The organism is Mesorhizobium sp. P170090 (assembly GCF_057786115.1).
This window is the reverse complement of record NZ_JBYNWH010000001.1, coordinates 7,501-63,396: the sequence shown is the minus strand read 5'-3', so window position 1 is coordinate 63,396 and position 55,896 is coordinate 7,501. Positions and strand designations below refer to the sequence as shown.

Here is a 55,896-nt window from a genome sequence, read left to right as displayed (position 1 = left end):
GACGAGATCATCGCCCGGGCCGATGCTGCCTGCTATGCGGCCAAGGCCGCCGGCCGCGGCTGTGTTTCCGTGGCGCCTGACGATACCGGATCAAGCGGCCAAGCAGAGCCGCCGCTTGCAGCGGCGTCCCGAGGGCGGAACTAAGTTACCGTTTTTGTGGGTTAGCGCGTCGGAACCGGATGCTCGCCGCGATAATCGTAGAAGCCGCGCCCGGTCTTGCGGCCGAGCCAGCCGGCCTCGACATATTTCACCAGCAGCGGGCAGGGGCGATATTTCGAATCCGACAGGCCGTCATGCAGCACCTGCATGATCGACAGGCAGGTGTCGAGGCCGATGAAATCGGCGAGCTGCAGCGGTCCCATCGGATGGTTGGCGCCGAGCCGCATGGCGGTGTCGATGGCATCGACCGAGCCGACCCCCTCATAGAGCGTGTAGATCGCCTCGTTGATCATCGGCAACAGAATGCGGTTGACGATGAAGGCCGGAAAATCTTCAGAGACGGTGATCGTCTTGTCGAGCTGTTTCACATAGGCCTTGGCCGCCTCGAAGGTCTGATCCTCGGTAGCGATGCCGCGCACCAGTTCGACCAGCTTCATCAGCGGCACGGGGTTCATGAAATGTATGCCGATGAAACGCTCAGGACGGTCGGTCTGCGCGGCAAGCCGGGTGATCGAAATCGACGAGGTGTTGGTCGCCAGAATGGCTTCCGGGTTGAGCTGGGGACAGAGCTGCGCGTAAATCTTGCGCTTGACCGTCTCGTCCTCGGTCGCCGCCTCGATAACCAGATCGGCACCGGCGAGATCAGCCATGGTGGGGGCTGCGGAAATGCGCGCCATCGCTTCGTTACGCAGCTTTTCCTCAAGCTTGCCGGAGCCGACCTGGCGGGCCATGTTGCCGCTGACCGTGGCAATGCCCTTCTCGATACGGTCGGGCGAGACGTCGTAGATCAGCACCTTGAAACCCGAAAGTGCTGATACATGCGCGATGCCGCCGCCCATCTGGCCGGCGCCGATGATGCCGATCGTCTCGATCTTGGCCATTTGCAGCGATCCCGTCGAAAAGGCCTTTGCGGCCTGCTTTTTGTGCAGTGCAAACTAAAAGGGTGGGGCAGCTTCGTCTACCCCACCCTTTCACAATTTAATACGCTTTGGCAGAAAGCGTCAAAGCGCCTTTTGCAGTTCCGGCAGGATGACGAACAGGTCGCCGACCAGGCCATAATCGGCAACCTGGAAGATCGGCGCCTCTTCGTCCTTGTTGATGGCGACGATGACCTTCGAATCCTTCATGCCGGCAAGGTGCTGGATGGCGCCGGAAATGCCGACGGCAATATAGAGGTCAGGCGCCACGACCTTGCCGGTCTGGCCGACCTGCCAGTCATTCGGGGCGTAGCCGGCGTCGACGGCAGCGCGCGAGGCGCCGACGGCTGCACCGAGCTTGTCGGCGACCGGCAGGATGACTTCCTGGAACTTTTCCGAGGAACCGAGCGCGCGGCCGCCCGAAATGATGATCTTGGCCGAGGTCAGCTCCGGACGGTCGGTTTCCGAGAGTTTGTTCTCGACGAAAGTGGAGAGGCCGGGATTGGCCGCGGCCTTGACCGTCTCGACAGCTGCCGAGCCGCCCTCCGGGGCAGCCTGGAAGGAGGCGGTGCGCACAGTGATGACCTTCTTGGCGTCGCTCGACTGCACCATCTGGATGGCGTTGCCGGCATAGATCGGCCGTTTGAACGTGTCTGGTGAAACCACTTCGATGATCTCGGAGACTTGCGCGACATCGAGCAGGGCCGCCACGCGCGGCGCGACATTCTTGCCCGACGAGGTCGCCGGCGCGATTATGGTGTCGTAGGCGCCGGCCAGCGAGACAACGAGTGCGGCGAGCGGTTCGGCGAGGCGCTCGGCCAGTTCGTCGGCCTCGGCCAGCAGCACCTTGCTCACGCCCTCGAGCTTGGCAGCGGCGTCGGCCGCGCCCTTGGCGCCTTTGCCGGCGACCAGCACATGCACGTCCGAACCGATCTGCAGCGCCGCCGAGAGCGCCTTCGCGGTCTGGTCGGAAAGGCTGGCGTTGTCGTGTTCTGCGATGAGGAGAATGGTCATTTTATCTGTTCCTTCCAGTCTCAGAGCACGCCGGCTTCGTTCTTGAGCTTGTCGACCAGTTCGGCGACACTGTTGACCTTCACGCCTGCCTTGCGGCCGCTGGGCTCCTCGGTCTTGAGCACCTTCAGGCGCGGCCTGACGTCGGCGCCGTAATCGGCCGGGCTCTTTTCGTCGAGCGGCTTCTTCTTGGCCTTCATGATGTTGGGCAGCGAGGCATAGCGCGGCTGGTTGAGGCGAAGATCGGCGGTGATGATCGCCGGCATCTTCAGTTCCACCGTCTGCAGGCCGCCGTCGACTTCGCGCGTCACCTTGGCCTTGTCGCCGTCGAGCACGACCTTGGAGGCGAAAGTGCCCTGTGCCCAGCCGAGCAGGGCGGCCAGCATCTGGCCGGTCTGGTTCGAGTCATCATCGATCGCCTGCTTGCCGAGGATCACGAGACCGGGCTGTTCGGCGTCAACGACGCCCTTCAGCACCTTGGCGACGCCGAGCGGCTCGGTCTGCTCGTCGGTCTTGACCAGGATGGCGCGGTCGGCGCCCATGGCGAGCGCGGTGCGGAGCGTTTCCTGCGCCTGCTGCGGGCCGACCGAAACGACGATGATCTCTTCGGCCTTGCCGGCTTCCTTCAGCCGGAGCGCCTCTTCCACCGCGATCTCGTCGAACGGGTTCATCGCCATCTTGACGTTGGCGAGTTCCACCGCCGAACCATCGGCCTTGACGCGAACCTTGACGTTCGCATCCACAACCCGCTTCACGGGCACAAGGATCTTCATTGTCTGTCACCTCTCCTGAGATATCCGGGCGCGCTATAGCAGCGTGCGCCTCCGCAGAGTTGTCGAAAGCCGACATTCCTGACTGAATTCCGGCCAAACGGAATCCTGGCCGGACGAATTCTGGTCTTCTGCCGCCTAGCGGTGGCGCTCTCCGTAGTTGTGGCGACGCAACACGTCAATATGCCACGGCAGCGGCCAAACCACCCAAATCGGTTCACTTGTGACCGGAAGCGCCACCCCGGCCCCAACGCGTCTCAGGTTGCACGGGAGCGGGACCGGCTGGCGCCGGCCCAGTAGAAGCGGCTGGCTGATCGGCGGGTTCCGGCTCGCCGTCGTCACCGGCGAGCAGCGGCACGCCGCGGCTGCGCATGATGAGCACCAGCACGCCACCGGCAATGATGCCGCCAATATGGCAGGCCCAGGATATCTGGTTTTCGCCGCCGGCGGCAAACATCACCACCTGGAAGCCGATCCACAGGATCAGCGGGATGAAGGCCGGGATACGCAGCGGAATGCGGGCAAAGACCAGCACCCACACTTTCACCCGGGGGTAGAGGACCAGATAGGCGGCGACGACGCCGGCAATGGCGCCGGAGGCGCCGATCAGCGGCACCTCCGAACTCCAGGCGACGAGCCCTTGGAAGAAGGCGCCGGCGATGGCGCAAAGCAGGTAGAAGATAAGGTAGCGGATGTGGCCGAGTGCGTCCTCGACATTATCGCCGAACACCCACAGGAACAGCATGTTGCCGCCGAGATGAAAGATATCGGCATGCAGGAAGGCATAGGTGAGGTAACTCAGGCTCTCCGGAATGACGACGAATTGGGGCGAGAGTTCTGCCGTGTCGTGGACAACCGAAGGGATGAAGCCGAGGCCGAGCACGGCGGCGTTGTTGAAATTTTCGCCGCCGATCGTGGTGATGAGAAAGACCAACACGTTGGCCGCGATCAGGCCGATCGTCACATATTGCAGCCGGATGTGGCGCAACCTGTTGGAGTCGTAAAGCGGGATGAACATGCCCCAAGCCCTTTCCCGCCTTCGAAAATTCAGCGGTTCTTGCCGGGCACCCATAACACGTCGGCATTTCCGTTGTCATTGACCGCACGAGCGGCGACGAACAGAAAGTCCGAGACGCGGTTTATGTATTTCAGCCCCTCGCGATTGACATGTTCGGCCGGGTCCTGCGCCAGTGCCACCATGATCCGCTCGGCCCGTCGCGCCACGGTGCGGGCAAGATGAAGTGCTGCCGCCGCCGGCGTGCCGCCATTGAGCACGAAGGATTTGAGCGGCTGCAGATCCTTGTTGAGAAGGTCGATATCCTTTTCGACGCGCTCGGTCTGCGAGGCGATGATGCGCAGCGGCTCGTAGCCGAGCGGCTTGCCGTCGTCGGGCACGGCGAGATCGGCGCCGAGGTCGAACAAATCGTTCTGGATGCGGGACAGCATGGCGTCGATGGCGGGATAACTTGCCGCTGTGTGCAGGCGGGCGATGCCGATGCAGGCATTGGCTTCATCGACGGTGCCGTAGGCATCGACGCGCAGGTCGGATTTCAGCCTGCGTTCACCGGTGCCGAGGCCAGTGGTGCCGTCATCGCCGGTGCGGGTGTAGATCTTGTTGAGCTTGACCACGTCGCCTCCCGAACGGCCGTCACTTGCGGGTGAAATACACCACCAGCAGGATTAGTGCCAACGCCAGCGCCTGCAGCAGCACGCGTGCCTGCATCAGCTTGTTCGAGCTCACACCGGAGCCGCCGCGCATCATGTTGATGAGGCCGCGGACAAGCACGATCACCACGGCGACCATGACGAGGACGAGGAGGACTTTGATGACGGTTGCCATGATCTGTTCCCAGTTCTGTTGCGATCAGGCGCGTCCGGCCAGAACGCGGTAGAGCATCGATGCCGGCAGGATGCGCTTGAGCATCACGCCAATCCTGGCCGGCACTGTTACCACATAGTGCGGGCGCGGGCGCCGCGACAGAAGTGCATGGCGCAAGGCCGCATAGACCACCTCCGGCCCCTTTTTCAGCCGTGATGAGCTGCCGCCGGCCCGAAGCCGCGCCAGCTGCGCGGCATAGGCGACGTGGTGGACGGAATTCTCGTGGTCGATGTTTTTCAGGAACCAGAACAGCCCGTTGCTGGCGATTTTCGAGGTCACCGGCCCCGGTTCGATCAGCGAGACATGGATGCCGCTGCCCCTGAGTTCCTGCTGCATGCACAGCATCAGGCCTTCGAGCGCGTGCTTGGAGGCTGAGTAGGCGCCGCGAAAAGGCACCGGCGCTAGCCCAAGGATCGAGGAACAATGAACGAGGCGGCCATGTCCCTGGCGACGCATTACCGGTACGATGCGTCGGGTGAGGTCGTGCCAGCCGAAGAAATTGGCCTCGAACTGCTCGCGCAATGCCGCAACCGGCAGGTCTTCCACGGCGCCGGGCTGTGCATGGGCGCCGTTGTTGAACAGGGCGTCGAGGCGTCCGCCTGTCCGCTCCAGCACCGATGCCGCAAGTGCTGCGATGGAATCCGGCTCACGGTAGTCGAGATAAAAGGCCTCGATGCCGTCGGCTTCAAGTGCGGCTATGTCATCCGGCTTGCGCGCCGTTGCAAACACGCGCCAGCCATCCGCCTTCAGCGCACGGGCGCAGTGGGCGCCTATCCCGGACGAGGCGCCGGTGACGATGATGGTGCGCAACTCTTTGGCAGGCGGCATCGTGGTTTGAGCAAGGGTTGCCATTTGCCACAATCCCTTCCCATATTCGCGGCGTCGAGACAATCGAAGGGAACGCGGCTCTTGATGCGGAATATCGTCGTGCTGCGCCGCGTGCTCTATGACGCGCTTGGCCATTTCAACACCGATGACGGCTGGGCCATGGCCAGCCATCTGGCGATCACTTCGCTCATGGCGCTGTTCCCGTTCCTGATCTTCGCCACCACGCTGGCGAGCTTCCTCGGTGCGCAGGCGTTCGCCGATACTGCCGTGCACCTGGTCTTCGACACCTGGCCCGAACAGATCGCCAAGCCTATCGCGCGCGAGGTGCTCAACGTGCTGACCGTGCGGCGCACCGATCTTTTGACCTACGGCGTGCTTCTGGCGGCCTATTTCGCCTCCAACGGCATCGAGGCGCTGCGCACCTCGCTCAACCGCGCCTACCGCGTCGCCGAAACGCGCGGCATCATCTACCGCCGGGTGCAGAGCATTTTCTTCGTGCTGATCGCGACGGCCGGTTTCCTGGCGATCAGCGTGCTCCTGGTCTTTGCGCCTTTGCTGGCGCGGCTGGCGGAAGCTCATTTCGAGTGGATCAAACCCTATACGGGCACGATCACGCTGTGGCGCTACGTCATCGCCTCAACCGTCATCATTGGTGGCTTGTTTGCCGTCCACTACTGGCTGCCGGCGGGCAAGCGCCGCTTTGTCTCGCTGGTGCCTGGCATCATCTTCACTCTGGCTGCGTGGCTTGTCGGCTCGACGATGTTCGCGACCTACCTCGACCATTTCTCGTCCTATGTGACGACCTATGCCGGCCTCGCCTCGATCATGATCGCCGTGGTTTTCCTCTATATGCTGTCGGCGATCTTCATCCTCGGCGGCGAACTCAATGCGGCGATCAGCCGCTTTCTCGAAGCGCGCGCACGGGTCGGCAGCTAGGTTTTGGCTGGCCGAGCCGTGGCCAGCCCGACGCCGAGCGTCGCGATTGCCATGCCGACGATCTGCACGAGGCTGAGCTGTTCGCCGAACAGCGCCCAGGCGATGACAGCGGTGACGGCCGGCACCAGGTAGAACAGCGACGCGACCTTCGACATCTCGCCGTCGCGGATCATCACCATCAGCAGGAAGATGGCGCCGATCGACAGCACCAGGACCAGCCAGGCCATGGCGAAGATCAGTTCGCCGTTGATGATCACCGTGTGGGTCTCCAGTGCCAGCGAAGCCAGGATCATCAGCGAGCCGCCGCCGATATATTGCCACATCGTCGCCGCCACCAGGTCGCCACCCGAGGCATAGCGCTTCTGCCAGATGGTCCCGGCGCTCATGCCCAGCACCGAGACCAGCGACGCCGTCAGGGTTTCGGGCGTAACGCCGCCGCCGAGAGCGCCGAGCTTCGGCCACAGCACGATGATCACTCCCACAAGGCCGACGGCAAGGCCGGCCCAGTGGCGCGGCAGGATGTCCTCGCCGAGGAACCGGCCGGCAAGCACGGCGGTGATCAGCGGTTGCAGGCCGACGATCAGCGCCGAAAGCCCGGCGGGCATGCCCCTGTGGATCGCCCAGAACACGGCGCCGAGATAGATGCCATGCATGAGGATGCCGGCGACCGTGGCGTGAAGCGCTTCTGCCCTTGTGGCTCGCTTCGAGCCAAGCACGAGCATCAGCCCGGCAAGCAGCAAGGCGGCGATGACAAAGCGGGCCGCCAGAAAGGTGAAGGGCTCCGCCCAGGGCATGGCGTAGCGCGCGCCGATGAAACCTGTCGCCCACAGGACGACAAACGAGGCGGGGATGAACCGCTTGAGACTGTGCATTTTCGGGGAAGCCGTTTCCGGTGGAGAGGTCCGATTCGGTGAAGAGACAAATACGGCAATTGCTCTAATGCGGTTCAATCCGGCAAGCAAAGCGAAACAATTGGTACATAAGCTCATCCTGATGTAGGAGGTGGCCGAATTCAAAGGGCGGCGTCAGGGCAATCGACTTCTGTCGATGGATCCGGCGACATGGCGTTTTGGCTTCGACAGGGAGCGCGCATGCTGTTGCATCTCGACACAAGCTGGCTTTTGATGACGGTGGCCAGTGTGGCCGTGTTCGGCTTCTTCTTCGGTTCAGCGCTCGACGCCATCATGCAGGAGGACGGTTTTGGGTCGACCGGCAACACATTGCTGTTCACGCTCGGCTTTTTCGCCGCGGTCATGGCCGCGAACGAACATGGCATCGTCCTGAGAGATCTGAAGCTCGCGGTTGCCTGGGGACTGGGCGGCGCCTTCGCGTTTATAGGCGCGTTGGCGCTGCTCAAGGCGGGGCTGGCCCGGCTTTAGTCAGAGCCCGACCAGCCGCCTGACATCGTCCGGCAACATGCCTGCCCGCCTCAGCGCGGCAAGGCCGGTATCAGCAAAACTCTTCGACAGTTTGCGCCCATCCGGTCCGAGTATGAGACGGTGGTGGAAATACTGCGGCTGGCCGAGGCCGAGCAGTTCCTGCAGCAGGCGCTGGATGCCGGTCGCGGAATAAAGGTCGCGGCCACGCACGACATGGCTGACGCCTTGCAGAGCGTCGTCAACGACCACGGCCAGGTGATAGCTGGTCGGGATGTCGCGGCGCGCCAGAATGACGTCGCCCCAGTCCTGCGGACGCGCCTCGACTCGCTGCGTCGCCGAAAGCGTCTCGTTGGTGAATTCGCGCCAGGACAAATCCGTGCCGACGCGCGCCAGCGCTGCATCAATGTCGAGGCGCCAGGCGAAGGGCGCATTTTCGGCGATGCGGCGGTTGCGTTCGCTGACCGGCAGCGCCTTGTCGGCGGCGGGATAAAGCGGCACGCCGTCCGGGTCGCGCGGCCAGCCGCGGCCGCGCTTTTCGCTGTCGGCGATGAAGGCCCTGATCTCGCCACGGCTCATAAAGGCAGGGTAGACGAGTTCTTCGCGGACCAGCCCGTCGAGCACGGCCTGATAGTCGGAGAAATGCTCGGCCTGGCGCCGCACCGGCTGTTCCCATTCGAGACCTAACCATTCGAGGTCGCGAAAGATGCCGGCCTCGAATTCAGGCGTGCAGCGGATCGTGTCGATGTCCTCGATGCGCAGCAGCAGGCGGCCGCCGGCCGCACGCGCCAGTTGCTGGTTGAGCAGTGCCGAATAGGCATGGCCGAGATGCAGTTCGCCATTCGGGCTCGGCGCGAAGCGGAATGTCAGGAGCGTCATCTCACAAGCGGCAATCGGGTTGTGCAGCGGTTTTGCCAATTGCTACCGTGAGGTCGGTTCAGGAACAAGAAAACATGCAACGCATCGCGACACTGGACGATATTGCGCGCGGGCTGGATGCGCTTTGCGCAATCGATCCGCGCCTGGAAAAGGTGCGCGGCATGGCCGGCGAGGTGCCGCTGCGGCTGTCGGAGCCCGGCTTTCGAAGCCTGGCCTCCATTATCGTTTCGCAACAAGTATCCCGTGCGAGCGCCGATGCCATTTTCGGCCGGCTGGTGAAACTGGTCGATCCGCTAACGCCGCAGGCGATCCTTGCCGCCGGCGAGGACATGTTTCGTGAGGCTGGGCTGTCGCGGCCGAAGCAGCGCGGTCTGATCGCGGTTGCGCAGGCCGTGGTTGAGGGGCTCGACCTGCATCACCTCTGTTCGCTCGACGCCGAAGAGGCGATCGCGGCTATGATCGCGGTGCCGGGCATCGGCCCGTGGACGGCGGAAGTCTATCTCCTGTTTGCCGCCGGCCACCCCGATATTTTCCCCGCGCGCGACGTCGCGCTGCAGAGCGCGGTTGGCCACGCGCTCGGCATAGAGCCGCGTCCGCCGGAGAAAACGCTGATCGCCCTGGCCGAATCATGGAGCCCGTGGCGAGGCGTCGCATCGCGGCTTTTCTGGTCCTATTATCGCGAAACCAGGGGCCGGGACGCAGCACCTCCGGCCTGAAACCGTAAAAAAGCATGAAAATCCTGCATTTTTGCCGCTTTTGGCTGATGACAATCCGCTTCACATCCCTGTCATGTCGGGCTTACAGTATCCGCGCCGATCGGTTCTAGAACGAGGAGGTCAACAAGGTGACGGTTGCCGTATCTCCGGATGGGCTTCCTGCGCTGGTGCTGAATGCGGATTACCGTCCGCTCAGCTATTACCCCTTGTCGCTCTGGTCCTGGCAGGACGCCATCAAGGCGGTGTTCCTCGACCGGGTCAACATCGTCGCCGAATACGAGCATGCGGTGTCTTCGCCGACCTTTTCGATGAAGCTGCCCAGCGTCGTCAGCCTGAAGGCCTATGTGAAGCCGTCGAGGCACCCGGCATTCACCCGCTTCAACGTGTTCCTGCGCGACCGCTTCCAGTGCCAGTATTGCGGCACGCCCGAGGATCTGACCTTCGACCACGTCATCCCGCGCCATCGCGGCGGGGCCACGACGTGGGAGAATGTCGTGGCCGCCTGTTCACCCTGCAATCTGAGGAAGGGCGGCATGATGCCGGCGCACGCCAAGATGTGGCCGCTGCAGAAGCCATACCAGCCGACCGTGCACGACCTGCACAACAATGGCCGGCTGTTCCCGCCCAACCATCTGCATGAAAGCTGGATGGATTATCTCTACTGGGATGTGGAGTTGGAGCCGTAGGGATTGGCGCGATCGGCCTTGCCAGGGCAATCGCCGATGTCAGGTGCTGCCCCTCATCCGGCTGCCGCCACCTTCTCCCCCTATAGTGACGGGGAAAAGGGAATTGGCTGCAACCTCGGCGCTCGTTCTGCAACGTTGAAAATTGGCGAAAGCATGGATGAAAGTGTCTTTCTCCCAGTCGCTATACGGGGAGAAATGCCCGGCAGGGCAATGAGGGGCGGCGCAACCGTTCAAGCCCAGCCGCAGAATGGGCGGTGCGAGTTCTGTTTCTCGCGTCGCTAGATCAGTCGCGCGCCAGCGCGCCGCGGAAGGCGACGGCGGCGAGGATGAAGCTGGCTATGGCGTTCCAGCCGGCCAGCGACAGGCCGAGGATACGAAGGGCTGCCTTGTCGCAGGATGGCGGCACGAATTTGTCGAGCGCGTCGAGCACGCCCTTGCCGCCGGTGTCGACCGGGCCGGCGCCGGCCGTGCAATCGGCCGGGCCCTGCCACCAGGCCCATTCGACGCCCGAATGATAGACGCCGAGATAGAGCCCGTAGAGCATCAGCAGGCCGCCGACGGCAAGCAGGCCGCGCGTCAGCCATGCGGGTGCGCTGAACATCGAGGCGATCGCCGCCAGCAGCATCAGCGGGGCGCCGATATAATAGGGCGTGCGCTGCTCCAGGCACAGATGGCAGGGGATGTAGCCGCCTATGTGCTGGAAGGCGAGCGCGGAGCCGACCGTGGCGGCCATGGCGACGGCGAGAAACAAAGCGGTGCGCGTCCGCTGGCGTCCGGTATCGGCTGTCATCGTGGCTGTCATGTTTCGTCCGTTGAATTCGCCGTCCGCCGGCATAGTCCTGACCCACCGCCCGCCTTGGGCGGTCAGAAGGCGTATTTGACGACGATATAGAGCAAAATCAGGGCGGCGGCGCCGGCGCCGACGATCAATCCCAAACGCTTCTCGATGAATTCCTTGATCTCTTCGCCATAGCGGCGCAGCAGCCAGGCAAGAAGCAGGAAACGAGCGCCACGCGCCAGGATGGCGGAGACGATGAAGACGAAAAGATTGACGTGGAGGGCGCCTGCCAGAATGGTGACCACCTTGATCGGCGGCAGGTGGGCGGCACCCGATGTGACGAGCAGCACCAGCATCAGCCCGGTGCCGGCCGACTGCCACCTCTCGAACGCGTCAAGGCCGCCAAAGTGCTCCAGCATCGGCCGTGCTATCGTGTCGTAGGCATAGTAACCGATCAGCCAGCCGGCAATGCCGCCCAGCACCGACGCGACAGTGGCGGTCAGCGCGTAGCGATAGGCGCGTTCGGGCCGCGCCAAAGCCATGGGCAGGTACAAGACGTCGGCAGGTATGAAAAACACCGAGCTTTCGACGAAAGCGATGAAGGCCAGCCACCATTCGGCGGATTTGCGGGCCGCCAGCGACAAGGTCCAGTCGTAAAGTCCGCGAAGCATCGGCTCTCCTGGATGCAGGTTGCCACACGCAACGCGCTTTGATGCGCGTCTGTCTAGAAAGATTTTCCGCGCCGCACAATGGCAGGAGCGTCACGAAACAGAAAGGCGGGCTTTTGCCGCAAGCAGGGCACGGCGGCGCATTTGGCCAGTTGACGAACAGGCCTCCAACCGTATAGTCCGCGCCCATCCAGGCCTTTGGGCCTGAGCCCCTATGGCGGAATTGGTAGACGCGCTCGACTCAAAATCGAGTTCCGCAAGGAGTGCTGGTTCGATTCCGGCTAGGGGCACCATTTTTGATCTCACGCCAGTTCGCTTCGCTCATGGGCTCCGATGGGGCGGCCTGACCGGCCGACGGGCGGTCGCCCTTGCGAACCCTCCGGGTTCGAACAGTGCCTCGAACACAGAGCCAACCGCGGCTGCTGAGGATGACAGCGATAGCGCCAATCAGCGGCGGCCGGTAGCCCCGCTCTACGTGCTCTCAGGCCGCCGCACGGTGTTCTTCACGGGCAGCTTCCCACACTTCGCGGGCCGCGTCGGCGTTCATGACCGCGATCCCCAATCCCACCGCCAAATCGGGCCACGCGGAATGCCAGAGCAAGGCCGTGACCAACCCTGCGGCAATAATGGCGATGTTGGCCAAGGCGTCGTTGCGGGCCGACAGGAAGGCCGCCTCTGTGAGGCTGCCGCCACGATGCCGGTGCGCGGCCAGCATGTAGGCGCAGGACAGGTTGACGGCGAGAGCGCCAAGTCCCGCCAAGGTCAAGGCGATGGGCTGCGGCGGCACCGGCACGTTGAACTTCTCCCAAGCCGTCCAGAGCGTTGCCAGACCCGGCATGAGAAGGATGAGCGCCAATGCCATCCCCACCCGCGCACGGGAGCGCACAGACCACCCAAGTGCGAGCAGGATAAGGAGGTTCACGGAAGCATCTTCAAGAAAGTCGATGCTGTCGGCGAACAGGGACACTGATCCAATGGCGAGCGCCACAGCGAACTCGATCCCGAAATAGGCAAGATTGAGAAGCGCGACGATGAGGACGATGCGGCGAAGGTTCATCTTCTGGCAGTATCCGAAACCAGTGTGTGGAGCTACAGCTTCGCGGTTTCCAAGGAAAGCCCCTGCTCGTTCCGGGTCCCGGCCGATGGGCGGTTGCCCTTGCGACCTTTTGCGTGCGAGCCGCGCCTCGAACACGGACTTAGCGCATATTCCCCGTATGCCCTTGCGAATACCGCCCCGGCTGTGGCCACACCGTCAGGCCGTGCGGCTCTGAGCCAACCCGAAACTTGGTCACCGCGCCTGATGTCGTGTCGATCATGTAGGCGGCACTGTCGAAGCGGCCGGACAGCCATAGTTGTTTGCCGTCGGCGCTGACGTTGCCCATGTCGGGGCTGCCGCCGCCGGGGATCGGCCATTGCGTGACGACCGCGCGGGTAGCGAAGTCGATCACGCTCACGCTGCCTGGGCCCTTTGCCTTGCCCTGCTCCATCTTGTGCGAGCCGCGGTTCGAGACGTAAAGCCGCTTGCCGTCGCGGCTGACGACGAAGCCATGGGCGCCGATGCCGGTCGGAATGAAGCCGATCTCCTTGAAACTGTCGCCATCGACGAGGAACACGCCGTCATTCATCATGTCGGCGACGTAGAAGACCTTGCCGTCGGGCGAGAGGCGGATGTCTTGCGGCATGCCCATTTTCGAAAAGTCGAGATGGCCAAGCACCTTCTGGTTCTTCAGGTCGATCTTGGCCAGTCCGCCATTGCCGTATTCGCAGGTGAAAATCGCGTAGGCGCCGTCGGCCGAGAAATCGGCGTGGTTGATGCCGGGGCAAGTGGGTGTGGGCAGGCTCGACTTCAGCGCCATGGTGTCGGGATCGCGGAAATCGAGCCGCTCCAGGGCTTCGTCGACGACGATGGCCGCGCCCGGCATGAAATACAAATTGTAGGGATCGTCCACGGCGATCTGCGGGCCGGGCTTGCCGGTCATCGGGTCGATCGGCGTCAGGCTGCCGTTCTTGCCGGTGCCATTGTTGGCGACCCAGAGCGTCTTCAGATCCCAGGACGGCACGACGTGCTGCGGTTTGCTGCCGACCGGGAACCTGTCGACTTCCTTGAGTGTCATGGTGTCGATCACCGTGACGCTGTTGGAGGAGCGGTTCGGCACATAGACGCGCGGCAGTGCACCCAGCGTGGCCGGGCTGAGATGGCCGGCGGCGGTGTGGCTGTAGATGTTGATGGACGGCGCGGGCTCGCTGCAATCCTCGGGACAGCTATCGGCCCAGGCGCGGACAGGCAGCAGTGCAAGCAGCGAAAAGGCCGCACGGGGACCGGCGTGACGCAAAAAGGTTCTGATCATCAGGATGGCTTGTCGTGAAGGCCGGCCGAAATTGCCGCCGGAGCCATAGCTGGGCTTTTAGCGTTGATCCAGCGCCTTTCTTCAAGCTTTCACGCGGTTGCGTGAACTACTTCTTGCCTGCGGGCTTCCCTATGACGATATCTCCGCTCGGCGCATCGGGCTTTTCTGTCGATGGCGCGGGGCTTGGGATCGGCGGATTATCCGGTGCTTGTGGAGCAGTGGAGCCTAGCTTGACCGCCATGCCGGAGATTTTCCACTGCCGGTCATCCGGCGCAAAGAGAAATTCAAAGTTCAATTGGGCAGCGGCGGAGGGAAAGAATCCAACAATATGCAGCATCCCGTTGGATTCGATCTGCGGCGGTTGAGTCAGTTGCGGCTCCAGCGTTGCCACGCCGCTCATGTCCCACTTCTCTTTGCGCTGAGTGGAAAAAACCTCGGCTAAACGGGCCGCATTGTTAACTTGAAAAGCCGGCGCGCCCAGATCGCGCAAGACAGAATAATTTCCTGTCTTGTTGGCCTGGTCGAGCGCAAGCAGGATCGATCGCACCAGGATCAAAATCCCGTTTCGGTCGATGTCAGCCGGCTTTGGCGCGTCGGACGCTTTGACCGCGCTACGGTTTTCTTTCTTCACCTGAGGATATGCAGGGGATGAGCATGCGCCGAAGACTACAACGCCTACGGCCAGCAACCATCCCAATCGAACCATCCCGGATCTGCCTGCCGCAGCCAACAATGCCGTCAGCCTAGAACTCGCCCGCCAGCCCGAGGCGGAAGCCATGGCTGCTGCCGCCGCCGTACGCGTAGCCTGCCGTGAATGCGAAAGGTTCGTCGAAATCGAAGCGATGAGCCAGCGAACCGCCGAAAGCTGTCGCGCCCTTGAAATAACCGACGTTGCTGGCCCAACTCGTGCGGCCCGGAGCAGACGGCATCGGTGCCGTTGTCATCGCTATGGCTGCCGCGATACCTTGCCGTGCCTCGGTGCGGTTTTGAGAGATAGTACGTCCCAGGTCGCCGAAGCTGTCCTCCAGCGCGCCGACCCGTCCATCAAGAGCAGTGATATCGGCGGTGTTTGTCGTGACGCGTGTGTCGAGCGAGGCGAGCATGGTGTCGTGCCCATCAAGGCGGCCGTCCTGCTGCACGTCCTTCGCTTCCGTTTGGGTGATGCGAGTCTCGTGATTCGCGAGAGTTGTATCCTGCTCTGTGTTCTTGGCCTCGACGCCGTCGAGCCTGGCATCCTGCTCAACGTTCTTGGCCGCACCAGCACCGACAACGCCGTCGACGTAGTCCTTGTTTGCGGCATCGGTCCCAGCTGTCGGCGTTCCGACATTGTGGATCTGGTTTCCGTCCATATCGACATTGGCGCCTGAGACTGCTTTCAAGCTGCCGCCGAACGCTCCAATGTTGACCACCGCTTCGTGTATTTGGACTATGCCATCCATATTCACGTTGTCGTCAAAAGTGGAGAGGCCATTAACGCCGGTATTCAGATGGACGCCGCCGGTCTCAAGAGCGCCGACTGTGAGGTCGGTTCCGCTGATATCGAAACTGGTCTGTTCGGCGAGAAACGCGTCGCAATCTTCATCGTCACCCAAATTTATGGTGTTTCCGTCTACGCAAACTGCATTTACGGCGCTGGCGGAGTGGGTTCCATAAAGCAGGCCTGACAGCGCGATCGTCGGTATCCCAGCCAGCGTGATGGTTCTGGCGATCAAAAGCGCTGCCATCGTGCCGCGCGGGGCTTTCAATCCGTTGGCCGATTTCGAAATTTTAACGGAGCAGCCCTTATCCGCACAATCGGCGTACGCTCTCTTGAAATACTCCCGCATATTTCAATCCCCCATCAATCAACCCTCGAGTTGAAGATATTTGCGGATTGCAACCGAGTCGACTGGGGATCAGCGATTGTTAATAGATTGTTGCTGAAGTGCAACAATCAGCGAGATTTGGTTTGTATTGGTGAGGCTTAACGGTGGAGCTCAAGAAGGGTTTTCAGAATTTGCCGTTCGGCTCTATCGCCGTCCCAGCAAACTCTTCACGCGGTTGCGCAGCAGGCGGGCCATGTTGCGGGTCTCGCGGTAGAGATGCAGCTGCGAGGCGGCCTGGCGGGCGAGGCGGTCGGCATCCGGCGTCAGTCCGATCACCAGCGAGCCCATCGGCTTGCGCTCGCTCCACAGCCGGCTCATCACCGGGTGGTCGGGCACGGCGCAGGAATCCGTCATCATGATGTTGGGGTCGTCGAGATGCTGCCTCGTCACCTCGATCATCAGCAGCGTGCCCGGCGAATAGGTCGCCAGCGTCTCGTCATAGGCGGTCTTCCAGGTGTAGGCGACGCCGGCTTCGACGAAGACGACCAGGCAGGCGATCGTGCGGCCGTCCAGCGTCAGCGAATGGATGCGGCACATGTCGTGCTCGGCCAGCCGGTGCACGGCTTCGCGGGCAAAGGCGGCGCGGTAGCGGTCGATGGCCATGGCGGTGCGCTCGCGGCCCTTCCAGCCGGCGGCTTCCAGCGTCAGGAAACTTTCGATGGCGTGGCGGATTTCGTCCGGTCCCCGCGCCACGACATGCTCCAGCCTGCCGAGATCCCCCAGGCGCCGCTTCAGGCGGCGGAATTCGCGGTAGTGGTGCGCGCGCAGCGATGCTTTCAGATACGCCTCGCCGTCGAGGGTGCTTTCGAGCACCGGCCGGTCCGCCTTGCCGGTGGTGACCATTGTCAGGCCGCGCGTCTCGGCAACGGTGGCCAGCACGCTGGCCAATGGGCCGTCGAGCCGCATGTCGGGCAGCACGAAGACCTTCGGCAGCTTGAGATGCGGCCGCGACAGCATGCCGAAGAAATCCTCGACGACGCCGATCGGGTCGTCGTGGTCGACCAGCGGTGTGCCGATCGGGCCGAACGGGCTCGACCAGGTGCGCATCACCGGAACGCCGAGCGGCACGGCCGGCCTTTCGACCGAGAACGGCACCAGCAGGCGCAGCCGGTTGCGGTATTCGTCGCCGTCGCGGATCACCGCCAGCTTGACCTCGCGATCTTCCAGCCGGGGCATGGCCGGCGCCAGAAAGCGCGGGTTGAAGAAGACGTTGGGCTCGATCGTGCGGGTGCACAGATAGTCGAGTTCCTCGACCAGTTCGAAGCCGGCCGAAGCCGGATAGATCGCCAGCTTGCGCAGCGGCCGGTTGTTGGCGAGGATCTCGAGATGCGCCGGATCGGCGTCGCGCGCCAGGCCGGCAAGGCCGGACACCATGGCGCCGGCCGGACCGCCGCTGGTTTCCTCGATCAGCGGGATGGCGGCCATCAGGCGGCTCCCTCGGCAGCGGGCACGAAGATCAGCATGACGATGCCGAGCTTGCGCCAGACGGTGAAGGACAGGGCGCTGGCCTCGAAGACCATGGCGAGGCTGGTGGCGATCGCCGCCCCCCACAGGCCAAAGAGCGGGATCAGCACCACGTTGAGGCCGATGTTGAAGGCCAGCGTCATGGCATAGACGGCGGCGCAGATGTTCTGGTTGCCGCTCATCGTCAACAGGCTTTCGCACGGGCCGACGGCGGCGCGCGCCACGACGCCGAACACCAGCAGGAACAGCAGCGGATAGCCGGCGGTGAATTCGGGGCCGAACAGCACCAGCATCGGTTCGCCGAGCGCCAGCACCAGCAGCGCCATCAGCAGCGACGGCCAGAACGTCCATGACACTGTCTCGCGGGCGAAGGCGGCGAGCTTTTCCGGCTCGCCATGGGTGAACTGCGCATAGCGCTGGGCAACGCCGGCCTTGACGGAGAAATAGACGAAATGCACCAGCGCCAGCGTCTTGACGGTGGCGAAATAGACGGCGACGTCGTTGGGCTGAAGATAGGCGCCGACCATCAGCACGTCGGCGTTGGTGAGCAGGAAGAAGAAGCTTTCGACCAGGAAGATCGGCAGCGAGACGATGAACCACTCGCTGAAATGCACCTTCATCGGCCCGGCCGGGATATTCCTGCCCATGCGCGTGGTCACGCCGATGAGCTGGCCGAGCGTGGTGGCGTAGGTGGCGGCGATCGAAGCGAAGATCGCTGTCCTGGCGTCGGGCGCATAGCCCATTGCCAGCATCAGCGCCATCAGCGCCAGGATCAGCACCGGCCGCACCAGATAGGTCGGCGACAGCGCAAACAGCGCCCAGGAATTGGCGCGTGACTGGCCTTGCAGCAGGTCGCCCATGGCGATCATCGGCAGGCAGAACAGGCCGAGGATGAAGGGCATGACATAGTAGCTCTCGATCCAGTTCGCGCACAGCCAGACGCCCAGTGCGCCTAGTCCGGCGATTGCGGTCGAGGCAATCAGCACGAACAGGCGGCTGGCGACCACGATGCCGCGCAGCTCGGCCAGCATGTTGCGTTCGCGGTATTCGGGGATGAAGCGGATGACCGAGGTGTGGAAGCCGAGGCAAGCAAGGTTGCCGACGATGACCATCGTCACCCAGACGAGGACGAAGATGCCGTATTCGAACGAGCCCATCCAGCGCGCCATCAGCACCTGGCTGATGAAGGCGATGACGGCGCTGACGATGCGGATGGCAAAGGCGATCAGCGACATGCGGCCGGCTTCGCCGCGCTCGTCGGCGGTGAACAGCACCGCATCGATGCGGTCAAGCAGAGGCCCCATGCGCAGCGCCAAACGCTGCGGCAAGAACCGCCCGGCCGTCGTCGCCGCGGAAAAGCGCACCCCGATGTCTCTCCGTTTTCCGCCTCTTTTCAAGGTTTCGATGTATCCGAAACACCTTAAGAAAGGGTGGGCAGGTGCGGGTGCGCCGAGGGGCCAAGGACGGCCGCGTGTGCAAGGTGCGTCATCGTATGCCGGGGCATAATAAAAGGCGAGCGAACGCCGGGGAAGACTGGGGAGCCGGTCGGCGTTTCGCTCGCCCCTCCCCCGCCAAGGGGGAAGGCAGGCATCGGGTGTGTCCGGTGCCGGATGTCACATCGGGAACGTTACATCCCCTTCATCGCGTCGCAGGACACGTTCGGGTTCATGTCGGCGAAGGCGCCGGTCGGGTTCTGTTTCCAGGCCCAGACATGCAGTTCGTAGAACGGGCCGAGGCCGTAGCGGTTGGGGGCGCTGTTGAAGTTGAACAGCTGGCCTTCGAGCGAGGCCGGGCCTTTCGAGGTGATGTATTCGACCGCTATCAGCTTCAGGCCGCCGTCGGCCATCGGCTCGTACATCACCGCCTCGGGCTTGGCGACATCGACGGCATCGTCCTTGAGATAGGCGCCGTTGACATAGTGGATGCCCATGGCGCCGCCGGTGATGCCGCTGGCGCAAGGGATCGGCGCGTAGCCTTCGGCGGTGGCGGTTGCCACATTCTCGAAGCGGCTGTTGGCGGCGCGCACCTTTTCGGCCAGCGGGTTGGCGTCGTGCGCCTGGGCGGCCGCACCCGCCGCGATCGAGATGGCGGCGAAAGCCGCGAAGCGTGTCGTCCAAAGAGTTATGGTCATGGTCTTCCGTCCGTTTGTTGACGCTCGAGGCGACGGCGGCCGATCAGGCTGCCCGAAACGCTGCGGCGTTGGTTTAGGATTTGGTTTGTCCGTCCCGGTTCATGCGATGCGGCTTCCGTTGCCGGGCTTTGGCCGCAGCCCTTAAAAACCGTGCAAAATCAACGATCCCAAAAGTAATATTGCCAATATTCCTGCGGGACGTCCCGCTCCGAGAGCCCGATGTCGCGCCTCAGATAGTCGCCTTCCGGGGGCAAGCGCCGCCTTTCAGACAGATACGCAGGCAGCTTCGACGCGAACCGCCATAGACGGCCGAGCACGGAGATTGGCCGGCCGGTCTTTCCCAGGACAGGCCCGATTCCACCGAGCGGCAGGCCATCAGGCAGTTCGCCACGGCCGCGAAGGACAGTTTGATGCTCATCGTCGTGGCGACCGAACGCAGGATCAGAGGTAAAAGTAAGGGTCAAGAACCCGCACCTCCGTGATCTTGTCGACCGGCAGCGAGTTTTTCTGAGCGGTGCTGCGGATCGCTTCGGGCGTCGGCGCGTCGTAGATGCAGAAGCTGTGCTTCTTGTCGGGCGTGACGAAGGACTGGATCCAGGTGACGCCCTTTTCGGCATTGCGCATGACGACGCCGCCGACCGCAGTGGCGCCGATGTCGGTCATCGGAATGTTGAGGCCGTCCGGAAATGTGCGTTCAATCAGATAGCGAGGCATGGAAGACTTCCTTTTCCATTGGTTCACGCTCGATCGGAGCGCGGCTGGACGTTGACCACGCCGGCCCGGCCCGCGCATCGGAACGATTCCCCATATTGGACGGGACGATTCCCTATATTGGCGTCGTTCTTTGTGGAAAGAGGCACGGCAATGTGTGCAAAGTCACATTGCGTCGCTTTCTTCACGGGCTAATCGTGAGCGGCCCGCCATGGTGGGAAAACTCCGATCCTGTGAGACGATGACAATGATGCTTCTGGAACGGCAGACGCAGCTGCAGCAGCTCGAGACACTGCTTGGCGATGCAATAGGCGGCCATGGCCGAGTCGCGGTGCTGGCGGGGGAGGCCGGCGCCGGCAAGACGGCGATTGTCGAGGCGTTCGCGGCCCGTGTCGGGCAGAGCGCGGCAATGTTGCGCAGCGCTTGCGAGGATCTGTCGATCCCCGATCCGCTGGGGCCGCTTTACGATCTGGCCCGTGAGGCGCAATGGGCGCTGCCGCGCGCAATCGACGCCCGGCATGGGCAGAGACTGCCGCTGTTTTCCGATGCGCTCGACGCCTTTGCGGCCAAGGGACCGAGCCTGCTGGTGATCGAAGACCTGCACTGGGCCGATGATGCCACGCTCGATTTCGTGCGCTTCCTCGGCCGGCGTATCGTCAACACCCACATCCTGCTGTTGCTGACGGCCCGCACCGACCGCAGCGAAGGACAGATGCGGGTGCGCCGCGCCCTGGGCGAAATCCCGGCCGGCAGCGTGGCGCGCATCGACGTGCCGCTGCTCAGCGAGGCGGCCGTGCTGTCGCTCGCCGATGCGGCCGGCCGCGATGGCGACGCCATCTACCGGGCGACCGCAGGCAATGCCTTCTTCGTCACCGAATTGTTGTGCGCCGAAAACGAAATGGCGCTGCCGGCAAGCGTGCGCGACGCGGTGCTGGCGCGGGCCGAGCGGCTGTCGGTTGGCGCCCGGGCCATGCTCGACGCGGTGTCGGTGTTTCCGCGCCGCGCCGACGCCTGGGCCTTGCAAGGCCTGTGCGGCGTCGCCAGCGCCGGCCAGTTGGCCGAGTGTGTCGCCAACGGCCTGCTTGACGATCTGGGCGACGGCTACGCCTTCCGCCACGACATCGCGCGACGCGCCATCGAAATGATGCTGACGACGTCGCACAGGCGGCAGTTCAACCAGCGTGCGCTGGCGGCACTGCTCGAAAATGGCGACGTCTCCACAGGCCGCCTGGTGCATCATGCGGTCGAGGCGCACAATCTGGCGGCGGTGCGCGAACTTGCGCCAATCGCCGCGCGCGAGGCGTCGCGCGTCGGCGCCCATCGCGATGCCGCCGGCTATTACGAGATCGCCTTGCAGCAGGCCGACAGCCTGCCGGTGATCGAGCGCGCCGCGCTCTACGAAAGTCATGCCTTCGAGTGCCATCTCATCGGCAAGATCGATGATGCGCTTGCAGCGCAGGGACAGGCGCGCCGGTTGCATCAGGCAGACGGCAACAGGCTGAAGGAGGGCGACAGCCTGAGATGGCTCTCCCGGCTGAGCGAAATGGGCGATGACCGCGAGGCGGCGGCCGCCTTCGGCGCCGAGGCTGTGGCGATGCTGGAAGCGGCTCCCGCCGGTCCCGAACTCGCCATGGCCTATTCGAACCTTTCGCATCTGGCGATGCTGTCGGAGAGGGTGGAGGACACGCTGTTCTATGGCGAGAAGGCAGCGGCGCTGGCTGCGCGGATGAACCGTCCCGACATCGCGTCGCATGCCCTCAACAATGTCGGCTGCGTCGAGCAGTGGCTCAATCCGGATGCGGGACGCCTGCGCCTCGACGAAAGCCTTGAAATTGCGCTCCAAGGCAATTTCCAGGAACATGCCGCGCGCGCCTTCACCAACCGCGCCTGTTTCGAGATCACCCAGATGAGCTACGACGCGGCACGTCCGGTGCTCGAGAGCGGCATCCACTATTGCACCGAGAACGACCTCGGCACCTGGCGCGACTATCTCAGGGGCATGCTGGCCGATGTGCAACTGCGTCAGGGCCAATGGGATGAGGCCGCCGCGACGGCAAGCGATGTCATCGACAATGAGCGGACAACCACCGTGGGCCGGTTTCCGGCGCTGCTGGCACTGGCGAAACTGCGCCTGAGGCGCGGCGATCCCTCGGCCGAGCCGCTGTTCGCCGAAATGGCGCGCCTGGTCGGAAGCGGCGGCGACCTGCAGATGCTGAGCTCTTACGCGGCGCTGATGGCGGAGCAGGCATGGCTGGGCCTGGCCGACAGGCAAGAGGCGTTGGCGCTGATCACCCGCGCGGAAGCGCCGGTGCGCTCGCGTGCCCATGTCGGGGAGCTGGCTTTGTGGCGAACATTGCTCTCTCCCGATATGCCGGCCGGCGACACCGCCGACATGGCGACACCATACCGGCTGCTTCTAACCGGCGACTGGCGTTCGGCTTCGGCACTCTGGGCCGAATTGAATGCGCCATACGAGCGCGGACTGGCGCTCATCCTCGGCGACGACGAGGGGCAGCGGCTGGCATTGGATATTTTTGACGGCCTGGGGGCAAGGCCGGCAGCCCAGCGCCTGCGCGATATCATGCGCAAGAACGGCGTTGGCGGCATCGCCCGCGGCCCGCGCCGCTCGACGCGCGCCAACCTCGCCGGCCTCACCTTGCGCCAGATGCAGGTGCTGCAGCTGATCGAACGCGGCCTCTCCAACAAGCGGATCGCCGAGCAATTAACGATTTCGCCAAAGACGGTCGATCACCATGTCTCGGCGGTGCTGGGCAAGCTGGATGCGGTGTCGCGCGGCGAGGCGACAGCGACCGCGCGCGATTCGGGGTTGTTGTGAGGTTTTGACGAGGGTTGGACCGAGAGGTCGCGATCCTTCGCACCCCCCTCTGTCCTGCCGGACATCTCCCCCTCAAGGGGGGAGATTGGCTGTGATCAAGGCTTTCGCCAATTGTCGAAGTTGAAAAGGAAGTGGGGCCCGCAACTGCGTGATCTCCCCCCTTGAGGGGGAGATGGCCGGCAGGCCAGAGGGGGGTGCTGTCCCGCCGACCTAATGATCAAGCAAACGCGCCGTGGCAGTGCTTGTATTTCTTGCCGGAGCCGCAGGGGCAGGCTTCGTTGCGGCCGATCTTGCCCCAGGTCGCCTGGTTGTTCGGATCGCGGTCTTCGGGAGCGACGATGGCGTTGCTCTCCTGGCGGACCAGAAGTGCGGTCTCGCCGCCCTCGAAATCGTCCTCGCCCGTGGTGCCGTCAATGTGGCTGCCGAACATTTCAGGCGCTTCGGGCGGCGGTGCTTCGGCGGCCTGGCGGACCAGTTCGACGCGCATCAATTGCGCGGTGACGGCCTGGCGCAGATTGCCGAGCAGCGCCTGGAACAGCTCGAACGCCTCGCTCTTGTATTCCTGCAGCGGATCGCGCTGGGCGTAGCCGCGGAAGCCGACGACCGAACGCAGATGGTCGAGGTTGACGATGTGCTCGCGCCACAGATGATCGAGCGTCTGCAACACCACCGAGCGTTCGACATAGCTCATCACGTCTGGGCCGAAGCGCTCGGCGCGCTCCTTGGCGGCGGCGTCGGCGGCCTTGGTCAGGCGCTCGCGGATGTCGTCCTCGGCGATGCCTTCTTCCTTGACCCAGTCCTCGACCGGCAGGTCGAGATTGAGGAATTCGGCGACCTCGGCCTTGAGGCCGGCGACGTTCCACTGCTCGGCATAGGCGTTTTCGGGGATGTTCTTGGTGACGATCTCCTCGATGACGCCTTCGCGCATCTCGGCGATCGTCTCGGACAGGCCTTCGCCGTCCATCAATTCGATGCGCTGCTCGAACACCACCTTGCGCTGGTCGTTCGAGACGTCGTCGTATTTCAACAGGTTCTTGCGGATGTCGAAGTTGCGCGCTTCGACCTTCTTCTGCGCCTTTTCCAGCGCCTTGTTGATCCACGGATGGATGATGGCCTCGTCTTCCTTGAGGCCAAGCTTCTGCAGCATGCCGTCCATGCGCTCGGAGCCGAAGATGCGCATCAGATCGTCCTGCAGCGACAGGAAGAATTTCGAACGGCCGGGGTCGCCTTGGCGGCCGGAGCGGCCGCGGAGCTGGTTGTCGATGCGGCGCGATTCATGGCGCTCGGTGGCCAGCACGTAGAGGCCGCCGGCGGCCAGCGCCTTTTCCTTCAGGCGCTCGACATCGGCAATGATTTCCTTTTCGCGCGCCTCGCGCTCGGGACCAGCAGGCATGTCGCCCAGTTCGTCCTCGATGCGCATCTCGGCGTTGCCGCCGAGCTTGATGTCGGTGCCGCGTCCCGCCATGTTGGTGGCGATGGTGATGGCGCCGGGTTTGCCGGCCTGGGCGACGATGGCCGCTTCGCGCTCGTGATGGCGGGCGTTCAGCACTTCGAAATCCTTGAACCCTTCCTTGCGCAGGCGCTCGGCCAGCTGCTCGGATTTTTCAATGGAGGTGGTGCCGACCAGCGTCGGCTGGCCCTTGGCGCGCGCTTCCTTGATCTCCTTGACGATCGCCTTGTACTTCTCCTCGACCGTCCGGTAGACCTCGTCGTCCTCGTCCTTGCGGATGACCGGCAGATTGGTCGGGATCTCGGTGACTTCGAGGCCGTAAATGTTGCCGAACTCCTCGGCCTCGGTCAGCGCCGTGCCGGTCATGCCGGACAGCTTCTTGTAGAGGCGGAAATAGTTCTGGAAGGTGACGGATGCCAGCGTCTGGTTTTCCGGCTGGATCGCCACATGCTCCTTGGCTTCGAGCGCCTGGTGCAGGCCTTCCGAATAGCGGCGGCCCGGCATCATGCGGCCGGTGAATTCGTCGATGATGACGATCTCGTCGTTGCGGACGATGTAGTCCTTGTCCTTCTGGAACAGCCGGTGCGCCTTCAGCGCGTTGTTGACGTGGTGGACGATGGCGACGTTCTCGACGTCATAGAGCGACTCGCCCTTGAGCAGGCCGGCCGCGCGCAGCAGGTTTTCCAGCTTCTCGGTGCCTTCCTCGGTGAAGATCGAGGTCTTCTGCTTCTCGTCGATCTCGTAGTCGGCCGGGCCGAGCTGCAGCATGAAGGCATCGATGGTGTTGTACATTTCCGAACGGTCCTCGAGCGGACCGGAAATGATCAGCGGCGTGCGCGCCTCGTCGACCAGGATGGAATCGACTTCGTCGACGATCGCGTAATTGTGGCCGCGCTGCACCATCTGCGCGCGCTCATACTTCATGTTGTCGCGCAGATAGTCGAAGCCGAGCTCGTTGTTGGTGGCATAGGTAACATCGGACGCGTAAGCGACGCGGCGCTCCTCGTCGGACAGGCCATGGACGATGACGCCGACCGAGAGGCCGAGGAATTTGTAGACGCGGCCCATCCATTCGGAGTCGCGGGTGGCGAGATAGTCGTTGACGGTGACGACATGGACGCCCTTGCCGGCAAGCGCGTTGAGATAAACGGGCAGGGTGGCGACCAGGGTCTTGCCCTCGCCGGTACGCATTTCGGCGATGCCGCCATTGTGCAGCACCATGCCGCCGATCAGCTGCACGTCGAACGGGCGCATGCCGAGCACGCGGCGGGATGCCTCGCGGACGGTGGCGAAGGCCGGCACCAGCAGGTCATCGAGCGTAGCGCCGTTGGCGATATCCTGGCGGAATTTTTCCGTGCGGGCCTGAAGCTCGGCGTCGGACAGCGCCCGCATCTCGTTTTCCATGGCGTTGATCGCCTCGACACGCGGCCGGGTCGATTTTACGCGACGATCGTTGGAGGAACCGAAAACCTTACGGGCGAGACCGCCGAGACTGACCATCCGATGGTCCTTTCGATAGAATTCTCAATTTTGAGATGAGCGCCGGCCGGCCCCATCAATTCCGCGTGAAACGCGGACAAACACAAAAAGCGCCCGGAAAACGGTTCTGGACGCAAAGTCGTTGGACAGATAAGAGGGGGCTCAACTGATGTCAACGCCGCGTTAGCCCTATGGGCAGCGCCAAATTCCGCCACAATCCGGCTGATCTGCAAGCCCTACCAATCCCCCCTTGGAGTTAATCTTGATGTCCCTACTGTTTCGCCGTGCGTCGCTCGCCAGCCTTGGCCTGGCTTTCGGCCTGTCGGCTCTGTCGCTGTCTCCGCTGATGGCCCAGGAAGCCGCTCCCGCCCCGGCCGCTGCCGCAGCAGTGCCGGCGGCAGCCCCCGTCGATCCGAACGCCGTCATCGCTACCGTCAATGGCCAGAAGCTGACCGAGGCGGACCTTGGGCTTGCCGAGGGCGAGCTGTCGCAGCAGTTCTCGCAGTTGCCACCCGAGCAGCGCCGCGCCGCCGCCCTTTCGGCAGCCATCGAAATCCGCGTCATGGCCGCCCAGGCGGTCGCTACCGGGCTCGACAAGGATCCCGAATTCCAGCGCCGCATGGCGTTCCTGCAGCAGCGCGCGCTGCATGGCGAGATGGTCGAGAAGGGCGTCGTCGACAAGGTTACCGATGCCGAGGTGCGCGCCCGCTACGACCAGGAAATCGCCAGCACGCCGCCGGTCAATGAGATTCATGCCCGTCACATCCTCGTGAAGACGAAGGAAGAGGCCGAGGCGATTATCAAGCAGCTCGATGGCGGTGCCGACTTCCAGAAGCTCGCCAACGAGCATACCAGCGATCCCTCGGGCAAGACCAATGGCGGCGATCTCGGCTGGTTCGGCCCGGGGCAGATGGTGCCGGAATTCGACAAGGCGGCAGTTGCGCTCGAAATCGGCAAATACACCAAGGAGCCGGTGCAAACGCAATTCGGCTGGCATGTCATCAAGCTCGAGGACAAGCGCACCAAACAGCCGCCGGCCTTCGACGACGTCAAGGACCAGGCCAAGCAGGCGGTGATCCGCGACAAGTATTTCGCACTGGTCAAGCAGCTGCGCGGCGCCGCCAAGGTCGAAATCCCCGACGCCAATCTGAAGAAGGCCGTCGACACGATGGAAGCCGGCAAGTAAGGCCGGCACCGAAAAAACATGCAAAGGGCGCCGTTCGGCGCCCTTTTCAATTGCGGGAGATGCCTGACATCACATAGCGGACAGTGGCACGGATTGTCGCCTCATCTTCGTCCAGCCGGTTGGTCAAAAGGTGTTTCCAGGCATAGGAAGCGATGAGGTCGGCGACCAGCGCTGCGTCGATATCGGCCGCAACCTCGCCGCGCGCCTTGGCGCGCTCGATGATCCGAGCGGTGTGGGACACGCGCCCATCGGCATAGCCAGTCAGGGCCGCGGCCGCCGCTTCGTCCGACTGGGCCTCGGCGATCAGCGAGCGGAATACGCTGCCCGAGGATGTGTCGCGCCAATGCGCGAAGAGGTTCCTCAGGAAACCGACGAGGTCGTCTTCGAGACTGCCGGTATCGGGGACGTCGACACGCTTTTGCCGCTTGTAGACCTCTAACAGCAAGGCGGCCTTGCTCGGCCACCAGCGATAGATCGTGGGTTTGCCGGCGCGCGCCCGCCGCGCCACGGCCTCTATGGAGAAGCCGGCATAGCCGGCCTCGACCAGCACCGCCTCCGCGGCCTCGAGAATGGCCTCGGCGCTGTCTGGGTTGCGCCGCGCCCCGATCGATCTGCGCGCCGGATCCTCGCCCATGTCTGTCCTCGCCAACAATCTCGCCGGCAATCCTGGCCAACAATCTCGCCGGCAATATAGGTGAGCTGGCAGGCAAACTAAACGGCCCGTTTCCAGCGCTTGTAGAAGCAGGCCTCACGTTCGCCCTGCGCGGGGATTTTCAGTTCATCGCTTGCGAGGTTTCCGAGGCGATCCGCCACTGGCCGTCGCTCTTCACCAGCCCAAGCGTGACGCGTGCCTTGCCGGTCATGCGCGCCGCCGATTTGTCTTTCGGCATATAGTCGTAGCTCATCGCGAACACGGCTTCGGCGCGGTTCTCGCCCTGCGGCGTCACCTCGAGGCTGCCGGGCTCGAGACTGAACGACCAGGATGCAAATTGCGCGAACCAGCCCGTCTTGAGCTTGACGACGGCGTCGCTGTCATAGCGCGTGCCGAAGATCGTGGCGGAAGGCGCATAGAGCCGCTTGACGGTCTCGCCGATCGCCGCGGCATCGGGCGCAAGATAGTCGTCGCGCAGGAATTTCTCGATTGCGGTCTTGTCGTCGCCTACAGACCGTTCGAGTGCCGCAACCTTTGTTTCGGGCGCCGGGGGGACGGCGGGCTTCGGCTGTGCAACCGTTTCGCCGTCAGGCACAAACTCAAACCGTTCGAGCAGCGAGCCCTGTTCCCATGGGCGCTGGCCCTCACGGGTTTCGGAAACCACGTCGCGGCGCACCGCGATCATCATGTCGTTGATGCTCTGGCCGGGCTCGGCCATGTGCCGCAGCAGGGCGGCGGCGAACGGCGAATTGCGCCCGGTGCCGTCCATGGCGACAGCGCCTGGCGCCGTCGAGAAGGCGATGAAGGAGCCGCGCGTCGAATCGAACTGCGCCAGACCGGCAAGCGCCGTTGCCGAGCGCGTGGTGGCGGTGCGACTCAGGCTGCGGGCAAAGGGATTGTTGCGGCAGGCGTCGAGGAAGACCAGGCTGACCTTGGTCTGCTGCTCCATGATATCGAGGACTTCGTCGATCGGCACGGCTTCGAGCTGCAGCTTGACCGGCATGTCGAGCCGGGCGTCGACCGGCACGATGTAGTTGCGCCCTTCCACCTGCAGGCCGTGGCCGGCGTAATAGAAAAGCCCGACGCCCGCACCTTCCAGCGCGTCGGAAAATTCGCCGATCTTGCGCTCGAGTTCGCGCTTGCCGAGATCGTTGCCCTCGATGACGTCGAAGCCGATCGAGCGCAGCTTGCCGGCAATATCGAGGGCATCGTTGACCGGATTGGTGAGCGTGCCGGCTTCGGCATAGGTGCCATTGCCGATGACCAGCGCCACGCGCCGTTCCGGCTGCGCATCGGCGCTTAGGAGCAAAAGCCCCATATACGCCACCGCCAAGATCACCAGCCTGCCCATGGCCGATATCATAACGCCAGAGGCCCCGGTGACGCCAACGGATTTGAAATGCAAGCTTAATCCCTGGTGGCTTGCCGACAGCGGCGGCCAAGAAAACGCCCTTGCGCCGGGCCGTGCTATCGGGCAAACCGGCCTTCGCCCAGCGTTTTTCCCTCGCCAGAGGTCTCCAATGTCCGCAACGATTTCGCCGCTCGCGCCGAAGAAATATCCCAAAATGCCTGCCATCGAGGGCGTGCGCATCGCCACCGCCGAGGCCGGGATCAAGTACAAGAACCGTACCGACCTCTTGGCCATGGTCTTCGATGCCGGCACAGCGGTTGCCGGCGTGTTCACGAAGTCGAAATGCCCCTCGGCACCGGTCGACTTCTGCCGCGAGAACCTTGGCGCCGGCAAGGCGCGGGTGCTGGTCGTCAATTCCGGCAACGCCAACGCGTTCACCGGCAAGAAGGGCCGCGCCTCCACCCAACTGACCGGCGAGGCCGCGGCCAAGGCCGCAGGCTGCACGCCAGGCGAAGTGTTCCTCGCTTCCACCGGGGTAATCGGCGAGCCGCTCGACACCACCAAATTCAGCCATTTGCTCGCCGGACTGGTCAAGGACGGCAAGCCGGATCTGTGGACCGAGGCGGCAAAGGCCATCATGACCACCGACACCTATCCGAAAGTGGCGACAGCGACGGTCAAGCTCGGCGACACCGACGTCATCATCAATGGCATCTCCAAGGGCGCCGGCATGATCGCGCCCGATATGGCGACTATGCTGTCCTTCATCGCCACCGATGCGCCGATCGCCGCCCCCGTGCTGCAGGACTTGTTGTCGCGCGGCACGGCCAAGACCTTCAACGCCGTCACCGTCGACAGCGACACCTCGACCAGCGACACGCTGCTGTTGTTCGCCACCGGAGCCGCTGCCAAGCGCGGCGCGCCCGCCATCAGCGATCCCAAGGATGCCCGTCTCGGCGCCTTCCGCCGGGCGCTGGGCAAGGTGCTCAAATCGCTGGCGCTGCAAGTGGTGCGCGACGGCGAGGGCGCCCGCAAGCAGGTCGAAGTCACCGTTACCGGCGCCAAATCGGCGCGCTCGGCCAAGCGCATCGCGCTGTCCATCGCCAATTCGCCGCTGGTCAAGACGGCGGTTGCCGGCGAGGACGCCAATTGGGGCCGCGTCGTCATGGCCGTCGGCAAGGCCGGCGAGCCGGCCGATCGCGACCGGCTGTCGATCTGGTTCGGCGACAACCGTCTGGCGCATGAGGGCGAACGCGACCCGGGCTACTCCGAGGAAGCGACCTCGGCCTATATGAAGCGCGACGACATTCGCATCCGCGCCGATATCGGTATCGGCCGCGGCAAGGCGACGGTGTGGACCTGCGACCTCACCAAGGAATATGTCGCCATCAATGGCGATTACCGGAGTTGATGGGTTGGCTTCCAGGCATCCGGCAAGCATGCTGGCCATCGTGCGCCGCTACGAGGCGGCGGGTTTTCGCGCCTGGCCGGCGGCGGCCGTGCATTATGACGGCACCTGGGTGGTGCGGCTGACAGCCGGCCATCCGGCCAAGCGGCTGAACTCGGTCAACCCGCTCGATCCCGGCGACACCCAGCACATTGCCGAGCGCATCGGCCGCGCCAGCCGGCGCTTCGACGCCTATGGCAGGCCGCTGACCTTCCGCATCTCGCCGCTGTCGGGGCCGGACCTAGCCAAGCATCTCGACAATGAGGGCTGGAGCACATTCGACGAATCCCTGGTGATGCGGCTGCCGCTGGCGGACGCGCAACTGGCGCCGGCCATGGACCAGATTCCGCTGAAGGATATCAGCCGCTTTCTCGGCGCGTCGCTCAAGGTCAGCGGCTCGGATGCATCGCTGCGGCCCGGTCTTTCGGAAATCATCGGCGCTATCCAACCCGAAGTCGGGCTGTTTGCGCTGGAGGAAGGGGCCGACCCTCTGGCGGTGCTGATCTGCGTCCATGACGGCGATCTTGCCGGTCTGTTCGAGATCGCCACCGCCAAGTCGGCGCGCAATCAGGGCCATGGCCGCAACCTGATCCTGTCGGCGCTGAAGTGGGCGAGGCTGCGTGGCGCTCGCGAAGCCTGGCTGCAGGTCGAGGCCGGCAATGCGCCGGCGCTGGCGCTCTATCGCTCACTGGGCTTCGACGAAGTCTATCGCTACCACTATCGCCGGCCGCCGGGCGCATGAGCGAGATCACCGGCAAACGCCTGCTGCTGGTCGCCGCGTGCGCGCTGGTCGATACCGATGGGCGGGTGCTTCTGGCGCAGCGGCCCGAGGGCAAACAGCTTGCCGGCCTGTGGGAATTTCCCGGCGGCAAGGTAGAGCCAGGCGAGACGCCGGAACAATGCCTGATCCGCGAACTGCAGGAAGAAATCGGCATCGAGACTGACATTCCTTGCCTGGCGCCGCTCACCTTCGCCAGCCATTCCTATGATGATTTCCATCTCCTGATGCCCCTGTTCGTCTGCCGCCGCTTCCGCGGCATCGCGCAGCCCAGGGAAGGGCAGGCGTTGAAATGGGTGCGGCCAAAGCAGATGCGCGACTATCCCATGCCGCCGGCCGACGCGCCGCTAATCCAGTTCCTCATCGACCTGTTGTGATACAAAGCCATTTCGCGGTCTGATCTAGCCAGCGTTAATGGAAGATTTATCTCGTCGTGAAAAATTGCGGCAAAGCGGGTTCGCGGGGAGCGATTGCATGAGCCTCGACAGGGAATGGGACTCGATCCGGCCAGATCGCAGCTTTCGCGCCGCCGGCGTCGGCTTATTGCGCGTCACGCTGTTGTTCGGCTCGGCCGCAGTGGCGCTGGCGCTGATCGCGGTCCCCGTGCTGGACAACCAGACGCGATCATCCAGCCGCGATGCTCTTGCAGGCGGTCTCGACCCGATGAGCACGGGTTCGATCGGCTCGCGGGCCACCTATACGCTGCGCAGAAGCGTGCTGCAGCCCTCACCGAGCTCAGTCTGCATCATCCGCGCCGACGGCCAACGCAGCGGCGACTGCTGACCAACAAGGTCGACACCAGCTTGAGAACTTCCTCAACGCAGGCCCATTTCACAGCCTGTTAAGCTTGTGCCGTTAACCTTTCTTAACAGGTCGGCGATATGGTCGGGGATGAGAGGGATCGACGATCATGAAGCCATTGCTGCGCCGATTTTTGCAGGACGAAACAGGCGCCACGGCCATTGAATATGGCCTGATCGTTGCGGTGCTGTCGCTTGCCATCGTCGGGGGTGTCGGCAAGGCCAGCAATGCGATCCAGTTTCTGTTCAGCGACAACAACAGCAGGCTCGCAAACGCCTTCGCCGAGCACTGATCCGGAGCGCCGTCACCGCCCGCCGGGGTTTTCCAGTATCGTCTTCAGCGAGACCTTCGCCGAACCCGGTTTCAAGGGCTTTTGCTGCGAGGCATCGGGCGCCCAGCCCGACATCCAGACGATGGAAAAGCTTGCCCTGATGCGGCCATCAGCGTCCGAAAAGCGTTCGGCATAGATTTCGGCGGCACGGGTAAAATGCTTTCGCGCTCCCGGTCGCCGGCTGCGATCGGTCAGCGCGCTGGTTTCGCCCATCGCCCTGAGATCGGCAATGAGGTCGAAGAGGGTATCGTAGCGGACGGTCACCGTTTCGACGTCGGCCACCGGCAGCGCCAGTCCGGCGCGCTGCAGCAGTGCGCCGGCGTCGCGAACATCGGTGAAGGGGATGACACGCGGGCTGGCGCCGCCATAGAGTTCGGTCTCGGCGGCGAGCAGGCTTTCGCGCAATTCGGAAAGCGTGCCGGCGCCGGCAAAGGCGCCGAGGAAAAGCCCGTCGGGCCGCAGAGCGCGGCGGATCTGCACCAGCATGCCGGGAATGTCGTTCATCGCCTGCAACGACAGAAGTGAAACGACGAGGTCGAGGCTTTCCGGCTGGAACGGCACTGTTTCCAGCGGTGCTATCAGCCCTGGCCGGCCGTCCAGAAACGCTGGATCTGCCTCGACGCGCACGATCTCCGCTGCCTTGCCGCTTGCAGCGACCACGTCCGTTGCGTCCGGCGTCTGGCAAAACAGCACCGCGGCCTTGCCGAATTTCCGCTCGACCGCGCCGAGCCGGTCGGCAAGGTCTTCCGCCGCCCGCCGCATCAGAAAATCCGCGCCGGCTACGGGGTGGGCCAGCGCCCTGCGCTTGCGCACCAGCCAAAGTTCAGTATCGATGATCGGCTGCAACGGTAGACATCCCTGTTTGTCTGTCTAGTGATATCCTGGCGCGGACGACAAAACCACGTGGCCGATCCGGTGATGGAGATCAAGAGCCTCGCTCAAATCATGTTGAAACTGGCCATGTTGGACTGGCCGGCGCGGATGCTGTTCCCGCCGGTCTGTGCCGGCTGTCGCAGGCACGTCTCGCAACCCGGCGTTTTGTGCGGTGCCTGCTGGCCGAAGCTGAGGCTGCTGGAGCGGCCATGGTGCGCGGTGATGGGCACGCCATTCACCCACGATATGGGCGAGGGGTTCCTGTCGGCCGAGGCGATCGCCGATCCGCCGCCGTTCGAGCGGGCGCGGGCGGCTGTGGCCTATTCCGGTGTCGCCCGCCAGATGGTGCAAGGGCTGAAATACCAGGACCGCACCGATCTGGCGCCATGGATGGCGCGCTGGATGCTCCGCGCCGGGGCCGAGCTAGTTGCAGACGCCGATGTCGTCGTGCCGGTGCCGCTGCACTGGCGGCGCTTCTTTCGACGGCAGTTCAACCAGTCGGCGGAGTTGGCAAGGGCGGTTTCGCAGCTTAGCGGGCTGCCTTTCTCGCCCTCGGCGGTCCGGCGCGTCAAGCTCACGCGCCAGCAGGTCGGGCTGGAGCGGCAGGAGCGAGAGGACAATGTGCGCGCCGCCTTCCGTGTGCCTGCGGAAGCCGAAATCGAGATCACTGGGCGCCGCGTGCTTCTGGTCGACGATGTCTACACCACCGGCGCTACCGTGCGCTCGGTCGCCAAGGCGCTGAAGAAGGGCGGCGCCGGAGCGGTCGATGTGCTGACCTTTGCGCGTGTCCTGCCGGGGGACTTTCGGGCCGACGAGTCCGCGACTATATAAGGTCAAGGAAAGGCACGGACCGATGCTCGATGTGACGATTTACACCCGTATGATGTGCGGCTATTGCGCGGCGGCCAAGCGGTTGCTCGACCGCAAGGGCGTCGCCTACACCGAGCATGACGCTTCGTTTTCGCCGGAATTGCGCCAGGAAATGATTTCGCGGGCGCATGGCCGCTCGACCTTTCCGCAGATTTTCATCGGCGACACGCATGTCGGCGGCTCCGACGACCTCCACGAATTGGAGGCACGGGGGCAGCTGGATAGGCTGCTTGCCAACGGCTCGACGACAAAGAGCGGTTCGTAGCGCCGCTCTATGTCTTTGTTTTTACGCAATTCCGGACGGAAAACCGTTACACACTTTTCCTGGAATTGCTCAAAGAGGACGTGACGATGGGTGTTTTCAAGGCGGCGGCGATCCAGATGCGTTCGGGCGAGAGCCCTGAGCGCAACGCGATCGATCTCGAACGGCTGGTGCGCGAGGCGGCAGGCCTCGGTGCAACCTACATCCAGACCCCGGAAATGACCGGTGCGCTGATCCGCGACAAGGAAGCCAGGGCTGCTTCCTTCACCTCGGAAGACAAGGACATCGTCGTGGCGACCGCGCGCAAGCTCGCCAGCGAACTCGGCGTCTTCTTGCATATTGGCTCTACCGCCATCCTGCGCGCCGACGGCAAGCTCGCCAACCGGGCGCTGCTGTTTGGGCCGGACGGCGCGACGCTCGCCACCTACGACAAGATCCACATGTTCGACGTCGATCTCGACAATGGCGAAAGCTGGCGCGAATCCGCCGCCTATGAGCCGGGCACCGAAGCGGTCGTCACCGAGATCGACGGCGCCAGGCTGGGCTTTGCCGTCTGCTACGATCTACGCTTTCCACAGCTGTTCCGCGCCGAGGCGATGGCCGGCGCCGACCTCTTGTCGGTGCCTGCCGCCTTCACTCGCCAGACCGGCGAAGCGCACTGGCATGTGCTGCTGCGAGCCCGTGCCATCGAGAACGGCGCCTATGTGGTTGCTGCAGCACAAGGTGGCCTGCATGAGGATGGCCGCGAAACCTATGGCCATTCGCTGATCGTCGACCCATGGGGTCGAATTCTCGCCGAGGCCGACCATGACGATCCGGAGGTGATCATCGCCGAGATCGACACGGCGCAGTCGTCGGCCGCGCGTAAGAAAATCCCCAATCTCAAGAACGCGCGTGATTTTGCCGTCAATGCCGGCGCAGTGGAAGCGCCGCGGCTCAGGGGCGCGGCTTCGTGATCCGCTTTGCCCTGATCTGCGAGCACGAGCACGAATTCGAGGGCTGGTTTCGCAGCAATGACGATTTCGACACGCAGAAGAAGCGCGGCTTCGTCGATTGCCCGAGCTGCGGCTCGCACAAGGTGCAAAAGGCGCTGATGGCGCCAGCCGTCTCCACCGCGCGGAAGCAGGAAACAATTGCGCTGGCCATGGGCGAAACCCAGAAGCAGGCTTTGGCGCAACTGAAGGCGATGGCCGAGAAGGTGCGCGAGAATGCCGACTATGTCGGCGACAAGTTTGCCGAGGAAGCGCGCAAGATCCATTTCGGCGAGAGCGATGCGCGCGGCATCTATGGCGAGGCGACGTTGGACGAAGCCAAGAGCTTGGCCGAGGATGGCATCGATTTCATGCCGATCCCGAGTTTTCCCGAGGAGCGCAATTGAGCGATCAGCTGGCGCTATCGATCAATTTGCCAAGCAACTGAGCCAGTGCCCCCCGCTCCGTGCCGGTGAGCCCGGCGAGGATTTCATGCTCGTTGGCGACGTGGGCGGTCAGGGCTTCGTCGATCAAGGCCAGACCTTTTTCGGTCAGTTGCACGACAATGCCACGCCGGTCGTTGGGGTGCGGGCCGCGCAGGATCAGTCCGGCCTTCTCAAGCCGGTCGAGCCGGTTGGTCATGGCCCCAGAGGTCACCATCGTCGCCTCGTAGAGAGCGGTCGGTGTCAGCGCGTAAGGCTGGCCGGAGCGGCGCAGCGTCGCCAGCACATCGAATTCGCCGGCCTGCAGTCCGAAACGGGCAAACAGCGGGGCGAGGCGCTCGCGGGCGATTAGCGACGAGGCTTCGTTCAGCCGCCCAAGCACCAGCATTGGCGACACCTCCAGGTCCGGCCGTTCCCGCTTCCATTGCTCCACCGCCTTTGCTGCGCGATCCATCTGTCTCACCGCTAAGTATCTTGACGTTAAGAATCTTTGTGGTATGCTACCTCAAGATACAGTTTCGACCCAGTGCCGCAAGTGAGTGACGGGACCATCCGATGAAATTTCTCTGGGAATCGGCGCTTGGCCTGCTGGTCGTCACCGGCGGCCTGCTCGGCCTGACCCTGCCGTTCGGCAAGCTGGCGACGGCTGCCGGCGTTCCGGCCATGGTCTGGGCCTTCGTCATCTCGTTCGGCGCCGGGGGCGTGCTGCTGTGCGCGTTGCTCGCGAACGGCGAGCGCATGCGGCTCACCTCGCACAGACTGCGCTATTTCTTCATCACCGCCGCCGTGTCCTACGCCGTGCCCAATCTGCTGATGTTTTCGGCAATCCCGCATCTCGGCGCCGGCTATACCGGCATCATGTTCACGCTGTCGCCGGTCATCACACTGGTGTTTTCGATCCTGCTTGGCGTTCGACGGCCAAATATGCTCGGCAGTATCGGAATCGCCGTCGGCTTCATCGGCGCCGTCATGGTGGCGGTGACGCGCGGCGAGGCCGGCCAGCCGGCCGATTTCTTCTGGGTACTGGTCGGACTTTTGATCCCGGTCAGCCTTGCCGCCGGCAATATCTATCGCACCGTCGACTGGCCCAAAGGCACTGGTCCGATCGAACTGGCCGTCGGCAGCCACCTGGCCTCGGCGACGCTGCTGCTGATCGGCATTCTCGCGCTGTTCGGCCTCAGTGCCTTCGCCCCGCTTGGCGCCGTGCCGCTGGTTGTCGTGGCGCAGGTCGCTTCGGCCTCGGCGATGTTTGCCTTCTTCTTCCGGCTGCAGGCCGTGGGCGGTCCGGTCTATCTCAGCCAGATCGGCTATGTGGCGGCGGCCGTCGGCCTGTTTGCCGGAACCATCTTCCTCGGCGAGCACTACCAGTTGCTGACCTGGGCCGGCGCGGTGATCATCACCATCGGCGTGATCATCACCACCAAGGCGCAGAGCCAGAAGGCATAGGGTCTTTGGTTTACGCAATTCCCTAGGCAAAGCGCTATGCGCTTTTCCCGGGAAAACCGCTTCACACTTTGCTCGAACTGCTCAAGCTTAAATTTGGCTCGCGTCGAGGCGCTTCCGTAGCGCCGGCGGGGCGACGTTTCGCCAGGCCGTCCGAACGGCGCTGCGGAATGTCTGTTCGTCGCAGGCTTCGAGCATAATCGACGTCCATCCCTTTTGGCCCCAGCCGCCTGTCACGGGCCTGAAAACCGATGGCTCAGCCGCGGCCATCATCTCTTGCTGGTCGCGGTCGAGCTTGACGACAGCACGGTCGGCTTCGGGCAGCGAGACGAAGATACGGTTGCGGACGCGGAAGTCAGCCTTGCCGAAATGCGATTGCTCGACCGTTTCGGGCAGATCGAGCGCCAGCTCTCGGGCCCTCATAGTGTCCACGGCCGCCCCTTCGTTCAGACCGATCGTTTTTCCGCCAGCACCATATAGTTGACGTCCATGTCCTTGGAGCGTGCCCAGCGGTCGGCGAGAGGATTGTAGGTCACGCCGGTGCGGTCGATGATGGTCATGGCGGCGCTGCCGAGCGCCTTTTCAAGCTCTTCGGGCCGCACCAGCTTGCCGAACTGGTGGGTGCCGCGCGGCAGCCAGCGCAGCACATATTCGGCGCCGATGATGGCCAGGCCCAGTGCCTTCAGCGTGCGGTTGATGGTGGCCACGAACATGATGCCGCCGGGCTTGACCATCTCGCCGCACTTGCCGATGAACAGGTCGACATCGGCAACATGCTCGACGACTTCCATGTTGAGGACGACGTCGAATTTCTCGCCGGAATCGGCCAAATCCTCAGCGGTCGTAGCGCGATAATCCACCGTCACGCCGCCTTCGGCCGCGTGCAGCTTCGCCACCTCGATGTTGGTTGCCGAGGCGTCGGCGCCGACCACTTCGGCGCCAAGCCTTGCCATCGGCTCGCACAACAACCCACCGCCGCAGCCGATATCGAGGAAACGCAGGCCTTCGAACGGCCGCGCCGCCCGCGGATCGCGGCCGAAGCGCGCCGCCACCTGGTCCCGGATATAGGCAAGCCGGACCGGGTTGAATTTGTGCAGCGGACGGAATTTGCCGTTCGGGTTCCACCATTCGGCGGCAAGCGCGGAAAAGCGTTCCACTTCTCCGGCATCGATTGTCGATCGTCGGGCCTCTGGCATGGGGCGGGTCTCCTCGGACGCTAGGAAGTCGGGTGCCGGGGCAAGAAAGTCAAGGCCGGTTTTTGCGACTGCTGGCTAGTCGACCTATGGCCTCGAGATCACAATTGCCGAATGTTCCATCGCAACACTTGCGGGATCGATGGCCCGCATCGCTTCGCAATCGCCGATCTCGGCCATGATGCGGCCCGCGGCGGCGAGAGCCTGCTCGCGACTTCGCCAGCGCACCACATCGACCCATCCGCCATCGTCCCGCCGCGCCAGGCAGCGGTTTACGAAACCAGGTTGCCGCGCCAGCCAGTCGGCGACCAGGTTGTTGGCGGCGGCAAAGGCCGCTTCCGCTCCAGGCTTGAGGCGAAAGGTGACGATTTCCAGGGTCTCGGTCATCTTGCGTCCAGCACGTCGCGCAATTTCGCCGCCAGCTGCTCGATGGTGAAGGGCTTGGCCAGGAAATGCACGTCATGGTCGAGCACGCCATTGTGGACGACGGCGTTCCTGGTGAAGCCGGTGGTGAAGATCACCTTCAGCTTCGGCATGCGCGCCAGCGCCTCCTCGGCGAGCTTGCGCCCATTCATCACCGGCATGACGATATCGGTGAACATGAGCGCCACACCAGGGTTGTCGCCCAGCTTTTCCAGCGCTTCCTGGCCGCTTGCGGCATGAATGACGGTGTAGCCGAGTTCGCGCATGGCATCCGTGGTGGAAGCCCGCACGCGTGGATCGTCCTCCACGACAAGGATGGTTTCGGTGACCGGCACGGCAGGATTTCCGGCTCGTTCCGAAGATATGGCGGCCTCTTCCGGGCCGAAGAAGCGCGGCAGGTAGATCCTGATCGTGGTGCCTTGGCCGGGTTCCGAGTAAATCTTGACGTGTCCGCCGGACTGTTTGACGAAGCCGAACACTTGGCTCAGCCCGAGGCCGGTGCCCTTGTCGACTGGCTTGGTGGTGAAAAATGGCTCGAAAGCCCGCTCCATGACGTCCGCCGGCATGCCGGCGCCGGTGTCGCTGACCGCAATCATTACATACTGGCCGGCTTTGACCTCGGCATGGGTGGCGGCGTAGCCCTCGTCGAGGTGGCTGTTGGCGGTCTCGATGGTCATCTTGCCGTCCTCGCCCATTGCGTCGCGCGCATTGACCGCCAGGTTGAGAATGGCATTTTCGAGCTGGCTCGGATCGGCATGGGTCTTCCACAGGCCGCCAGCCAGCACGGTTTCTATGCGGAGGGTTTCGCCAAGCGCCCGCCGAAGCAGGTCCGACATGCCGGCGACCAGACGATTGGCGTCTACAACCTGAGGCGCGAGCGGCTGCTGGCGCGAGAAGGCAAGCAGCCGTGACGTCAAGTTTGCGGCCCGGGTCGCCGCATCGGTCGCCGCTTCGATGAATTTCATGATGTCGTGCTCGCCCCGCGTCAGCTTGCGCTGGGCGAGGTTCATGGCGCTGATGATCACCGCCAGCATGTTGTTGAAATCGTGGGCGATACCGCCGGTCAGCTGGCCCACAGCCTCCATCTTCTGCATCTGGCGGATCTGCGATTCGGCCTTTTCACGCGTCTGGATTTCGTTGCCGAGCTCGATGTTCTTGCGCATCAGCTCTTCCTGGGCGATCGCCACTGCGCGGAACCGGCGGCGCGAAAGGCGAACCGTGTAGGCGCCAAGCAGGAAGATCGCCAGCAGCGCCGCTATCGAGCCGATTCGCAGCCAGTTTTCGACCAGGTCGGTATGAGCGTCGCGCGCGGCGATGGCTGCGCCGCCAATGCGCCGGATCGTGTCCATGCTGGCCCGGATCTGGTCCATGGCGGCCTTGCCCTGGCCGCTGCGGACCAGTTCCAGAGCTTTTGCCGCATCGCCGCGATCGTAGAGTGCAATCGTCTCAGCCAATTCGGCCTGGTTTTGTGAAAGCGCGTCCTTGACGTGGTTGATCTGCTGCACGAGTTCGTCGTCGGGCGCGGTCATGCCGTCGATGCGGGCAAGCTGGCCCGGAATGGCGTCGACCGCCTGCCGATAAGGCTGGAGGTAGGATTTCTCGCCGGTCAGGAGATAGCCGCGCTGGCTGGTCTCGGCCTCCTGAGCCATCGTAAGCAAACCGGAAAGCAATTCCTGATACTCGACCGCCTGGCGCGCGGCCTCACGATTGGCTCTCTGGGTCTCGACCAGCACGGCGCGTGTGCCGACGATCAACGCCAGCACGGCGAAGCCGATGAACAGCGGCAGCGATTGCCACCGCATGGCGCGTCGAAGGCGAACAATCATTCGATATGCCGGACCAAAAGGAGTTTCCCGCGGGCAGCATTTGGTAAGCGGCGGCGGGGCCGAACGCAATATGCCGCGATCCTGAAGCCGGCATCCGCCGCCAGCCTTGCGAAACCGTGATCATTTGGCTAAGGAGGCGCGCATTCAGCGGCCGGCTTCTGTCGAGCGCTTACTTCCCCTTTCGGTCCTGGGCCGGCTTCAGTCAAAGGCATTTCGCTTCCATGGCGCGCATCGTGATGAAATTCGGCGGAACCTCCGTCGCCGACATCGCCCGCATCCGCAATGTGGCGCGTCACGTCAAACGCGAGGTCGATGCCGGCCATGAGGTCGCTGTCGTGGTTTCGGCGATGGCGGGCAAGACCAATGAACTGGTTGGCTGGACGCGCGAAGCCTCGCCCATGCACGACGCGCGCGAGTATGACGCCGTGGTCGCCTCGGGCGAGCAGGTGACTGCCGGCCTGCTGGCGATCACACTGCAGAATATGGGCGTCCATGCCCGCTCCTGGCAGGGCTGGCAGATCCCGATCAAGACCGACAACGCGCATGGCGCGGCGCGCATCCTCGACATTGACGGCGCGTTCCTGATCAAGCGCTTCGGCGAGGGCCAGGTGGCTGTCGTCGCCGGCTTCCAGGGCATCGGCCCGGACAACCGCATCGCCACGCTCGGCCGCGGCGGCTCCGACACAAGCGCGGTGGCCATTGCCGCGGCGGTCAAGGCCGACCGCTGCGACATCTACACCGATGTCGACGGCGTCTACACCACCGATCCGCGCATCGAGCCGAAGGCGCGGCGGCTCAACAAGATTTCGTTCGAGGAAATGCTCGAAATGGCCTCGCTCGGCGCCAAGGTCTTGCAGGTGCGCTCGGTCGAGCTTGCCATGGTGCACAGGGTGCGTACGTTCGTGCGGTCGTCCTTCGACGATCCCGATGCGCCCGGAATGGGGGATTTGCTCAATCCTCCGGGAACGCTCATTTGCGACGAGGAAGAGATCGTGGAACAGCAGGTCGTCACCGGAATTGCCTACGCCAAGGACGAAGCGCAGATTTCTCTGCGCCGCGTCGGCGACCGCCCGGGCGTTGCCGCCGGCATTTTCGGCCCGCTGGCCGAGGCCAACATCAATGTCGACATGATCGTCCAGAACATCTCCGAGGACGGCAAGTTCACCGACATGACCTTCACCGTGCCGTCCGGCGACGTGGACAAGGCGTTGGCCGTGCTGGAGCGTCTGAAGGCTTCGATCGGCTATGACGTGGTGCAGTCGGAAGCCGGCATGTCGAAGGTTTCGGTCATCGGCATCGGCATGCGCAGCCATGCCGGTGTGGCCGCCACCGCTTTCAAGGCGCTGGCCGACAAGGCGATCAACATCCGCGCCATCACTACCTCCGAGATCAAGATTTCGATACTGATTGACGGTCCCTACACGGAACTCGCGGTTCGTACTTTGCATTCCGTGTACGGTCTGGATAAGCAGTAGCGAGAGCGATTTGAGTTGTTGCGTGTGCGCCGGTCGCAGTGGAAACTGCGGCGGGCAAAATGCCCATTGGAGAAGAAGCCGCGATGCGTGATACGGCCAGCGGCCCGCGCGTTCTGCTGAAACGGCTCCGCGAGCTCATGCAGGAGCCGCTGGAGCCGCAGGAGCGGCTCGACCGGATCGTGCGCGACATCGCCTCCAACATGGTCGCCGAGGTCTGCTCGCTCTATGTGCTGCGCGCCGATTCGGTGCTCGAACTCTATGCCACCGAAGGTCTGAACCCGAACGCCGTCCATTTGGCGCAACTGCGGCTGGGGCAGGGCCTCGTCGGCACCATTGCCGCGAGCGCGCGGCCGCTCAACCTCTCCAATGCACAGGAACATCCGGCCTTCGCCTACCTGCCGGAGACGGGCGAAGAGATCTACAATTCCTTCCTCGGCGTGCCGGTACTAAGGGCAGGGCGCACGCTGGGCGTGCTGGTGGTGCAGAACAAGACCATGCGCCACTACCGCGACGACGAGGTCGAGGCGCTGGAAACGACCGCCATGGTGATCGCCGAGATGATCGCCACCGGTGATCTCGCTCGCCTGACCCGGCCCGGCCTCGAACTCGATCTGCGCCGTCCCGTCAGCTTTACCGGCCTGTCCTTCAACGAGGGCGTCGGCCTCGGCCATGTCGTGCTGCATGAGCCACGCATCGTCGTCACCAATCTGTTCAACGAGGACAGTGAGGAAGAGGTGCGCCGGCTGGAGACGTCGCTCGGTTCGCTCAGGCTTTCTATCGACGACATGCTGGAGCGGCGCGATGTCGCCTTCGAGGGCGAACATCGCGAGGTGCTCGAAGCGTATCGCATGTTTGCCAACGACCGCGGCTGGGTGCGCCGGCTGGAAGAGGCGATCCGCAACGGCCTGACGGCGGAAGCGGCGGTGGAAAAGGTGCAGAGCGACATGCGCGCCCGCATGCTGCACATGACCGATCCTTATTTGCGCGAGAGGATGAGCGACTTCGACGATCTGGCCAACCGGCTGCTGCGCCAGCTGATGGGGCGCGGGCCTGACGACGTCGCGGCGTCACTGCCGAAGGATGCCATCCTGGTCGCGCGCTCGATGGGCGCGGCCGAACTGCTCGATTATCCCAGGGACAAGCTGCGCGGCGTGGTGCTGGAAGACGGCGCTGCCACCAGCCATGTCGTCATCGTAGCGCGCGCCATGGGCATTCCGGTCGCCGGCCAGATGAAGGGCGCCGTTTCCATGGCGGAAAACGGCGATGCCATCATCGTCGACGGCGAGGAAGGCACCATCCATCTGCGGCCGCAGCCCGACCTCGAAGCTGCCTATGCCGAAAAAGTGCGCTTCCGGGCGCGCCGGCAGGAAGTCTACCGGGAACTGCGCAAAAAGCCGTCGGTGACCAAGGACGGCGTCCAGGTCGACCTGCTGATGAATGCGGGCCTGGCCGTCGACCTGCCGCAGCTGGCCGAGGCGGGTGCGGCCGGCATCGGCCTGTTCCGCACCGAATTGCAGTTCATGGTCGCCTCGACCTTCCCGCGCGCCGAGGCGCAGGAGCGGCTCTACCGCGACGTGCTGGACGCGGCGCGTGGCAAGCCGGTCACCTTCCGCACCATCGACATCGGCGGCGACAAGGTGCTGCCCTACTTCAAGGGCGCTGTCCAGGAAGAAAACCCTGCGCTCGGCTGGCGCGCGATCCGGCTGACGCTCGACCGGCCGGGTCTGCTCAGGACCCAGATCCGCGCTCTGCTGAAGGCCTGCGGCGGGCGCGAACTGAAGCTGATGCTGCCGATGGTGACCGAGCTCGGCGAAATCGCCCAGGCGCGCGAGATCATCGACCGCGAAGTGCGGCATCTCTCCCGCTTTGCCCACCATCTGCCGACCAGCCTCAAGGTGGGCGCCATGCTGGAAGTGCCGTCGCTGCTGTTCCAGCTCGACGAGTTGATGAAGGCGGTCGATTTCGTCTCGGTCGGCTCCAACGACCTGTTCCAGTTCGTCATGGCGGTCGATCGGGGGAACACGCAGCTCTCCGACCGCTTCGACACGCTGTCGACGCCGTTCCTGCGGGTTCTGAAGCAGATCGCCGACGCCGGGGTTCGCAACCACACGCCGGTGACGCTGTGCGGCGAGCTTGCCGGAAAACCCATTTCCGCCATGGCGCTGATCGGCCTCGGCTACCGCTCGATCTCGATGTCTCCAGCCTCGATCGGCCCGGTCAAGGCGATGTTGACCGAACTGCCACTGGAGGAATTGGAGGCTTTCTTTGCCGACAATCTGATGGCGCCAGCTCAAGGGCTGCCGATGCGGGCGCTGCTGCAGGCCTTCGCCGACGACCGCTCCATCCCGCTATAGCATTAGCCATGGTCAATCTTCCCCGCGAGCGTATGAATCAGGTCGTCAAGCGTTTCGAGATGCTCGAAGCGCAGATGTCGGCCGGCCCGGCGGCCGATGCCTATGTGAAGATGGCTTCCGAATATGCCGAGCTGCAGGACATGGTGGCCAAGGTCAGGGAACTGCGCTCAGTCGAGCGCGAGCAAGCCGACCTCGAGGCGATGCTTGCCGACAAGGGCACCGACGCAGAGATGCGGGCCTTGGCGGAGGCAGATTTGCCGGGCGTCGAAGCGCGTATCGAAGAGCTGCAGAAGGACATCCAGATCCTGCTGTTGCCCAAGGACGCGGCCGACGACAAGAACGCCATCCTTGAAATCCGCGCCGGCACCGGCGGCGATGAGGCGGCATTGTTCGCCGGCGACCTGTTTCGCATGTATGAGCGCTATGCCGCCGAACGCGGCTGGCGCTTCGAGACGGTGTCGGCCAGCGACGGCGATGCCGGCGGCTTCAAGGAAATCATCGCCACCATTTCCGGTAGGGGCGTCTTTGCCCATCTGAAATTCGAATCCGGCGTGCACCGCGTGCAGCGCGTGCCGGCGACCGAGGCCAGCGGGCGCATCCACACCTCGGCGGCGACGGTGGCCGTTCTGCCGGAAGCCGAAGAGGTCGACATCGACATCCGCGCCGAAGACATCCGCATCGACACGATGCGCGCCTCGGGTTCGGGTGGCCAGCACGTCAACACCACCGATTCGGCCGTGCGCATCACCCATTTGCCGACCGGTATCATGGTGGTGCAGGCGGAGAAGTCGCAGCATCAGAACCGGGCGAAAGCCATGCAGATTCTGCGTGCGCGGCTTTACGACCTCGAGCGCAGCAAGGCGGACGAGGAGCGCTCGGAGTCACGCAAATCGCAGGTTGGTTCGGGCGACCGTTCGGAGCGCATCCGCACCTACAACTTCCCGCAGGGCCGCCTTACCGACCATCGTATCAACCTGACGCTCTACAAGCTCGACCGGGTGATGATGGGCGAGCTCGATGAGGTCATCAATGCGCTGATTGCCGACCATCAGTCGAAGCTGCTCGCCGATATTGGCCTCGATGGCTGACATGTTGCCCGGCGCGCTCGGGCCGTTGTTGCGGGTGGCGCGGGAGCGGCTTGCCGCGGCCAGCCTTCCCGACCCGGCGCTGGATGCCAGGCTTATCGTCGAGCATTTTTCCCGCACGGACCGTACGCAGGCGATCGCCGACCCGCAACGGACGGTCGATGCGGGTGCGGTTGCCGCAATCGGCGCTGCTCTGCAGCGCCGCATGGCCGGCGAACCGGTTCACCGCATCCTCGGGTTTCGCGAGTTTTACGGCCTGCGGCTGTCGCTGTCGCCGGAAACGCTGGAGCCGCGGCCGGACACCGAAACGCTGGTCGAGGCGATCCTGCCTTTTGCCGGCGCGACGGCCGAAAGGCTGGGGGAATGCCGTATCCTCGATCTCGGCACCGGTACCGGCGCGATTGCGCTGGCGCTGCTCAGCGCGGTTCCGGCCGCGACCGCCACCGGGGTCGATATTTCGCACGACGCGCTGGCAACCGCGATATGCAATGCCGAGCAACTTGGTCTCGCCGGCCGGTTCGTGGGGCTGCAGTCCGACTGGTTCGAAAAAGTTTCGGGCCGATACCATGTAATTGCCGCAAACCCTCCCTATATATCGTCTGGAGACATTGGAAATCTGCAGGACGAGGTCCGCGATTTCGATCCGCACAGAGCCCTTGATGGCGGTGTGGACGGTCTTGGCCCCTACAGGATCATCGCCGCCGAGGCGGCAAAGTTTCTGGAAGCACAAGGCAAGATAGCGGTCGAGATCGGCCACACGCAGCGCAATGAGGTCAAAGACATATTCGCGGCAGCCGGCTACAGGCTGGCCGGGGCATTTGTCGACCTTGGCGGAAACGACAGGGTTCTTATGTTTGAAAAGGGAAAGCCTTGACGCAGTGCAAAAAAGCGCTTGGCAATGCCGGGGAATGCGGCTAGGGTCCGCCCTAACCGGATGAGACGAAGCAGGCAGTGCTCTTAGCGATTCGGTTTTCCTCGGAAATAGCTGCCTTCTTGCGCAAACGACGCCCAAGCTTCGTGCGGGAATCGTCCGGCAAGTGATGTAACCGGAACAGGATGACACGTGGCGCCAACGCAATTGATGCGGGCGAACGCCGGTGAAGAAACGAAACGGCTGGCTGCATGAGCGCCTCCGTTCGTAAAACGTTTTCGAAAATTTCAAAATGAAGAGAGTCTTATGAGGCCACAACAGCAGAACAGGCGCATGCGCGGTCGCAACAACAATGGCGGCGGCGGTGGCAACAACAACAATAACAACAACAACAACCGCAAGGGCCCAAATCCCCTGACGCGCAACTACGAGAGCAACGGCCCGGACGTGAAAATCCGTGGATCGGCTCAGCAGATCGCCGAAAAATACGCCACTCTGGCCCGTGATGCGCAAAGCTCCGGCGACCGGGTTATGGCGGAAAATTACCTCCAGCACGCCGAGCACTACAACCGCATCATTGCCGCCGCACAGGCGCAGATGCCGATCCAGAATGCCCCGCAGAACCGCGACGAATTCGACGACGATGAAGATCGCGACGATTTTGACAATGCCGGCAGCGGCAATGGCGGCGAGACGCAAGCGCCGATGGCGAACCACGGCAACGGTCCGCAGCCGACGATTGAGGGCACGCCGGCCGAACTCGCATACGGCCAGGAAAACGGCCGCGAGAACAACAGTGGCCGTGATAATAATGGCCGTGACAATAATGGCCGCAACAACAACGGCCGCGACAACAATGGCCGCAACCGTGACCGCCGCCCCAATGGCGGCTATGGCCAGAACGACCAGCGTGGCGACTTTGCCCAGCGTGGCGAGCAGAACGGCCAGCGCGGCGACCAGCAGCGCTTCACCGAAACCCCGGCACAGGCGGAAACCGTTTCCGCCGTTGAGCCGGAAGCCGAGAGCGGTTTCTCCGAGCCGGCGCCGCTGTACGAGAACCTGTCGCCGGCGGCTCTTGCCGCCCGGGCCGAACTCAATGAGGCAGCCGCCGAGAGCGGCGCTGCCCGTCGCCCGGCGTCCGCGCCGCCCGCGCAACAATGCCGATCAGGTCGGTGACGAACAGTCTGGTGGTGGCCAGGTGGTGGATGGCGCCGGCGAGACCGCTGCCGCTATTGACGTGGTGGATGCGGCGCCGGCCGAAAGCCCTGCCGGCGACCCGTTCGCCGTCGACGCCAACAACTGACCCACAAGACATAAGTCGATGAAACGGCGGAGAGAAATCTCCGCCGTTTTCGTTTGCTCGGCCATGCAATATCATCAGCCGGACGTCTTGAGCGGCAATGGCTTGCGCCCCATATCTGGCGTGAACTGGACCCGGCTCGGATGAGCGGGTCCGTCACCGCAATCTGATCCGGTGCCGCAAAGCGGGCCGGTGATGGAAGGAGACAGATATGAACCTCGAGAAATACTCCGAGCGCGTCCGCGGATTCATTCAGTCCGCCCAGACCATGGCGCTCTCGCGCAATCACCAGCAATTCACTCCCGAACATATGCTGAAGGTCCTCGTCGATGACGACGAGGGGCTGGCCGCCTCGCTGATCGAGCGCGCCGGCGGCAACGTGCGCGACGTCAAGCTTGGCGTCGAGACCGCCCTTGAGGCCATGCCCAAGGTGGAAGGCGGCAACGGCCAGCTTTATCTGGCGCAGCCGCTGGCCAAGGTGTTTTCGACCGCCGAGGAATTGGCCAAGAAAGCCGGCGACAGTTTTGTCACGGTCGAGCGGCTGCTGCAGGCGCTGGCGATGGAGAAGTCGGCCAAGACGGCCGATATCCTGTCCAAGGCCGGCGTCACAGCGCAGGCGCTGAACCAGGTGATCAACGACGTCCGCAAGGGCCGTACCGCCGATTCGGCGAGCGCCGAGCAGGGCTATGACGCGCTGAAGAAATACGCGCGCGACCTCACCGCCGATGCCCGCGCCGGCAAGCTCGACCCTGTGATTGGCCGTGACGACGAGATCCGCCGCACCATCCAGGTGCTGTCGCGGCGTACCAAGAACAACCCGGTGCTGATCGGCGAGCCGGGCGTCGGCAAAACGGCGATCGCCGAAGGTCTGGCGCTGCGCATCGTCAATGGCGACGTGCCCGAATCGCTGAAGGACAAGCAGTTGATGGCGCTCGACATGGGCGCGCTGATTGCCGGCGCCAAATATCGCGGCGAGTTCGAGGAGCGGCTGAAGGCCGTGCTCAACGAAGTCACCTCGGCGGCCGGCGGCATCATCCTGTTCATCGACGAGATGCACACGCTGGTCGGCGCCGGCAAGGCCGATGGCGCCATGGACGCTTCGAACCTGTTGAAGCCGGCGCTGGCGCGCGGCGAACTGCACTGCGTCGGCGCGACCACGCTCGATGAATACAGGAAGCATGTCGAGAAGGACGCGGCCCTTGCCCGCCGGTTCCAGCCGGTCTTCGTCAACGAGCCGTCGGTGGAAGATACCGTGTCGATCCTGCGTGGCCTGAAGGAGAAGTACGAGCAGCACCACAAGGTGCGCATCTCGGATTCGGCGCTGGTCGCGGCGGCGACCTTGTCCAACCGCTACATCGCCGACCGTTTCCTGCCGGACAAGGCGATCGACCTTGTCGACGAAGCCGCGTCGCGGCTGAGGATGCAGGTCGATTCCAAGCCCGAGGCGCTGGACGAAATCGATCGCCGCATCATGCAGCTCAAGATCGAGCGCGAGGCACTGAAGGTCGAGAAGGACGAGGCGTCAAAGGACCGGCTCGCGCGTCTCGAAAAGGAACTCGTCGGCCTCGAGGAGGAATCGACCGAGATCACCGCCAAATGGCAGTCGGAGAAGCAGAAGCTTGGCCTCGCCGCTGACCTCAAGAAGCAGCTCGACGCGGCCCGCAACGACCTCGCCATTGCCCAGCGCAAGGGTGAATTCCAGCGCGCCGGCGAGCTTGCCTATGGCAAGATCCCGGAACTGGAAAAGAAGCTGAAGGAAGCCGAAGCCCAGGACGGCAAGGCCGGCATGGTCGAAGAGGTGGTCACGCCCGACCACGTCGCCCATATCGTGTCGCGTTGGACCGGCATTCCGGTCGACAAGATGCTGCAGGGCGAGCGCGACAAGCTGCTGCGCATGGAAGACGAGATCGGCAAGCGAGTCGTCGGCCAGGGCGAAGCGGTACAGGCGGTGTCCAAGGCCGTGCGTCGTGCCCGGGCCGGGCTGCAGGATCCGAACCGGCCGATCGGCTCGTTCATGTTCCTCGGACCGACCGGCGTCGGCAAGACCGAACTGACCAAGGCGCTGGCCAATTTCCTGTTCGACGACGAGAGCGCTATGGTGCGCATCGACATGTCGGAATACATGGAGAAGCACTCGGTCGCCCGGCTGATCGGAGCGCCTCCCGGTTATGTCGGCTATGAGGAAGGCGGTGCGCTGACCGAAGCGGTGCGGCGCCGGCCCTATCAGGTTGTGCTGTTCGACGAGATCGAGAAGGCGCATCCGGATGTCTTCAACGTGCTGTTGCAGGTGCTCGACGACGGGCGGCTGACCGACGGGCAGGGCCGCACGGTCGACTTCCGCAACACGCTGATCGTCATGACGTCGAACCTCGGCGCCGAATATCTGGTCAATCTCGGCGAAGAGCAGGACGTCGATGCCGTGCGCGACGAGGTTATGAGCGTGGTGAGAGCCTCGTTCAGGCCGGAGTTCCTCAACCGCGTCGACGAGGTGATCCTGTTCCACCGGCTGCGCCGGCAGGATATGGGCCGCATCGTCGAGATCCAGCTCAAGCGGCTGGAAAGCCTGCTCGCCGACCGCAAGATCACACTGTCGCTCGACCAGGATTCGATCGACTGGCTGGCGGCGAAGGGCTACGACCCGGCCTATGGCGCGCGGCCGCTGAAGCGGGTGATGCAGAAGGACCTGCAAGATCCGCTGGCGGAAAAAATCCTGCTTGGCGAGATACTCGACGGCTCGACCGTCAAGGTCACCGCCGGCTCCGACCGGTTGAATTTCCGGTCCAGGCCCACTGTGGTGCCGACCGACGCGGCAGCCTGATCCAACGCCCCGCGTCCGACCGGACGCGCGGCATTTTCTTATGAAACAACAATCCTTTGACGGGGGTGCAGATGACGCTGGACGACTACAACAGCTTCTGCGCCTCGCTGCCGCAGACGACGCATGTCGTGCAGTGGGGCGGGGCCGATGTCTGGAAAGTCGGTGGCAAGGTCTTCACCATCGCCGGCCATGACCGGGAGGGTGGCGTCTTCGTCACCTTCAAATGCTCTGAAATGGCTTATGACGTGCTGAAGGATCAGCCCGGCTGCCGGCCGGCGCCCTATCTCGCCTCGCGCGGCATGAAATGGATCCAGCGTCAGACAAGCCAGAGCATGGATGATGATGCGCTGAAGGACTATCTCGGCGAAAGCCACCGCCTCGTCGTCCTCAAGCTGACGAAGCAGACGCGCAAGGAATTGGGCCTGTAGCAACCAGTAATCCGCCATCTTCATGCCCGGTTCATGTTGGAAAGCTTATGTTGTGGTTTGCTGGCGAAGGGGTTTGCCTGCAGGCTTTTGACGATCAGGGCGTTCCTTGCGCATCCAAACGGTGGCGAGAACGTTCTGGTGGGAACACTGCCGGGCGGCGGCAATTACGCATGACCCCGAAAATCGAAATTCGATTTTCGGAAAGGATCATGCGCAGACATGAAGTGTTACAGCGTCCTTTGCGCGTCCAACCGGACGCGCGGCGCTGTAAGTACCGGAGAGTTTGACCACCATGTTCCGCACGATCCTTGCCTTTTCGGTGCTCGCCGCCGGGCTGCTCACGTCCAGCGCCATGGCATCGCCGACTGTGGACAACGCACTGCCGGCCGTCCGCGCCGCCGATAGCGGCGGCATTGTGCTTGCCCAGGACGGCAATCTCGACATCTATTACGACGCCAGGGGCAACCGCGTCATCGTCGATGCCGAGACCGGCAAGGTCATCGCCATCCAGCCGCCGCAGACCAGGCTCGACCGCCGCGCGCTGCGCCGGGAAATGCGGGCACGTGAGCTTGGACGCGCACCGGTCGAAGACGACGACCGCTACTATCTCGACGATCCCGAAGACATGGCGCGTTTCCGCCGCAGGCAACTGGACGATCAGGGACGAATCCCCGGCCCGCCGGTTGATGAATACGATCCTGAAAGCGACAAATTCCTGGGGGCCGCTCCGCAGGATGATGCCAATGACAGCGACACCTATCCGGAAGCGCCGAAATCCGCTGAACCGCGGCCCGTCAAGCGCCAGCCGCTGAACGAAGCCTCTATCGATCCCGCCGAACCGGCGGCGCCCGCCGACCAGGCCGCGCTGCCGCCGAAAGCCGGTGGCAAGACCGTGGTCGATTCCTCGCTTTCACTCGGCGCACGCCAGGATGTAGCCGCCTTGCAGGTGCTGCTCGACCGCGCCGGCGCTTCACCTGGCGTCGTCGACGGGCGCTTCGGCTCCAATGTCGACAAGGCGCTTGCCGCCTATAACCAGATCACCGGCAGCAATCTGCGCTCGACCGACGCGGTCGGCATCCAGGCTGCGCTGGCGCAGACCGGTGGCGATGCTTTCGCCAATTATACGATCACGCCCGAGGACGCGGCCGGGCCTTATGTCGCCTCGATACCGGAGGATTACAGCCAGAAGGCGCAGCTCGACCGCATGGCTTACACCTCCGTCACCGAAGCCTTGGCCGAACGGTTCCACATGGACGAGAACTACCTGAAGGGGCTCAATCCCGAGGCCGACTTCAGCCGTCCCGGCACCATCATCAAGGTCGCCAATTTCGGCAGGCTGGTGGCGACGCCGGTTGCCCGCATCGTCGCCGACAAGGACAAGAAGCAGGTGTTCGCCTATGACGCCGGTGGCAAGCTGGTCGCGGCCTATCCGGCCACCATCGGTTCAGCCGACACGCCCTCGCCGACCGGCACTCATACGGTGTCGCGCGTCGCGCTCGATCCGAACTACACCTACAACCCCAGCATCAATTTCAAGCAGGGCCAGAACGATAAGATCCTGACCATCCCGCCGGGTCCGAACGGCCCGGTCGGCTCGGTGTGGATTGCGCTGGACAAGCCGACCTATGGCATTCACGGCACGCCCGATCCCTCCAAGATCGGCAAGACCGAAAGCCATGGCTGCGTGCGCCTGACCAACTGGGATGCGCGTGAACTGGCCAAGCTGGTGTCGCCGGGCGTCACCGTCGAGTTCGTCGGCGGTCCCTCGGCCGATGATGTTGTGGAGCAAGTGAGCGCTCCAGCGCAGTGATGTCGGCCTGCCCATAAGGCAGGCCGACATCTAAGCTGGATTCATGAGCGCAGGGCGCTGGCTGGTTGTTGCCGGCCCGCAACAAGTCTAAGCAGGCGCTGATGAAGTCTCCGAGTGAAGCCGCAGCCGTTCCCCTGACCAGGTCGCTTTCCAACGGTACATTTTGCCCGCAGTCGCAGCGCAAGTTCGTGCTGGTTGCGGCGATCCTTGCGTCAGCGCTCGGCTTCATCGACGGGTCGATCCTGGCCATTGCCATGCCGGCAATGCGCGTCGACCTCGGCGCCAGCCTGGCCGAGGTCCAGTGGATTTCCAACGCCTATGCGCTGACGCTGTCGGCGCTGATTCTGGCCGGGGGCGCCGCCGGCGACCGGTTTGGCCTCAGGCGCGCCTTCGTTGCCGGCATTGCGTTGTTCATCGTCGCTTCGCTGGCCTGCGCGGTGGCGCCGAATGCGCTGGTGCTCATCGCCTTTCGCGCCATTCAGGGCCTTGGTGCGGCGATCATGGTGCCGGGCAGCCTCGCCATCATCGCCAAGGCCTATCCGAAGAAGGAGCGCGGCCGGGCGATCGGCATCTGGGCCGCCGCCTCGGCGCTGACGACGGCGCTCGGTCCAGTGCTCGGTGGCTTCGTCCTGTCGGCCTTTGGCGGCGGTATCTGGCGGGCGATCTTCGCCGTCAACCTGCCGCTCGGGCTGATCTCGATCTATCTCCTGCTGGCCAAGATTCCCGCCGACGCGCCGACGGAGAAGCGAAGCCTCGATCTCGGCGGCGCCGCTCTCGCCACGCTTGCCTTCGGGGCGCTTGCCTACGGACTGACCTCGATGAGCGCCGAAGGCAGCGGGCTGATGTCGGGGCCGAGCATCGCCGCAGGCGCCGTGCTGCTTATCATCTTCATCGTCTTCGAGCTTCGGCAGCGCGAGCCGATGATCGATCTCAAGCTGTTTCGGATCGGCGCCTTCGCCGGCGCCAACCTCGCCACCTTCTTCCTGTATTTCGCGCTGTCGGCCAATCTGTTCTACCTGCCGATGCTGTTGATCGCCGGATGGGGGCTGAGCACCAAAGAGGTCGGTTTCATCTTCCTGCCGCTGTCGGCGTTGATCGCGCTGCTGTCGGGTCTCGTCGGCCAGTGGTCGGATCGCATCGGTCCGCGTTTTCCGATCGCCAGCGGCTGCCTGGTGGTCGCCATCGCCTTTGCCGGGCTGGCTTTGCTCACTCATGCCGGCATGCACAATTTCTGGACCGGTATCTTTCCGCTGATGGCGGTGATGGGGCTCGGCATGGCGCTGGTGGTGTCGCCGCTGTCGACGGCGGTCATGACCGCGGTCGAGGACAAGGATACCGGCGCCGCTTCCGGCATCAACAATGCGGTTTCGCGCATTGGCGGGCTGATTGCTGTGGCGGCGATGGGCTCGCTCGCGGCCTGGGTCTATTCGACGATGCTCGATACCAGCGTCAGGCCGGGCATTCCGGGGTTCGGAGAACCGGCATTGGCCGGCCTGGCGTCAGACCTTGATGCAACACGGCTCGCCGCCAGCGATGCGGCGTTCGCGGCCGTGTCGACAGTGACGGCCGTGCTTTGCCTCCTTGCCGCTATTATCGCCTGGGCCACCGTTTCGGGGCAAAAGCTGCCTTGGTCACGAGCCGAAGAGGAGCAGTCGACCTGATTCGGAGCCGACCCGATTCGGAATGCTCTGATGGGGCGATTATGATTCGCCGGCGTCGAGTGTGACGGCTTAAAGCGCGTCGCGCTGAAACGGATTCATACGACGCGCTTTAAGTCTTTGTTTTGACACATGTCCTTGTCCCAGAGCCGCGGCACACTTCTGGGCGACATGCATTAGCCTTCGATCTTGGCGCTCGCGACCTTCAGCGGATTGCTGTCTTCCTGCTTGAGCAGTTCATCGATGCGCTCGCGCTCGCGCTTGAAAGCGACCAGGTCGTCGCCCTTCAGCACCTTGCCGACCGGCAGACGCACGCGCATCGGGTCGACCTTGGTGCCGTTGACGATCAGCTCGTAGTGAAGATGCGGACCGGTGGAGAGGCCGGTCTGACCGAGGAAGCCGATGGTCTGGCCCTGGCGGACATGAACGCCCGGTTCGATGCCTTTGGCAAAGGCGCTCTGGTGATTGTAGGAGGTCTCGTAGCCATTGGCATGGCGGATGATGATCTGTTTGCCGTAGCCGCCGGCCCAGCCGGCCTTTTCGATGGTGCCGTTGCCGGCGGCGATGATCGGCGTTCCGATCGGCGCCGCCCAGTCGACGCCGGTATGCATGCGGACATAACCGAGGATCGGATGTCGGCGGGCGCCGAAGCCGGAGCGGAATTTCCCGGCCGGCAGGGGATTGCGCAGCAGGAACTGCTCGGCGCTCGATCCATCCTCGTCGAAATAGTCGGTCGAGCCGTCCTGCATCTGGAAGCGGTAGAAATTGCGTGTCTGGCCGCCGAAGGTCGACGAGACATAGAGCAGTTCCGATTCGTCGGAGGCCTGGTCGTCGCCGTCAGGCTGCGAGAACAGCACGTCGATGCGGTCCGATGGATTGAGCCTGGACTGGAAGTCGACGCCGGAGGCCAGGAGCTTGACCAATTGCTGGGTCAGCTTCTTCGACATGCCATAGGAATAGGCGGCGCGGTAGATGCCGTCATAGACGTTCGGCAGATTGCCGCGCACCACCACCGGTGCCGACGAATCGTCGAACGCGGTCAGCAATTCGGGGTTCGGCTCCGGTTCCTGCGCCGGCACATACTGGCCGCGGTCGTCGAGCGCGATGGTGACGATGTGCGTTGTCTTGTCATAGACGCTGGTGCGAACGACCTTGGCGGCGTCGCCATGTACCTCGAGCCCGACCCGCAGCACGGTTCCGGCCTTCAGCGCCGGTGCGTTGAGCAGCTTGCCGATCGCCTCCGCCATGCCGGTGGCGTCATCGCCCGTATAGCCCGAATCAGCGAAAGCCTCGGCAATGTCGCGGTCCCTGGTGAAGGGAATGATTTCCTCGGCGAAAGCCGGGGTCTGGTCGTCGAGCG

Annotated in this window: 55 protein-coding genes, 1 tRNA gene and 1 pseudogene (2 of these 57 cut by a window edge); 27 read left to right on the top strand and 30 right to left on the bottom strand. The window is 63.7% G+C overall.

Annotated features, from left to right (window positions below; translation table 11 throughout):
• Positions 1–144 carry the end of a PAS domain S-box protein gene (locus AC3EML_RS00310; RefSeq protein ID WP_352521796.1) on the top strand. The gene continues 1,803 nt to the left of window position 1, outside the view, so the window shows 144 of its 1,947 coding nt (coding positions 1,804–1,947); the start codon falls outside the window, past its left edge; it ends in the stop codon at positions 142–144.
• A 17-nt stretch (positions 145–161) separates the two neighbouring features.
• Here the strand turns inward: AC3EML_RS00310 and AC3EML_RS00305 are convergent, their stop codons facing one another.
• The 7 genes from AC3EML_RS00305 to AC3EML_RS00275 all read right to left on the bottom strand — a co-directional run bounded on the left by AC3EML_RS00305 (position 162) and on the right by AC3EML_RS00275 (position 5,588).
• Complete coding sequence (locus AC3EML_RS00305) at positions 162–1,040, bottom strand: 3-hydroxybutyryl-CoA dehydrogenase (RefSeq protein ID WP_023671668.1); 879 nt, start codon at positions 1,038–1,040, stop codon at positions 162–164.
• A 120-nt stretch (positions 1,041–1,160) separates the two neighbouring features.
• Entirely contained in the window at positions 1,161–2,090 is a 930-nt protein-coding gene (locus AC3EML_RS00300; protein WP_352521797.1) for an electron transfer flavoprotein subunit alpha/FixB family protein, read from the bottom strand.
• Positions 2,091–2,110: 20 nt separating this feature from the next.
• Positions 2,111–2,860: an electron transfer flavoprotein subunit beta/FixA family protein gene (locus tag AC3EML_RS00295; protein ID WP_023694013.1), complete on the bottom strand. Its 750-nt coding sequence runs from the start codon at positions 2,858–2,860 to the stop codon at positions 2,111–2,113.
• Between the two features lie 214 nt (positions 2,861–3,074).
• On the bottom strand, positions 3,075–3,875 hold the full coding sequence (locus tag AC3EML_RS00290; protein WP_027050721.1) for a rhomboid family intramembrane serine protease: 801 nt from the start codon (positions 3,873–3,875) through the stop codon (positions 3,075–3,077).
• A 29-nt stretch (positions 3,876–3,904) separates the two neighbouring features.
• Complete coding sequence (locus AC3EML_RS00285; protein WP_027050720.1) at positions 3,905–4,486, bottom strand: cob(I)yrinic acid a,c-diamide adenosyltransferase; 582 nt, start codon at positions 4,484–4,486, stop codon at positions 3,905–3,907.
• Between the two features lie 19 nt (positions 4,487–4,505).
• Positions 4,506–4,697 (bottom strand): twin transmembrane helix small protein, encoded by a 192-nt coding sequence (locus tag AC3EML_RS00280; protein ID WP_023671673.1) that lies wholly within the window; start codon positions 4,695–4,697, stop codon positions 4,506–4,508.
• A 24-nt stretch (positions 4,698–4,721) separates the two neighbouring features.
• Positions 4,722–5,588 carry an SDR family oxidoreductase gene (locus tag AC3EML_RS00275; protein WP_081732471.1) on the bottom strand — a complete coding sequence of 289 codons (867 nt, stop codon included), beginning with the start codon at positions 5,586–5,588 and terminating at the stop codon, positions 4,722–4,724.
• Between the two features lie 60 nt (positions 5,589–5,648).
• Here AC3EML_RS00275 and AC3EML_RS00270 point away from each other — a divergent pair, with 60 nt between their 5' ends.
• Complete coding sequence (locus tag AC3EML_RS00270) at positions 5,649–6,500, top strand: YihY/virulence factor BrkB family protein (protein WP_023671675.1); 852 nt, start codon at positions 5,649–5,651, stop codon at positions 6,498–6,500.
• On the opposite strand, the gene AC3EML_RS00265 is transcribed toward AC3EML_RS00270, so the two are convergent.
• Positions 6,497–7,372, bottom strand: a complete 876-nt coding sequence (locus AC3EML_RS00265) for a DMT family transporter (RefSeq protein WP_031195766.1) — start codon at positions 7,370–7,372, stop codon at positions 6,497–6,499. The two genes, AC3EML_RS00270 and AC3EML_RS00265, sit on opposite strands and share 4 nt — an antisense overlap.
• Before the next feature lie 219 nt (positions 7,373–7,591).
• Between AC3EML_RS00265 and AC3EML_RS00260 the strand changes: the two genes are divergently transcribed.
• Positions 7,592–7,879, top strand: coding sequence for a hypothetical protein (locus AC3EML_RS00260; RefSeq protein ID WP_023671677.1), 288 nt, complete (start codon positions 7,592–7,594; stop codon positions 7,877–7,879).
• Here the strand turns inward: AC3EML_RS00260 and gluQRS are convergent, their stop codons facing one another.
• Entirely contained in the window at positions 7,880–8,755 is an 876-nt protein-coding gene (gluQRS, locus tag AC3EML_RS00255) for a tRNA glutamyl-Q(34) synthetase GluQRS (protein WP_352521798.1), read from the bottom strand.
• Between the two features lie 74 nt (positions 8,756–8,829).
• Here gluQRS and AC3EML_RS00250 point away from each other — a divergent pair, with 74 nt between their 5' ends.
• A complete protein-coding gene (locus AC3EML_RS00250; RefSeq protein WP_023685318.1) occupies positions 8,830–9,471 on the top strand; it encodes a DNA-3-methyladenine glycosylase family protein in 642 nt (213 codons plus the stop codon).
• A gap of 128 nt (positions 9,472–9,599) precedes the next feature.
• Positions 9,600–10,157: an HNH endonuclease gene (locus AC3EML_RS00245; RefSeq protein WP_008874122.1), complete on the top strand. Its 558-nt coding sequence runs from the start codon at positions 9,600–9,602 to the stop codon at positions 10,155–10,157.
• Between the two features lie 283 nt (positions 10,158–10,440).
• Here the strand turns inward: AC3EML_RS00245 and AC3EML_RS00240 are convergent, their stop codons facing one another.
• Positions 10,441–10,959 carry a disulfide bond formation protein B gene (locus AC3EML_RS00240; RefSeq protein ID WP_352521799.1) on the bottom strand — a complete coding sequence of 173 codons (519 nt, stop codon included), beginning with the start codon at positions 10,957–10,959 and terminating at the stop codon, positions 10,441–10,443.
• 62 nt (positions 10,960–11,021) lie between these two features.
• Positions 11,022–11,606 (bottom strand): YqaA family protein, encoded by a 585-nt coding sequence (locus tag AC3EML_RS00235; RefSeq protein ID WP_023673756.1) that lies wholly within the window; start codon positions 11,604–11,606, stop codon positions 11,022–11,024.
• A gap of 205 nt (positions 11,607–11,811) precedes the next feature.
• Between AC3EML_RS00235 and AC3EML_RS00230 the strand changes: the two genes are divergently transcribed.
• Positions 11,812–11,896, top strand: a tRNA-Leu gene (locus AC3EML_RS00230).
• A gap of 188 nt (positions 11,897–12,084) precedes the next feature.
• Here AC3EML_RS00230 and AC3EML_RS00225 read toward each other — a convergent pair.
• The 9 genes from AC3EML_RS00225 to AC3EML_RS00185 form a co-directional block, all read right to left on the bottom strand.
• Complete coding sequence (locus AC3EML_RS00225) at positions 12,085–12,660, bottom strand: cation efflux transmembrane domain-containing protein (protein ID WP_352521800.1); 576 nt, start codon at positions 12,658–12,660, stop codon at positions 12,085–12,087.
• Positions 12,661–12,799: 139 nt separating this feature from the next.
• Positions 12,800–13,951: a YncE family protein gene (locus AC3EML_RS00220; RefSeq protein WP_023727002.1), complete on the bottom strand. Its 1,152-nt coding sequence runs from the start codon at positions 13,949–13,951 to the stop codon at positions 12,800–12,802.
• A gap of 106 nt (positions 13,952–14,057) precedes the next feature.
• Entirely contained in the window at positions 14,058–14,582 is a 525-nt protein-coding gene (locus tag AC3EML_RS00215) for a hypothetical protein (RefSeq protein ID WP_352521801.1), read from the bottom strand.
• Between the two features lie 112 nt (positions 14,583–14,694).
• Positions 14,695–15,777 carry a hypothetical protein gene (locus tag AC3EML_RS00210; RefSeq protein ID WP_352521802.1) on the bottom strand — a complete coding sequence of 361 codons (1,083 nt, stop codon included), beginning with the start codon at positions 15,775–15,777 and terminating at the stop codon, positions 14,695–14,697.
• Positions 15,778–15,960: 183 nt separating this feature from the next.
• Entirely contained in the window at positions 15,961–17,241 is a 1,281-nt protein-coding gene (locus AC3EML_RS00205; protein WP_023698693.1) for a GNAT family N-acetyltransferase, read from the bottom strand.
• Entirely contained in the window at positions 17,241–18,644 is a 1,404-nt protein-coding gene (locus AC3EML_RS00200) for a lipopolysaccharide biosynthesis protein (protein ID WP_023698692.1), read from the bottom strand. Before AC3EML_RS00200 ends, AC3EML_RS00205 begins: the two co-directional genes overlap by 1 nt.
• A gap of 263 nt (positions 18,645–18,907) precedes the next feature.
• Positions 18,908–19,411, bottom strand: coding sequence for a hypothetical protein (locus tag AC3EML_RS00195; RefSeq protein ID WP_023698691.1), 504 nt, complete (start codon positions 19,409–19,411; stop codon positions 18,908–18,910).
• A 158-nt stretch (positions 19,412–19,569) separates the two neighbouring features.
• A complete protein-coding gene (locus AC3EML_RS00190) occupies positions 19,570–19,875 on the bottom strand; it encodes a hypothetical protein (RefSeq protein WP_084624964.1) in 306 nt (101 codons plus the stop codon).
• On the bottom strand, positions 19,853–20,125 hold the full coding sequence (locus tag AC3EML_RS00185; protein WP_023685308.1) for a DUF4242 domain-containing protein: 273 nt from the start codon (positions 20,123–20,125) through the stop codon (positions 19,853–19,855). The genes AC3EML_RS00190 and AC3EML_RS00185 overlap by 23 nt, the downstream gene beginning before the upstream one ends.
• Positions 20,126–20,369: 244 nt before the next feature.
• Here AC3EML_RS00185 and AC3EML_RS00180 point away from each other — a divergent pair, with 244 nt between their 5' ends.
• Positions 20,370–22,958 carry a helix-turn-helix transcriptional regulator gene (locus tag AC3EML_RS00180; protein WP_352443938.1) on the top strand — a complete coding sequence of 863 codons (2,589 nt, stop codon included), beginning with the start codon at positions 20,370–20,372 and terminating at the stop codon, positions 22,956–22,958.
• Between the two features lie 217 nt (positions 22,959–23,175).
• Here the strand turns inward: AC3EML_RS00180 and secA are convergent, their stop codons facing one another.
• A complete protein-coding gene (gene secA / locus AC3EML_RS00175) occupies positions 23,176–25,908 on the bottom strand; it encodes a preprotein translocase subunit SecA (RefSeq protein WP_023672992.1) in 2,733 nt (910 codons plus the stop codon).
• A gap of 244 nt (positions 25,909–26,152) precedes the next feature.
• On the opposite strand from secA, the gene AC3EML_RS00170 reads away from it, so the two are divergent.
• Complete coding sequence (locus tag AC3EML_RS00170; protein ID WP_023698962.1) at positions 26,153–27,073, top strand: peptidylprolyl isomerase; 921 nt, start codon at positions 26,153–26,155, stop codon at positions 27,071–27,073.
• 46 nt (positions 27,074–27,119) lie between these two features.
• Here AC3EML_RS00170 and AC3EML_RS00165 read toward each other — a convergent pair whose 3' ends face one another.
• Together AC3EML_RS00165 and AC3EML_RS00160 are read right to left on the bottom strand one after the other, a co-directional pair.
• A complete protein-coding gene (locus tag AC3EML_RS00165; RefSeq protein WP_023694003.1) occupies positions 27,120–27,707 on the bottom strand; it encodes a TetR/AcrR family transcriptional regulator in 588 nt (195 codons plus the stop codon).
• Positions 27,708–27,846: 139 nt separating this feature from the next.
• Positions 27,847–29,130 (bottom strand): caspase family protein, encoded by a 1,284-nt coding sequence (locus AC3EML_RS00160; protein WP_352557257.1) that lies wholly within the window; start codon positions 29,128–29,130, stop codon positions 27,847–27,849.
• A gap of 115 nt (positions 29,131–29,245) precedes the next feature.
• Between AC3EML_RS00160 and argJ the strand changes: the two genes are divergently transcribed.
• From argJ to AC3EML_RS00135, 5 genes are all read left to right on the top strand, one after another.
• Positions 29,246–30,487, top strand: a complete 1,242-nt coding sequence (gene argJ, locus AC3EML_RS00155; protein WP_023672988.1) for a bifunctional glutamate N-acetyltransferase/amino-acid acetyltransferase ArgJ — start codon at positions 29,246–29,248, stop codon at positions 30,485–30,487.
• Between the two features lie 28 nt (positions 30,488–30,515).
• Positions 30,516–31,265 (top strand): GNAT family N-acetyltransferase, encoded by a 750-nt coding sequence (locus tag AC3EML_RS00150; RefSeq protein WP_023713717.1) that lies wholly within the window; start codon positions 30,516–30,518, stop codon positions 31,263–31,265.
• Positions 31,262–31,678, top strand: a complete 417-nt coding sequence (gene mutT / locus AC3EML_RS00145) for an 8-oxo-dGTP diphosphatase MutT (RefSeq protein ID WP_023685791.1) — start codon at positions 31,262–31,264, stop codon at positions 31,676–31,678. Before AC3EML_RS00150 ends, mutT begins: the two co-directional genes overlap by 4 nt.
• A gap of 97 nt (positions 31,679–31,775) precedes the next feature.
• Entirely contained in the window at positions 31,776–32,084 is a 309-nt protein-coding gene (locus AC3EML_RS00140; protein ID WP_023694000.1) for a hypothetical protein, read from the top strand.
• 127 nt (positions 32,085–32,211) lie between these two features.
• A complete protein-coding gene (locus AC3EML_RS00135; RefSeq protein ID WP_023672984.1) occupies positions 32,212–32,394 on the top strand; it encodes a Flp family type IVb pilin in 183 nt (60 codons plus the stop codon).
• Positions 32,395–32,406: 12 nt separating this feature from the next.
• On the opposite strand, the gene AC3EML_RS00130 is transcribed toward AC3EML_RS00135, so the two are convergent.
• A complete protein-coding gene (locus tag AC3EML_RS00130; RefSeq protein WP_023693999.1) occupies positions 32,407–33,279 on the bottom strand; it encodes a methyltransferase domain-containing protein in 873 nt (290 codons plus the stop codon).
• 72 nt (positions 33,280–33,351) lie between these two features.
• On the opposite strand from AC3EML_RS00130, the gene AC3EML_RS00125 reads away from it, so the two are divergent.
• The 4 genes from AC3EML_RS00125 (at position 33,352) to AC3EML_RS00110 (ending at position 35,816) form a co-directional block, all read left to right on the top strand.
• Positions 33,352–34,137, top strand: a complete 786-nt coding sequence (locus AC3EML_RS00125) for a ComF family protein (protein ID WP_196814906.1) — start codon at positions 33,352–33,354, stop codon at positions 34,135–34,137.
• Positions 34,138–34,159: 22 nt separating this feature from the next.
• Positions 34,160–34,441 (top strand): glutaredoxin 3, encoded by a 282-nt coding sequence (grxC, locus tag AC3EML_RS00120; RefSeq protein WP_023672982.1) that lies wholly within the window; start codon positions 34,160–34,162, stop codon positions 34,439–34,441.
• A gap of 86 nt (positions 34,442–34,527) precedes the next feature.
• On the top strand, positions 34,528–35,394 hold the full coding sequence (locus AC3EML_RS00115; RefSeq protein WP_023698969.1) for a carbon-nitrogen hydrolase family protein: 867 nt from the start codon (positions 34,528–34,530) through the stop codon (positions 35,392–35,394).
• Positions 35,391–35,816 carry a DUF1178 family protein gene (locus AC3EML_RS00110; protein WP_023672980.1) on the top strand — a complete coding sequence of 142 codons (426 nt, stop codon included), beginning with the start codon at positions 35,391–35,393 and terminating at the stop codon, positions 35,814–35,816. The genes AC3EML_RS00115 and AC3EML_RS00110 overlap by 4 nt, the downstream gene beginning before the upstream one ends.
• Positions 35,817–35,820: 4 nt before the next feature.
• On the opposite strand, the gene AC3EML_RS00105 is transcribed toward AC3EML_RS00110, so the two are convergent.
• Entirely contained in the window at positions 35,821–36,306 is a 486-nt protein-coding gene (locus AC3EML_RS00105; RefSeq protein WP_023672979.1) for a MarR family winged helix-turn-helix transcriptional regulator, read from the bottom strand.
• Between the two features lie 101 nt (positions 36,307–36,407).
• Between AC3EML_RS00105 and AC3EML_RS00100 the strand changes: the two genes are divergently transcribed.
• Positions 36,408–37,298 carry a DMT family transporter gene (locus AC3EML_RS00100; protein ID WP_023698970.1) on the top strand — a complete coding sequence of 297 codons (891 nt, stop codon included), beginning with the start codon at positions 36,408–36,410 and terminating at the stop codon, positions 37,296–37,298.
• Positions 37,299–37,385: 87 nt separating this feature from the next.
• On the opposite strand, the gene AC3EML_RS00095 is transcribed toward AC3EML_RS00100, so the two are convergent.
• From AC3EML_RS00095 to AC3EML_RS00080, 4 genes are all read right to left on the bottom strand, one after another.
• Positions 37,386–37,718, bottom strand: a complete 333-nt coding sequence (locus AC3EML_RS00095; RefSeq protein ID WP_023685781.1) for an MmcQ/YjbR family DNA-binding protein — start codon at positions 37,716–37,718, stop codon at positions 37,386–37,388.
• Between the two features lie 23 nt (positions 37,719–37,741).
• Positions 37,742–38,491, bottom strand: a complete 750-nt coding sequence (gene ubiG / locus AC3EML_RS00090) for a bifunctional 2-polyprenyl-6-hydroxyphenol methylase/3-demethylubiquinol 3-O-methyltransferase UbiG (protein ID WP_023672976.1) — start codon at positions 38,489–38,491, stop codon at positions 37,742–37,744.
• Between the two features lie 84 nt (positions 38,492–38,575).
• The gene (locus tag AC3EML_RS00085) at positions 38,576–38,875 is read right to left on the bottom strand and encodes an antibiotic biosynthesis monooxygenase (protein WP_023685779.1); all 300 of its coding nucleotides are present in this window, start codon (positions 38,873–38,875) and stop codon (positions 38,576–38,578) included.
• On the bottom strand, positions 38,872–40,713 hold the full coding sequence (locus tag AC3EML_RS00080; RefSeq protein WP_352521804.1) for a CHASE3 domain-containing protein: 1,842 nt from the start codon (positions 40,711–40,713) through the stop codon (positions 38,872–38,874). The genes AC3EML_RS00085 and AC3EML_RS00080 overlap by 4 nt, the downstream gene beginning before the upstream one ends.
• 245 nt (positions 40,714–40,958) lie before the next feature.
• Between AC3EML_RS00080 and AC3EML_RS00075 the strand changes: the two genes are divergently transcribed.
• The 9 genes and pseudogenes from AC3EML_RS00075 (at position 40,959) to AC3EML_RS00035 (ending at position 54,539) form a co-directional block, all read left to right on the top strand.
• Positions 40,959–42,212: an aspartate kinase gene (locus AC3EML_RS00075; protein ID WP_023685777.1), complete on the top strand. Its 1,254-nt coding sequence runs from the start codon at positions 40,959–40,961 to the stop codon at positions 42,210–42,212.
• Between the two features lie 83 nt (positions 42,213–42,295).
• Positions 42,296–44,566, top strand: coding sequence for a phosphoenolpyruvate--protein phosphotransferase (gene ptsP / locus AC3EML_RS00070; RefSeq protein WP_023672972.1), 2,271 nt, complete (start codon positions 42,296–42,298; stop codon positions 44,564–44,566).
• Positions 44,567–44,574: 8 nt separating this feature from the next.
• A complete protein-coding gene (gene prfA, locus AC3EML_RS00065; RefSeq protein ID WP_352521805.1) occupies positions 44,575–45,654 on the top strand; it encodes a peptide chain release factor 1 in 1,080 nt (359 codons plus the stop codon).
• A complete protein-coding gene (gene prmC, locus AC3EML_RS00060) occupies positions 45,647–46,525 on the top strand; it encodes a peptide chain release factor N(5)-glutamine methyltransferase (protein WP_352521806.1) in 879 nt (292 codons plus the stop codon). Before prfA ends, prmC begins: the two co-directional genes overlap by 8 nt.
• Before the next feature lie 303 nt (positions 46,526–46,828).
• Positions 46,829–47,825, top strand: a pseudogene (locus AC3EML_RS00055) (DUF4167 domain-containing protein).
• 208 nt (positions 47,826–48,033) lie between these two features.
• Positions 48,034–50,640 (top strand): ATP-dependent chaperone ClpB, encoded by a 2,607-nt coding sequence (clpB, locus tag AC3EML_RS00050; RefSeq protein WP_023672968.1) that lies wholly within the window; start codon positions 48,034–48,036, stop codon positions 50,638–50,640.
• Between the two features lie 71 nt (positions 50,641–50,711).
• Positions 50,712–51,068: an MmcQ/YjbR family DNA-binding protein gene (locus AC3EML_RS00045; protein WP_023685771.1), complete on the top strand. Its 357-nt coding sequence runs from the start codon at positions 50,712–50,714 to the stop codon at positions 51,066–51,068.
• 292 nt (positions 51,069–51,360) lie between these two features.
• On the top strand, positions 51,361–52,878 hold the full coding sequence (locus tag AC3EML_RS00040; protein WP_488505130.1) for a L,D-transpeptidase family protein: 1,518 nt from the start codon (positions 51,361–51,363) through the stop codon (positions 52,876–52,878).
• 101 nt (positions 52,879–52,979) lie between these two features.
• Positions 52,980–54,539, top strand: coding sequence for an MFS transporter (locus AC3EML_RS00035; protein ID WP_023686665.1), 1,560 nt, complete (start codon positions 52,980–52,982; stop codon positions 54,537–54,539).
• Positions 54,540–54,712: 173 nt separating this feature from the next.
• Here the strand turns inward: AC3EML_RS00035 and AC3EML_RS00030 are convergent, their stop codons facing one another.
• Positions 54,713–55,896: the 3' portion of a M23 family metallopeptidase gene (locus AC3EML_RS00030; protein WP_352521808.1), read on the bottom strand. The gene runs 787 nt beyond the window's last position; 1,184 of the gene's 1,971 nt are visible here — the last part of the coding sequence; its start codon lies off the right edge, out of view; its stop codon occupies positions 54,713–54,715.

Excerpts from the sequence above, each read along its gene's own strand:
- AC3EML_RS00270 (WP_023671675.1), top strand. The coding sequence starts at position 5,649 with ATGCGGAATATCGTCGTGCTGCGCCGCGTGCTCTATGACGCGCTTGGC.
- AC3EML_RS00240 (WP_352521799.1), bottom strand. The coding sequence starts at position 10,959 with ATGACAGCCACGATGACAGCCGATACCGGACGCCAGCGGACGCGCACC.
- AC3EML_RS00125 (WP_196814906.1), top strand. The coding sequence starts at position 33,352 with ATGGAGATCAAGAGCCTCGCTCAAATCATGTTGAAACTGGCCATGTTG.
- AC3EML_RS00100 (WP_023698970.1), top strand. The coding sequence starts at position 36,408 with ATGAAATTTCTCTGGGAATCGGCGCTTGGCCTGCTGGTCGTCACCGGC.
- AC3EML_RS00275 (WP_081732471.1), bottom strand. The coding sequence starts at position 5,588 with ATGGCAACCCTTGCTCAAACCACGATGCCGCCTGCCAAAGAGTTGCGC.
- AC3EML_RS00165 (WP_023694003.1), bottom strand. The coding sequence starts at position 27,707 with ATGGGCGAGGATCCGGCGCGCAGATCGATCGGGGCGCGGCGCAACCCA.
- AC3EML_RS00035 (WP_023686665.1), top strand. The coding sequence starts at position 52,980 with ATGAAGTCTCCGAGTGAAGCCGCAGCCGTTCCCCTGACCAGGTCGCTT.
- ubiG (WP_023672976.1), bottom strand. The coding sequence starts at position 38,491 with ATGCCAGAGGCCCGACGATCGACAATCGATGCCGGAGAAGTGGAACGC.
- mutT (WP_023685791.1), top strand. The coding sequence starts at position 31,262 with ATGAGCGAGATCACCGGCAAACGCCTGCTGCTGGTCGCCGCGTGCGCG.
- AC3EML_RS00205 (WP_023698693.1), bottom strand. The coding sequence starts at position 17,241 with ATGGCCGCCATCCCGCTGATCGAGGAAACCAGCGGCGGTCCGGCCGGC.
- AC3EML_RS00305 (WP_023671668.1), bottom strand. The coding sequence starts at position 1,040 with ATGGCCAAGATCGAGACGATCGGCATCATCGGCGCCGGCCAGATGGGC.
- prfA (WP_352521805.1), top strand. The coding sequence starts at position 44,575 with ATGGTCAATCTTCCCCGCGAGCGTATGAATCAGGTCGTCAAGCGTTTC.
- AC3EML_RS00040 (WP_488505130.1), top strand. The coding sequence starts at position 51,361 with ATGTTCCGCACGATCCTTGCCTTTTCGGTGCTCGCCGCCGGGCTGCTC.
- AC3EML_RS00195 (WP_023698691.1), bottom strand. The coding sequence starts at position 19,411 with ATGACCATAACTCTTTGGACGACACGCTTCGCGGCTTTCGCCGCCATC.
- AC3EML_RS00150 (WP_023713717.1), top strand. The coding sequence starts at position 30,516 with ATGCTGGCCATCGTGCGCCGCTACGAGGCGGCGGGTTTTCGCGCCTGG.
- AC3EML_RS00085 (WP_023685779.1), bottom strand. The coding sequence starts at position 38,875 with ATGACCGAGACCCTGGAAATCGTCACCTTTCGCCTCAAGCCTGGAGCG.
- AC3EML_RS00105 (WP_023672979.1), bottom strand. The coding sequence starts at position 36,306 with ATGGATCGCGCAGCAAAGGCGGTGGAGCAATGGAAGCGGGAACGGCCG.
- gluQRS (WP_352521798.1), bottom strand. The coding sequence starts at position 8,755 with ATGACGCTCCTGACATTCCGCTTCGCGCCGAGCCCGAATGGCGAACTG.
- prmC (WP_352521806.1), top strand. The coding sequence starts at position 45,647 with ATGGCTGACATGTTGCCCGGCGCGCTCGGGCCGTTGTTGCGGGTGGCG.
- AC3EML_RS00280 (WP_023671673.1), bottom strand. The coding sequence starts at position 4,697 with ATGGCAACCGTCATCAAAGTCCTCCTCGTCCTCGTCATGGTCGCCGTG.
- AC3EML_RS00185 (WP_023685308.1), bottom strand. The coding sequence starts at position 20,125 with ATGCCTCGCTATCTGATTGAACGCACATTTCCGGACGGCCTCAACATT.
- AC3EML_RS00220 (WP_023727002.1), bottom strand. The coding sequence starts at position 13,951 with ATGATCAGAACCTTTTTGCGTCACGCCGGTCCCCGTGCGGCCTTTTCG.
- AC3EML_RS00300 (WP_352521797.1), bottom strand. The coding sequence starts at position 2,090 with ATGACCATTCTCCTCATCGCAGAACACGACAACGCCAGCCTTTCCGAC.
- AC3EML_RS00095 (WP_023685781.1), bottom strand. The coding sequence starts at position 37,718 with ATGAGGGCCCGAGAGCTGGCGCTCGATCTGCCCGAAACGGTCGAGCAA.
- secA (WP_023672992.1), bottom strand. The coding sequence starts at position 25,908 with ATGGTCAGTCTCGGCGGTCTCGCCCGTAAGGTTTTCGGTTCCTCCAAC.
- AC3EML_RS00080 (WP_352521804.1), bottom strand. The coding sequence starts at position 40,713 with ATGCGGTGGCAATCGCTGCCGCTGTTCATCGGCTTCGCCGTGCTGGCG.
- AC3EML_RS00180 (WP_352443938.1), top strand. The coding sequence starts at position 20,370 with ATGATGCTTCTGGAACGGCAGACGCAGCTGCAGCAGCTCGAGACACTG.
- AC3EML_RS00265 (WP_031195766.1), bottom strand. The coding sequence starts at position 7,372 with ATGCACAGTCTCAAGCGGTTCATCCCCGCCTCGTTTGTCGTCCTGTGG.
- AC3EML_RS00045 (WP_023685771.1), top strand. The coding sequence starts at position 50,712 with ATGACGCTGGACGACTACAACAGCTTCTGCGCCTCGCTGCCGCAGACG.
- AC3EML_RS00140 (WP_023694000.1), top strand. The coding sequence starts at position 31,776 with ATGAGCCTCGACAGGGAATGGGACTCGATCCGGCCAGATCGCAGCTTT.
- AC3EML_RS00210 (WP_352521802.1), bottom strand. The coding sequence starts at position 15,777 with ATGCGGGAGTATTTCAAGAGAGCGTACGCCGATTGTGCGGATAAGGGC.
- AC3EML_RS00135 (WP_023672984.1), top strand. The coding sequence starts at position 32,212 with ATGAAGCCATTGCTGCGCCGATTTTTGCAGGACGAAACAGGCGCCACG.
- AC3EML_RS00290 (WP_027050721.1), bottom strand. The coding sequence starts at position 3,875 with ATGTTCATCCCGCTTTACGACTCCAACAGGTTGCGCCACATCCGGCTG.
- AC3EML_RS00295 (WP_023694013.1), bottom strand. The coding sequence starts at position 2,860 with ATGAAGATCCTTGTGCCCGTGAAGCGGGTTGTGGATGCGAACGTCAAG.
- AC3EML_RS00115 (WP_023698969.1), top strand. The coding sequence starts at position 34,528 with ATGGGTGTTTTCAAGGCGGCGGCGATCCAGATGCGTTCGGGCGAGAGC.
- grxC (WP_023672982.1), top strand. The coding sequence starts at position 34,160 with ATGCTCGATGTGACGATTTACACCCGTATGATGTGCGGCTATTGCGCG.
- AC3EML_RS00225 (WP_352521800.1), bottom strand. The coding sequence starts at position 12,660 with ATGAACCTTCGCCGCATCGTCCTCATCGTCGCGCTTCTCAATCTTGCC.
- AC3EML_RS00250 (WP_023685318.1), top strand. The coding sequence starts at position 8,830 with ATGCAACGCATCGCGACACTGGACGATATTGCGCGCGGGCTGGATGCG.
- clpB (WP_023672968.1), top strand. The coding sequence starts at position 48,034 with ATGAACCTCGAGAAATACTCCGAGCGCGTCCGCGGATTCATTCAGTCC.
- AC3EML_RS00260 (WP_023671677.1), top strand. The coding sequence starts at position 7,592 with ATGCTGTTGCATCTCGACACAAGCTGGCTTTTGATGACGGTGGCCAGT.
- AC3EML_RS00075 (WP_023685777.1), top strand. The coding sequence starts at position 40,959 with ATGGCGCGCATCGTGATGAAATTCGGCGGAACCTCCGTCGCCGACATC.
- argJ (WP_023672988.1), top strand. The coding sequence starts at position 29,246 with ATGTCCGCAACGATTTCGCCGCTCGCGCCGAAGAAATATCCCAAAATG.
- ptsP (WP_023672972.1), top strand. The coding sequence starts at position 42,296 with ATGCGTGATACGGCCAGCGGCCCGCGCGTTCTGCTGAAACGGCTCCGC.
- AC3EML_RS00235 (WP_023673756.1), bottom strand. The coding sequence starts at position 11,606 with ATGCTTCGCGGACTTTACGACTGGACCTTGTCGCTGGCGGCCCGCAAA.
- AC3EML_RS00170 (WP_023698962.1), top strand. The coding sequence starts at position 26,153 with ATGTCCCTACTGTTTCGCCGTGCGTCGCTCGCCAGCCTTGGCCTGGCT.